Origin of the sequence: Kitasatospora sp. NPDC058218 (assembly GCF_042882445.1) — a bacterium.
Classification (GTDB): Bacteria; Actinomycetota; Actinomycetes; order Streptomycetales; family Streptomycetaceae; genus Kitasatospora.
Genome location: NZ_JBHVWC010000011.1, coordinates 57672 through 115342 on the forward strand (window position 1 = coordinate 57672; position 57671 = coordinate 115342).

41 protein-coding genes and 1 pseudogene (2 of these 42 cut by a window edge) are annotated in these 57671 nt (G+C 73.5%); 19 read left to right on the plus strand and 23 right to left on the minus strand.

The window, feature by feature from the left end; genetic code table 11:
* From ACFVYI_RS09275 to fabG, 9 genes are all read right to left on the minus strand, one after another.
* Positions 1-1363, minus strand: partial view of an alpha/beta fold hydrolase gene (locus ACFVYI_RS09275; protein WP_387882634.1) — the 5' portion only. The gene continues 407 nt to the left of window position 1, outside the view; the window shows 1363 of its 1770 coding nt (coding positions 1-1363); its start codon is at positions 1361-1363; its stop codon lies off the left edge, out of view.
* Positions 1360-2406, minus strand: coding sequence for a beta-ketoacyl synthase N-terminal-like domain-containing protein (locus ACFVYI_RS09280; protein ID WP_387882635.1), 1047 nt, complete (start codon positions 2404-2406; stop codon positions 1360-1362). The genes ACFVYI_RS09275 and ACFVYI_RS09280 overlap by 4 nt, the downstream gene beginning before the upstream one ends.
* Entirely contained in the window at positions 2403-3527 is a 1125-nt protein-coding gene (locus ACFVYI_RS09285) for a beta-ketoacyl-[acyl-carrier-protein] synthase family protein (protein ID WP_387882637.1), read from the minus strand. Before ACFVYI_RS09285 ends, ACFVYI_RS09280 begins: the two co-directional genes overlap by 4 nt.
* 56 nt (positions 3528-3583) lie before the next feature.
* Positions 3584-4759 (minus strand): beta-ketoacyl synthase N-terminal-like domain-containing protein, encoded by a 1176-nt coding sequence (locus tag ACFVYI_RS09290; protein WP_387882639.1) that lies wholly within the window; start codon positions 4757-4759, stop codon positions 3584-3586.
* On the minus strand, positions 4756-5961 hold the full coding sequence (locus tag ACFVYI_RS09295) for a beta-ketoacyl-[acyl-carrier-protein] synthase family protein (RefSeq protein WP_387882641.1): 1206 nt from the start codon (positions 5959-5961) through the stop codon (positions 4756-4758). Before ACFVYI_RS09295 ends, ACFVYI_RS09290 begins: the two co-directional genes overlap by 4 nt.
* Position 5962: 1 nt before the next feature.
* On the minus strand, positions 5963-6223 hold the full coding sequence (locus tag ACFVYI_RS09300; RefSeq protein WP_387882643.1) for an acyl carrier protein: 261 nt from the start codon (positions 6221-6223) through the stop codon (positions 5963-5965).
* 186 nt (positions 6224-6409) lie between these two features.
* Complete coding sequence (locus ACFVYI_RS09305; RefSeq protein WP_387882645.1) at positions 6410-6883, minus strand: 3-hydroxyacyl-ACP dehydratase FabZ family protein; 474 nt, start codon at positions 6881-6883, stop codon at positions 6410-6412.
* Positions 6873-7430, minus strand: coding sequence for a 3-hydroxyacyl-ACP dehydratase FabZ family protein (locus ACFVYI_RS09310; RefSeq protein WP_387882646.1), 558 nt, complete (start codon positions 7428-7430; stop codon positions 6873-6875). Before ACFVYI_RS09310 ends, ACFVYI_RS09305 begins: the two co-directional genes overlap by 11 nt.
* 8 nt (positions 7431-7438) lie before the next feature.
* Entirely contained in the window at positions 7439-8206 is a 768-nt protein-coding gene (gene fabG / locus ACFVYI_RS09315) for a 3-oxoacyl-[acyl-carrier-protein] reductase (RefSeq protein WP_387882648.1), read from the minus strand.
* Positions 8207-8571: 365 nt separating this feature from the next.
* Here fabG and ACFVYI_RS09320 point away from each other — a divergent pair, with 365 nt between their 5' ends.
* The 6 genes from ACFVYI_RS09320 (at position 8572) to ACFVYI_RS09345 (ending at position 13987) form a co-directional block, all read left to right on the plus strand.
* Complete coding sequence (locus ACFVYI_RS09320; protein WP_387882650.1) at positions 8572-9681, plus strand: methyltransferase; 1110 nt, start codon at positions 8572-8574, stop codon at positions 9679-9681.
* A gap of 134 nt (positions 9682-9815) precedes the next feature.
* A complete protein-coding gene (locus tag ACFVYI_RS09325) occupies positions 9816-10127 on the plus strand; it encodes an ArsR/SmtB family transcription factor (protein WP_387882652.1) in 312 nt (103 codons plus the stop codon).
* Between the two features lie 144 nt (positions 10128-10271).
* A complete protein-coding gene (locus tag ACFVYI_RS09330; RefSeq protein WP_387882654.1) occupies positions 10272-11504 on the plus strand; it encodes an MFS transporter in 1233 nt (410 codons plus the stop codon).
* 139 nt (positions 11505-11643) lie between these two features.
* Positions 11644-12588 (plus strand): hypothetical protein, encoded by a 945-nt coding sequence (locus ACFVYI_RS09335; protein ID WP_387882656.1) that lies wholly within the window; start codon positions 11644-11646, stop codon positions 12586-12588.
* 127 nt (positions 12589-12715) lie between these two features.
* A complete protein-coding gene (locus ACFVYI_RS09340) occupies positions 12716-13627 on the plus strand; it encodes a squalene/phytoene synthase family protein (RefSeq protein WP_387882658.1) in 912 nt (303 codons plus the stop codon).
* Between the two features lie 192 nt (positions 13628-13819).
* The gene (locus tag ACFVYI_RS09345; RefSeq protein WP_387882659.1) at positions 13820-13987 is read left to right on the plus strand and encodes a hypothetical protein; all 168 of its coding nucleotides are present in this window, start codon (positions 13820-13822) and stop codon (positions 13985-13987) included.
* Here ACFVYI_RS09345 and ACFVYI_RS09350 read toward each other — a convergent pair.
* Positions 13935-14084: pseudogene (locus tag ACFVYI_RS09350) on the minus strand (IS5/IS1182 family transposase); the annotation flags it as partial. The gene ACFVYI_RS09345 and the pseudogene ACFVYI_RS09350 sit on opposite strands and share 53 nt — an antisense overlap.
* A gap of 309 nt (positions 14085-14393) precedes the next feature.
* Here ACFVYI_RS09350 and ACFVYI_RS09355 point away from each other — a divergent pair.
* The gene (locus tag ACFVYI_RS09355) at positions 14394-14816 is read left to right on the plus strand and encodes a DUF2690 domain-containing protein (protein WP_387882661.1); all 423 of its coding nucleotides are present in this window, start codon (positions 14394-14396) and stop codon (positions 14814-14816) included.
* A gap of 594 nt (positions 14817-15410) precedes the next feature.
* A complete protein-coding gene (locus ACFVYI_RS09360) occupies positions 15411-15833 on the plus strand; it encodes a DUF2690 domain-containing protein (protein WP_387882663.1) in 423 nt (140 codons plus the stop codon).
* Positions 15834-16250: 417 nt separating this feature from the next.
* Here ACFVYI_RS09360 and ACFVYI_RS09365 read toward each other — a convergent pair whose 3' ends face one another.
* Both ACFVYI_RS09365 and ACFVYI_RS09370 read right to left on the minus strand, forming a co-directional pair.
* Complete coding sequence (locus ACFVYI_RS09365; RefSeq protein WP_387882665.1) at positions 16251-16673, minus strand: DUF2690 domain-containing protein; 423 nt, start codon at positions 16671-16673, stop codon at positions 16251-16253.
* A gap of 632 nt (positions 16674-17305) precedes the next feature.
* Complete coding sequence (locus tag ACFVYI_RS09370) at positions 17306-17728, minus strand: DUF2690 domain-containing protein (RefSeq protein WP_387882667.1); 423 nt, start codon at positions 17726-17728, stop codon at positions 17306-17308.
* 1263 nt (positions 17729-18991) lie between these two features.
* Between ACFVYI_RS09370 and ACFVYI_RS09375 the strand changes: the two genes are divergently transcribed.
* A complete protein-coding gene (locus ACFVYI_RS09375; protein WP_387882669.1) occupies positions 18992-19144 on the plus strand; it encodes a hypothetical protein in 153 nt (50 codons plus the stop codon).
* Positions 19145-19401: 257 nt separating this feature from the next.
* Here the strand turns inward: ACFVYI_RS09375 and ACFVYI_RS09380 are convergent, their stop codons facing one another.
* Positions 19402-19998: a CGNR zinc finger domain-containing protein gene (locus tag ACFVYI_RS09380; RefSeq protein ID WP_387882671.1), complete on the minus strand. Its 597-nt coding sequence runs from the start codon at positions 19996-19998 to the stop codon at positions 19402-19404.
* Between the two features lie 38 nt (positions 19999-20036).
* Between ACFVYI_RS09380 and ACFVYI_RS09385 the strand changes: the two genes are divergently transcribed.
* The 5 genes from ACFVYI_RS09385 to ACFVYI_RS09405 all read left to right on the plus strand — a co-directional run bounded on the left by ACFVYI_RS09385 (position 20037) and on the right by ACFVYI_RS09405 (position 29797).
* On the plus strand, positions 20037-21239 hold the full coding sequence (locus ACFVYI_RS09385; protein WP_387882673.1) for an MFS transporter: 1203 nt from the start codon (positions 20037-20039) through the stop codon (positions 21237-21239).
* A 260-nt stretch (positions 21240-21499) separates the two neighbouring features.
* Positions 21500-22084 carry a TetR/AcrR family transcriptional regulator C-terminal ligand-binding domain-containing protein gene (locus ACFVYI_RS09390; protein ID WP_387882675.1) on the plus strand — a complete coding sequence of 195 codons (585 nt, stop codon included), beginning with the start codon at positions 21500-21502 and terminating at the stop codon, positions 22082-22084.
* A 596-nt stretch (positions 22085-22680) separates the two neighbouring features.
* The gene (locus ACFVYI_RS09395; protein ID WP_387882677.1) at positions 22681-23949 is read left to right on the plus strand and encodes a cytochrome P450, cyclodipeptide synthase-associated; all 1269 of its coding nucleotides are present in this window, start codon (positions 22681-22683) and stop codon (positions 23947-23949) included.
* A 129-nt stretch (positions 23950-24078) separates the two neighbouring features.
* Positions 24079-26076, plus strand: a complete 1998-nt coding sequence (locus ACFVYI_RS09400) for an ATP-binding protein (protein WP_387882679.1) — start codon at positions 24079-24081, stop codon at positions 26074-26076.
* A 310-nt stretch (positions 26077-26386) separates the two neighbouring features.
* A complete protein-coding gene (locus ACFVYI_RS09405; protein ID WP_387882681.1) occupies positions 26387-29797 on the plus strand; it encodes an amino acid adenylation domain-containing protein in 3411 nt (1136 codons plus the stop codon).
* 67 nt (positions 29798-29864) lie between these two features.
* Here the strand turns inward: ACFVYI_RS09405 and ACFVYI_RS09410 are convergent, their stop codons facing one another.
* Genes ACFVYI_RS09410 through ACFVYI_RS09435 form a run of 6 tightly spaced genes read right to left on the minus strand, consistent with a single transcriptional unit; the run spans position 29865 to position 47792 of the window.
* Positions 29865-31220, minus strand: coding sequence for an MATE family efflux transporter (locus tag ACFVYI_RS09410; RefSeq protein WP_387882683.1), 1356 nt, complete (start codon positions 31218-31220; stop codon positions 29865-29867).
* 58 nt (positions 31221-31278) lie between these two features.
* Entirely contained in the window at positions 31279-32307 is a 1029-nt protein-coding gene (locus ACFVYI_RS09415; protein ID WP_387882685.1) for a MupA/Atu3671 family FMN-dependent luciferase-like monooxygenase, read from the minus strand.
* The gene (locus tag ACFVYI_RS09420) at positions 32304-38621 is read right to left on the minus strand and encodes an amino acid adenylation domain-containing protein (RefSeq protein ID WP_387882687.1); all 6318 of its coding nucleotides are present in this window, start codon (positions 38619-38621) and stop codon (positions 32304-32306) included. The genes ACFVYI_RS09415 and ACFVYI_RS09420 overlap by 4 nt, the downstream gene beginning before the upstream one ends.
* A 5-nt stretch (positions 38622-38626) precedes the next feature.
* Positions 38627-42100, minus strand: a complete 3474-nt coding sequence (locus ACFVYI_RS09425) for an amino acid adenylation domain-containing protein (protein ID WP_387882689.1) — start codon at positions 42098-42100, stop codon at positions 38627-38629.
* Positions 42097-44679, minus strand: a complete 2583-nt coding sequence (locus tag ACFVYI_RS09430; RefSeq protein ID WP_387882690.1) for a beta-ketoacyl synthase N-terminal-like domain-containing protein — start codon at positions 44677-44679, stop codon at positions 42097-42099. Before ACFVYI_RS09430 ends, ACFVYI_RS09425 begins: the two co-directional genes overlap by 4 nt.
* Entirely contained in the window at positions 44676-47792 is a 3117-nt protein-coding gene (locus ACFVYI_RS09435) for an amino acid adenylation domain-containing protein (protein ID WP_387882692.1), read from the minus strand. Before ACFVYI_RS09435 ends, ACFVYI_RS09430 begins: the two co-directional genes overlap by 4 nt.
* Positions 47793-47894: 102 nt before the next feature.
* Between ACFVYI_RS09435 and ACFVYI_RS09440 the strand changes: the two genes are divergently transcribed.
* The 3 genes from ACFVYI_RS09440 (at position 47895) to ACFVYI_RS09450 (ending at position 50704) form a co-directional block, all read left to right on the plus strand.
* Entirely contained in the window at positions 47895-48212 is a 318-nt protein-coding gene (locus tag ACFVYI_RS09440) for an acyl carrier protein (protein ID WP_387882693.1), read from the plus strand.
* A gap of 306 nt (positions 48213-48518) precedes the next feature.
* Entirely contained in the window at positions 48519-49322 is an 804-nt protein-coding gene (locus ACFVYI_RS09445) for a glycerophosphodiester phosphodiesterase (RefSeq protein WP_387882695.1), read from the plus strand.
* The gene (locus tag ACFVYI_RS09450) at positions 49319-50704 is read left to right on the plus strand and encodes an MFS transporter (RefSeq protein WP_387882696.1); all 1386 of its coding nucleotides are present in this window, start codon (positions 49319-49321) and stop codon (positions 50702-50704) included. The genes ACFVYI_RS09445 and ACFVYI_RS09450 overlap by 4 nt, the downstream gene beginning before the upstream one ends.
* A gap of 181 nt (positions 50705-50885) precedes the next feature.
* On the opposite strand, the gene ACFVYI_RS09455 is transcribed toward ACFVYI_RS09450, so the two are convergent.
* Positions 50886-51344: an ATP-binding protein gene (locus ACFVYI_RS09455; RefSeq protein WP_387882698.1), complete on the minus strand. Its 459-nt coding sequence runs from the start codon at positions 51342-51344 to the stop codon at positions 50886-50888.
* Positions 51345-51617: 273 nt separating this feature from the next.
* Here ACFVYI_RS09455 and ACFVYI_RS09460 point away from each other — a divergent pair, with 273 nt between their 5' ends.
* A complete protein-coding gene (locus ACFVYI_RS09460) occupies positions 51618-52469 on the plus strand; it encodes a helix-turn-helix domain-containing protein (RefSeq protein WP_387882699.1) in 852 nt (283 codons plus the stop codon).
* Between the two features lie 11 nt (positions 52470-52480).
* Positions 52481-52672 carry a hypothetical protein gene (locus ACFVYI_RS09465; protein WP_360625274.1) on the plus strand — a complete coding sequence of 64 codons (192 nt, stop codon included), beginning with the start codon at positions 52481-52483 and terminating at the stop codon, positions 52670-52672.
* A 64-nt stretch (positions 52673-52736) separates the two neighbouring features.
* Here the strand turns inward: ACFVYI_RS09465 and ACFVYI_RS09470 are convergent, their stop codons facing one another.
* The 3 genes from ACFVYI_RS09470 to ACFVYI_RS09480 form a co-directional block, all read right to left on the minus strand.
* Complete coding sequence (locus tag ACFVYI_RS09470) at positions 52737-55511, minus strand: ATP-binding protein (RefSeq protein WP_387882701.1); 2775 nt, start codon at positions 55509-55511, stop codon at positions 52737-52739.
* A 273-nt stretch (positions 55512-55784) separates the two neighbouring features.
* Complete coding sequence (locus ACFVYI_RS09475) at positions 55785-56516, minus strand: heparin lyase I family protein (protein WP_387882703.1); 732 nt, start codon at positions 56514-56516, stop codon at positions 55785-55787.
* 199 nt (positions 56517-56715) lie between these two features.
* A protein-coding gene (locus tag ACFVYI_RS09480) for a uracil-xanthine permease family protein (RefSeq protein WP_387882704.1) crosses the window boundary here: on the minus strand, positions 56716-57671 show its 3' portion. 463 nt of this gene lie beyond the right edge of the window; only the last 956 of its 1419 coding nucleotides appear in the window; its start codon lies off the right edge, out of view; its stop codon occupies positions 56716-56718.

The window sequence follows — 57671 nt, forward strand, 5'->3', positions numbered from 1 at the left end:
TCCGCCAGGTCCACAGGAAGGAGTTCCCGCTCTGCTCCGCCAGGACGGCGGGGACCGTCGCCGGGTCGCCCACCGCGAGCGGCTCCGCGGCGCCGTCACCGGTCACCTCGGCGACCAGGAACGGCGCCAGCTCGGCCGGCACCGGCTCGACCGGGTTGCCGTCCTTCTCGGTGATCAACTGGACGCGCACCCGGCCGTTGAGCAGCCTGACGGGCTCCTCGGCGCCGCCCCGGCGGGTGGCGAGCCTGACGTCGAACGCGGCGCCCCGGCCCGGCTTGGCCGCGACCGGCGTCACCGTGCCGACGACCTGGTCGTCGGAGTGCATGGTCGCGGTCAGGCGCATCGAGGAGTGCACGACGGTCGTGCCCAGGCCGTAGCGCTCGAACAGCTGCTGCGGACCGTGACCGAGCTCGCGCAGGTGCTGCAGGACGACGTCCTCGGCCAGCGCGGTGAAGTTCTTGAAGCCGATGAAGGTGCTGATGTTCGCACCCTCGTAGCGCGGGCGCCCCGGGTGGGGGCCGCTGCTGCCGTCCAGTGTCGGCACGGACACGGTTCCTTTCGTCAGGAAGTCGGCCACGAGCGGTCCGATCCGCTCCGGCCGGTCGAGGTGACAGAAGTGGGAGTGGTCGGGGTGGACCTCCAGCACCGCCCGCGGGAGCGCGCGGTGCAGCCAGTCGACGCGCTCCCCCGCGATGCCCGGGTCGCGGGATCCGGCGACGACGAGTGTCCGGCCGCGGTACGCGGAGAGGTCGAGGTCGCAGGTGGCGGCGAACTGCTCGAACACGGCCAGGAAGCCCAGCACGCCGATGCCGTCGAGCATCGCGCTCGCCATGCGGTCGAAGATGTCCGGTTCCAGGCGCTCGGCGCGCTCGCCGAGGCGCACGCGCAGGCCCGCGGTCATCGTGGCGCGGAAGTCCGCCAACGAGTGCTCGAAGGTGCTCCAGGTGATCGGGACGTGCGGGGGCCGGTAGAACGGCGAGATCAGCACCATGGCGTCGGCGGCCAGGTCGGCCCCGCCGGCTCCGTCCAGGCCGAGCAGCAGGGCGTTGGCGCTGAAGGAGTGGGCGACGATCACCGCCGGGCGCCGGGGCAGGGCGCCGATCACGTCGGCGATCCACTGCTGCGGCGCGCGGCCGCGCCAGCGGTAGTCGCCGCCGGTCCGCCAGGGCAGGTCGACCGCGATCAACCGGAAGCCCGGAGCGAGGAACGGAACCATCCGCGCCCAGCTCGACCAGCTGTCCTCCAGGCCGTGCAGCAGCAGCACCGGCTCGCCCGACGGGTCACCGGCGGCGTGCAGCCCGATGTGCTCACCGTGCGTGCGCACCCCCGGCAACCGCTGCCAGACGACCTCGCCGGCTGTCATGCGATCACGTCCCCGGCGACGGCGAGGTCGAGGTCGAGGTCGAGCCAGGCGTAGCCCTCGACGGCGTCACCGCAGGCCACCCGGGCACCGTCGGCGTCACCGCGGCCGATCCTCGCCGCGGCGGCCGCGACCTGCAGGACGCCGAGCGCGCCGTAGGTCTCCCCGAGGCGGGCGGTCAGGTCGACGACGGAGTCCGACTCGTCGGCGGTGCCGTAGGGCGAGAACGTCAGACCCCGGTGACCGGCCGGCACCCGCGCACCCGGCGGCAGCGTGCCGCCGTCGCCGAGCACCGCCGACCGGGGACCGGCGTCCTGCCCGCCGGCGCCGGCCCTGCCGAGGACCACGCAGGCCGCGGCGGCGCGCAGCGCCGGCAGGTCACGACCGCCGTAGGTGCGCCGGTCCCGGCTCCCCGCCAGGGCCCGGGCGACCTCGTCCTCCGGCTCCGCACCGACGACGACCACCCGCTCGGCACGTCCGGCGCGGATCAGCCGTGCGCCGAGACGGACCGCGTCCAGCCCGGAGGTGGCGCCGTTGCAGACCATGACGTTGGGGCCGGTGAAGCCGTAGCGCAGCGCGATCGTGCTGGCGATGACGTTGCTGGAGACGTTCGGCGTCTCCAGCGGACTGACCACGCGGAAGTCCTCCCGGCCCGCCGCCGCGGCGATGGCGCACGCCGTGCGCAGATTGCCCAGGTTGGAGCTGACGACGACGGCGGTGCGGTCGGCCAGCGGCAGCGGCCCGTCGAGCTTGCCGGCGGGCAGCCCGAGCGCGCGGTGCACGGCGCACAGCGCCAGCCGCGTCGCGGGCTCCTTCATCAGCAGGCCCTTGCGACCGAGGACCTGCTGGGCCTCCTCGGCCGAGCACATCGACTCGCCCGGGACCGCCGCACCGCCGGTCTCCCGGGCGTCGGCGCCGGGGACGTGGACGGCGTACGCGTGCACGGAGACGCTCGGCGCACGCGTGCGCCCTCCGGCGACGGCCGCTTCCTTCATGGCCGGCGGGACCTCGACGGCCGGCGGAGGGGATCCCCGTCGCTCGCTCATGTGGCGGCTCCCAGCACCGCGACGGCGTTCACGCCGCCGAACCCGAACGAGTCGATCTGCGCCAGCAGCGGCCGCGCCGCCATCGGCGACCCGGCGACCAGGGCGAGCCGTCCGGCCTCCGGGACCGGCTTCGCCAGGCCCCGGATCGCCGGGACCGCACCGCCGCGCATCGCCTGGATCGCGACCACGACCGACATCAGGGCAGCCGCTCCGGACGTGTGGCCGACGGCACCCTTGATGCCGGTCACCAGCGCGTGGCCACAGGCGTCACCGAAGACCTCGGTCAACGCGGCGGCCTCGACCGGGTCGTTGAGCGCCGTACCGGTGCCGTGCGCGACGACCAGGTCGACGTCGGCGGGGACGACACCCGCCCGGCGGTGCGCGTCCCGCATGCTGGCGGCGATCCCGGCCGGGTCCGGCGCGGTCTCGTGGTAGGCGTCGCAGGACAGGCCCACCCCGTGCAGCCGGGCCAGGACCTCGCGGCCCTCGGCGAGCACCGTCTCCTCGGACTCGATGACGACCGCCGCCGCGCCCTCGCCGAGCAGTACGCCCTCCCGCTCGCTGTCGAAGGGCCGCAGGGCGGTGCTGCGGACGGCGCTGCCGCGGCCGATGACCGCCAGCAGGCTGTCGGTGATCGAGTCGCAGCCCGCCACGACCACGGCGTCGGCCTCGTCGGCGGCGAGCAGGTCGGCGCCGACCGCCAGGGCGTACCCGGAGGCGGCGCAGGCGTTGGCGACGGTCAGGACCTCGGTCGCCCCGGGCAGCACACCGCGCACCACGGCGCCGAAGTGCAGCTCGGGGAGGGTCATGGTGCCGCCCTCGGCCCACCACCGTTCGGCCTCCGGCAGCTCGCGCAAACCGGTGCCGACGACGACCGCCACCCGCCGGCCGCCGACGTCGAGTCCGGCGGCCCGCACCGCACCGGCGACGACCCGGGCCAGCCACCGGCTCGCGCGGCGGCCCTCGTCCTCGTCGATCTGGTAGGCGTGGTCCACCCCCAGCCGCCGGGTGTCGCGGCGCAGCGGGCCGACGCCGGTGTCGCCGCGCAGCAGCGCGCCGAACGTCGCCTCGGCGTCGCCGAGGCAGCTGAGGACGTCGAAGCCGCTAATCGCGGTCGGCACGCGTCCACCTCCCCGCCACCGCTGCCCGACGAAGCCGCCGGACCGGCCGGGTGGGGTCACCGCTCGTCACGGCTCCACCCCCTGACCACCGCGGCTCCGACCAGCCCCTCGGAGGTGACCGAGGTGATGACCGAGACGGCGCCGTCCAGGCCGGCGTCGCCGCGGTGCTCGGCCAGCACCGCGGCGAGCTGCAGGGCGCCCGAGGCGCTGTACGTCTCCCCGAGCAGGTCCTTGACCGGCAGTGAGGCGAACGACGCGCCGTCCAGCGCCGTCGCGATGCCCCGCCGCTCGATCGCGTCCCGGTGCTCGGACCCGGCGATCGACGGTGCGACCATGCGCACCTCGGTCGGCTCGGTCCCGGAACTGCGCAGGGCCCGGTCGATGCACCCGGCGAGACCGTCGGCCGGATCGATGCCCTGGCCGTACAGCCCGGTCTCCACCGCGAGGATCTCCGCGTCGGGCTTGCGCCCGGAGGCCCGCACCGCGTCGGCCGGCTCCAGCACGAACGCGGCCGCGCCCTCGCCGAGCGGCACCCGCGCGCCCCGGCCGCCGCGCAGGTGCTCGGCCGCCCAGGCCCGGTGCGGGCTGAACTCCTCGACCGCGCCGGCGACCACCGCCTCCACGTAGCCGTTGCGGATCTGGTTGCGCGCGTACTTCAGCACCGCCAGGAAGGACGCCTGGCCGTCCGACACCGTGGCGTTGACGCCCTTGAGCTGGTGCCAGATCGCGGCGGAGCTGGCGGCGCCGTTCATCACCGCGTACGGGAACAGCACCGGGTTCACCAGGTACGGCGGGTCGTTGACGATGGTCTCGGTGATGAACTCGCAGAGCGACTGAACTCCGCCGGTAGTCGAGCCCAGCACGATGCCGATCTCGCCGCGGTCGGCCTCCTCGATCACCAGGCTGGTGTCCTCCAGGGCCAGCCCGCAGGTCACCACGGTCAGCGACGTGGTGCGGTCGAAGAAGCTCGTGCCCTTGCGGCCGAGGTGGTCGCGGACGCTGAAGTCGGTCAGCACGCAGGCCTCGTCGACCGGCAGCGGGCCCTCGAACAGCCCGCGGACGTCGCGCAGACCGCTCCGGCGCCCGCACCAGGCCGCCGTGAACTCCTCGGCGCCGACGCCCAGCGGCGACAGCACGCCCCAGCCGGTCACCGCGAGCGGGACCGACTTCGTCGGGGGGCCGCCCGGGGCGGTCGCGGTGCCCGGGGCGGTCGCGGTGCTCGTGGCGGTCATTGCGGCCTCCCGAAGATGGTGATGGCGTTGTTGCCGCCGAAGGCGAAGCCGTTGTTCTGGACGATGCGCAGGTCGGCGGCGCGCGCCCGGTTCGGCACCACGTCGAAGCCGGCGAGTTCGGGATCGATCTCGGTGTGGTTGATGGTGGGCGGGATGAAGCCCTGCGCGATGCCCAGCACCGAGGCGATCGCGCCGAAGCAGCTGGCCGCGCCCATGGTGTGACCGAGCATCGACTTGATCGAGCTGACCGGCGGCGGGGTGTCGCCGAAGACCTCGCGGATCGCGCGGCCCTCCATCGTGTCGTTGGAGGGGGTCCCGGTGCCGTGCGCGGAGATGTAGTCGACCTCCGCCGGCTTGATCCCGGCGTTGCGGTGCGCACGGCGCATGCAGGCGGCGATGGAGCCGGCATCCGGCGAGACCATGTGGGAGGCGTCGCAGGTCAGGCCGTAGCCGAGGACTTCGGCGTAGACCCGCGCGCCGCGGGCCCTGGCGCTGTCGTAGGACTCCAGGAACATCGCCGCACCGCCCTCACCGATGAGGATGCCCGAGCGGTTGGCGTCGAACGGCGAGCAGGCCTGTTTGGTGAGCGCGCCGAGGCGGTAGAAGCCGGCGACGGCGAAGCGGCACATCGCGTCCGCGCCGCCGGCGAGCATGTAGTCGGCCTCACCGTTGCGGATCAGGTCGTAGGCGTAGCCGATCGCGTAGTTGCTGGCCGAACAGGCGGTGGCCAGGGTGACGGCCTCACCGGTCAGGCCCAGCTCGCGGTTGACGGCCACCGCCATGCGGTAGGAGGGGGTCAGCGCGATCCTCGCGGCGGGCAGATGCTGCGGACCCTGGTCGATCCACTGCTTCATGGCGCGTTCGACGACCTGCGACTCACCGCTGGTCGTGCCGATCACCGAGCCCGCGCGCGAGGAACGCAGCACCTGGGGGTCGATGCCCGCGTCGTCGACGGCGAGCCGGGCCGCGGCCGCCGCGAAGAGGCTGGCCGGACCCCACTGCTCCGGCGAGATGTGCCGCACCCACTGCTCGGGCTCGAACCCCCGCAGCTCCCCGGCCATCCGGTGCGGGAAGCCGACCGGGTCGAAGCTCTCGATCGGGGCGATCGCGTGGCGGCCGGCCTTCAGCGCGGCGGCGAACCGCTCGGCTCCGATACCGACGCCGGCCAGTGGCCCGACGCCCGTGACGACGACGCGGACCATGTCAGTCGGCCCAGCCGACGCGGGTCTTGACGGTCTCGTAGACCGCGAGCAGGTTCTCCATCTTGGCCAGTTCCTCCTGCGGGATCTCGACCTTGTACTTCTTCTCGATGCGGGCGAGGATCTCGATGGCGCGCAGCGAGTCGGCCTCGTACTCCTCGACGAACGACCCGGTTTCGGTGATCTCCTCCGGCTCGATCTCCAGGACCTCGGCGATCAGGTCGCGGAGCTCGTCGAGGTGTGCGCTGACGGCACTGGTGGTCATGGTTGCCTCCATCGGGATGGGGTGGTCGGTCCGTCCTCCGCGCAGGCTTTCCGCGCGGGAGGACGGGGCTCGGCGGGTTCTGAGCAGGGCTCAGCGGGGTTCGGCGGGGTTCCGCGTGGTCGGGCGGGTGCTGAGCGGGGTGGAGCGGCCGGCCGCACGCGCGACCGGAGCTTGGGGCGCCGGCGGTCAGGTACCGAGAGCGTCGGTCCTGCGCACGACGGCGATGACCGACCCGTAGTCGACGGCGACCTCGCCGTCGATCAGGGTCCGGCCGTGCAGGAACGCGTTGTCCCCGACGACGTGGTCGATGTGGGCGACGTGGCGCAGGATGTCGCCGGGGTGGGCCTGACGGTGGAAGGTGACGTCCCGGGCGGCGGCGAAGATCAGGCTGCCGTCGAGCTCCCGGCCGTCGCGCCGGATGCTCTCCAGCCACAGCACCGCGCCGCTCTGGCCGAAGGACTCGATGATCAGGGAACGGGGGTAGGCGTAGCGACGGCGGTCGGTGGTCTGCGCGATCCCGGCGTAGCAGGGTTCGGAGCCGGTGATCGCCTTGGTGGTGACGATGCGGGCGTGGTACTCGATCTCCTCGACGGTGTCGACCAGCAGGATCGGGTACCGGTGCGGAAGGACGCCGCGCAGGCGTGCGTGGTCATGCGGCACCGTCGACCTCCTCCTCGGTCAGCCGGAACTCCAGCGTCAGCCGCGCGGCCTTCTCGCCGGCCCCGTTGCGGCACTCCGCCCTGACGGTCAACAGACCGTCCCTGACGGGGGCGGGGGCGGCGGGGCCGTCCCCGACGGCGGCGGGCTCGGCCGAGGGCCGGGTGAGGGTGCACTCGCAGCGGACGTGGAGGGTGTCACCGGGGAGCATCGGGCGGCTGAACCGGACCGAGGTGATGGCCGCCAGCTCCAGCTCGAACGGGGTCCGGAAGGTCCGCTCGGCGAGGATCCGGACGGTCTGCGTCACCGATTCGACGACGAACACCCCGGGGTAGATGGCGAAGTCGGGGTAGTGCCCCTCCAGGTAGGGGTCGTCGGCACGGATCGCCTTGGTGGCGGTGATCACCTCGGGGGAGACGACCTCGTAGGAATCGACCGCGACCAGCGGCACCGCACGGTCCTTCGTCCTGCGATGCGGGGTCGCGGGCGGGGCGGCCGGCGGGGCGGCGTCCGGGATCGCGGGCGGGGCCGGCGGCGGGGTGGCTCTCATCGCGGCGCTCACAGGGTGATCCCGCCGTCGACCTGGATCACCTGGCCGGTGATGTAGCCGCCCCGCTCGGACACCAGGAACGAGACCAGATCGGCGACCTGCTGCGACGTCCCGAACCTCCGCATCGGAACCATCTTCAGCGCCTCGGCCCGGACCTTCTCCGAGAGCACCGCGGTCATGTCGGTCTCGATGAAGCCGGGCGCGACGACGTTGACCCGGATGCCGCTCCTGGCGACCTCCTTGGCCAGCGACTTGCTCAGGCCGTGCACACCGGCCTTGGACGCGGCGTAGTTCGTCTGCGCGGCGTTGCCGTAGACGCCGGCCACCGACGAGATGTTGACGACGACGCCTTCCCGGCGCTTCATCATGCCGAACACGACCGGCCGGCAGAAGTTGAAGGTCCCGTTCAGATTGGTGTCGATGACCACGTTCCAGGCCTCGGGCGGCATCAGGACCAGCGGGCTGTCGCGCACGATGCCGGCGGAGTTGACGAGCACGTGGGTCGGACCGAGCTCGGCCTCGGCGGCCTTGACGAAGGCCTCCACCGCCGGACCGTCCGCCACGTCGCACGGTGCGTGGTAGCACGCCGCGCCGTGCTCACGCACCAGCCGCTCGGTCTCCAGCGCGGCCTCACCGCGTTCGCGGTAGCAGAAGGCGATGTCGTAGCCGTCGGCGGCCAGTTGCACGGCCACCGCCCGGCCGATGCCCCGCGACGCTCCGGTGACGATCGCGGAACGCCGGCCACCGTCGGCGGTGTCAGCCTCGTTCAAATCCATGACGCCCTCGGGATTCAGTCGACGCGCCCGGGCCGGCGCGAGAGCGGCGGAGTGATCCGGTGCTGGGTCCCCGCGTTCGGTGTTCGCACTGCTGTGCGGCGGGGGGTGCGGGACCGAATCTAGGAGGCCGGACGGCGGCGCCGGCCGTTTCGTTCCGGAAGCTGCACACGGCGACAGGATGGTGAAGTCCCGCCCCGATCACCGCGCCGGCGGGCCGGCGGCCGTCGCCGTCACGCCCGACTCCGGGCCCGGTCCTGTCCTGTCCTGTCCTGTCCGAGAACCGACCGCACCGGGTGACGCTGCGCTTCGGTCCGGCTACCCGTGGGCACCCTTCCGGGCGGGACCGCTGATTCGAGGAGGACGGTATGCGTCAGGACGAGGGCAAGCGCTTCGGCGACCGGGCGGAGTCAGGTGCTCCCACAGCGGGCTCCCCGGGGGCCGCGGCCGCGGCAGGGGACACCGATCCCGAAGCCCCCTACCGCCGTTCCGCCGCGTTCCTCACCGACGAAGCCCTCGGCTTCCTCTTCCCCGCCGCCCTGCGCGCGGCCGCCGACGTGGGCGTGGCCGACCACCTCGCGGACGGCCCCCGCACACCCGCCGAACTCGCCACCGCGACCGGCACGGACGCCCGCAGCCTCCACCGGGTGCTGCGCCTGCTCGCCACCCGGGGCGTGGTGGCGGAGGACGACCTGGGCCGGTTCACGCTGACCGGCGCCGGACAGGCGCTGCGCAGCGACGTCCCCTACTCCGCGCGGGCCGCCGTCCGGATGCTCACCGACCGCACCATGTGGCTGCCGGCGGGAGAGTTGACGAGCTGTCTGACCGAGGGCACCGCGTCGTTCGAGGGCATCTTCGGCATGCCGTTCTTCGACCACTTCGCCCAGGACGCGCGGACTGCCGCCGTCTTCCACGTGGGCATGGCGGCGATGTCCGACCCGGAGAACGCGGTCATCCCGGCGGCCTACGAGTTCCCGGAGACCGGCACGGTCGTGGACGTCGGCGGCGGCCACGGCGGCCTGCTGCTGGAGGTACTGCGCCGGAACCCGGGCCTGGCGGGCGTCCTCTACGACCGCTCCCACGTCCTCGCCGGCCACCGCCTGGACACCGACAAGGAGATCGCGGGCCGCTGGACGCTGGCGGAGGGCGACTTCTTCACCTCCGTACCGCCCGGCGACATCCACCTGCTCAAGCGGATCACCCATGACTGGGACGACGAGACCTGCGTGACGCTCCTGGCGCACTGCCGCCGTGCCCTGCACCCGGGGGGCCGGGTCCTGGTCCTGGACGCGGTGGTCCCCCGGGGCAACGACCCTCACCAGTCCAAGACCCTGGACTTGATGATGATGGCCTCCCTCACCGGCCGCGAGCGGACGGAGGCGGACTTCGCGGAGCTCTTCGAGCGGGCCGGGCTGCGCCTGTCCCGCGTCATCCCCACAGCGACGGTCCTGTCGGTGGTGGAGGCGGTACCGGCCTGACGGACCGTTGCCGGGCGGGCGGGCGCGCGGGCGCCGCCCCCTGCGGCCCGCACCCCCGCGCTTGACACACTTCTTCGTATCGAGAATATTAGATGTGTCTTGCGGGGTCGTCGTATCGGAAGGAGCGTGGGGCGGTGGATCCGCTGGCCGTTCACAAAGCGCTCGCGAACCCGGCGCGCGCGGAGTTCCTGCGCTGGCTGAAAACGCCCGAGCGCTACTTCGACGAGGACTACTACCGCGAGCGCGGCGTGGGATTCCACATCGGCGTGTGCGTGACGGACATCCGGGAGCAGTCCGGGCTGGCCCAGTCGGTGGTCTCCGGCTACCTGCAGATCCTGCGGGACGCCGGGCTGCTCGAATCGGAACGCATCGGCAAGTGGACCTTCTACCGCCGCAATGAGGAGACGATCGCCGCGTTCGCCGCCTACGTGCGCGACGAGCTCTGAGACCTCCCCCCGTTCCGGTCCGGCGCCTCCCCGCGCCACCCTCGGACATTCCCGTTTTCCGGCATAACCCATCTAACTATCTAGATTTGTAGCTCGATTCGAGGAGCCCGCGGGCCGCCTCGGGGCCGAGCGCGGAAGGCTGCCATGCGAAAGACCGGTCTCGTCGTCCTGACCCTCGCCCTGGGGGTGTTCGGGATCATCACCACGGAGATGGGCGTCGTCGGCATCCTCCCCCGAATATCGGAGGAGTTGGGCGTCGCGCCGTCCACGGCCGGGTGGCTGGTCGGCGTCTTCGCGCTCGTGGTCGCCACCACCGGGCCGTTCATGACCCTCCTGGCCTCCCGCATCCCCCGCAAGACGGTCCTCGCGACCTCGCTCGCCGTGTTCGCCCTCTCCAACGCCGTCTACGCGCTGACCGACCGGTTCGAGGTGATGTTCCTCTTCCGGGTCGTCCCGGCCGTGTTCCACCCGGTGTTCTTCTCGGTCGCGCTCACCGCCGCCGCCCGGCTCGTCCCGGCGCAGCGCGCCACCCGGGCCGCGACCACCGTGTTCGCCGGCGTCACGGTCGGCTTCGCCTTCGGCGTGCCGCTCACCTCCTACCTCGCCGAACACCTCTCCCTCGCCGCCGCGTTCTGGTTCGGCGCGGGCGTCAACCTGCTCGCCCTCCTCGGCGTCCTGGCCCTCTTCCCGTCGATGCCGTCCGAGGAACGCCTCTCCTACGGCAGCCAGTTGCGGATCCTGCGGCGCCCCCGGCTCTGGCTGGCGGTGCTGGCCGTCGTGTCCGTGTTCGCGGCGATGTTCTCGGTCTACGGGTACTTCGCCGAATACCTGGAGCAGGTCACCCGGCTGAACGGCTCCCAGGTCGGCGCGGCGCTGATGGCCTTCGGGATCGTGATGGTCGCCGGGAACCTCCTCTTCGGCCGGCTGCTGGAACGCGCCCCGATCCGCACGGTGACGGCCTTCCCCGTCCTCTACGTGATCGTCTACGCCGTGGTCTACGCCGTCGGGCCGTGGACCGTCCCGATGGCCCTCGGCGTGCTGCTCTGGGGGGCGGTGCACTCGGGCGGGCTGGTCGTCACCCAGAGCTGGCTGGCCCGGGACGCCCAGGACGCCCCCGAGTTCGGCAACAGCCTCTTCATCTCCTTCTCCAACCTCGGCATCACCCTCGGCAGCGCGGCGGGCGGGTTCGTGGTGTCCTCACTCGGCACGCACCGGCTGCCCTGGGCCGGGGCTGCATTCGCCCTGGCTGCACTGGCCGCCGTCCTGCTCCGGCGGCGCCTCGGGTCCGCCACCCCGCCGCAGCGACCGGAGGCGGCAACCCCGGCCGCCACCGGCCGGCCGGCCACCGCCACCTCCGCCACCACTGCCGGCCACTGACGGCCGCTGACGGCGCGGGCAACCCCGGGCGAACCGGAAGCATCTGGTCCGATTGCGCTACGGGCCCGTACGGTCACCGAAACAACAAGATTCGGCCAGGGTCTGTCCGAAAATCGACCAGGGACCTAGGCTGCGGCGCGTGTCGATACTTCGAAGACTTCGCGCCTCCGGGCCCCGCATGCTCCCGGAACTCGACGACGTCAAGCTGGGCCGGGTGCGGCGGCAACTGACCTCCACCGGGATACCGGGCCAGAGCGGCATCCAGATCGACCAGATCGAGCGGCTGCTCCAGGAGACCGGCGCGGACTGGGACCGCCGCACCCACCGCCTCGCCGTGCTGGCCGAGGCGGCCGCGCCCTCGGGGCTCGCCCGCGCCTGGCGGATGCGCCGTCCGCACAGCGGCGACGCGATGGTCTTCGAGGCGTGGGTCGAGCTGGTCCGCGGCCGGCACGACGGACGGATGGCGGACGCCCGGTCCGTCGCCGCCGACTGCCGCCGCGCCGCCGAGGCGCTCCCCGAGGACCCCACCCCCTGGGTCGTGCTGCTCGGGGTCCTGCGCCTGATCCGGGCGGACACGCGCGAGCTGTTCCCCGTCTGGCACGAGGTGACGTCGCGCGACCCGTGGAACCGCGAGGCCCATCTTCAGATGCTGCGCTACCTCTCACCGGAGGAGTGCGGCTCGCGCAGCGGCCAGCTGGAGTTCCTGGACGCCGTCCGGTCCGGGGTGCCGTCGAACGCGCCGGCCGTGGGCGTGGAACTGACCGCCCTGATCGACGAGCACGCCCGTACCGTCGCCCGCGGCGGCGTCGAGGCCCTCCTGGTCCGCCGCCAGTGGACCAACCACCGGGCCACCAGGGCACTGGACACGGCGCTGGCGCGCTGGCCCCGCGCCGGGCACCTGCAGTACGCGGCCGCCCTGGCCGACCTCAACGTGCTGGCCTTCGCCCTGGTCCAGGCCGGCCGTCCGCGCGAGGGCGCCGGCCTCTTCGACCTGATCGGCGACACCGTCACGCCCTGGCCGTGGTCGCTCGACGGCGACCCGCTCCGACAGTTCGGCTACTGGCAGGCCAAGGCACTCGGCTGACCTCCGGCGGCGGGCGGCGGCAGCCTGCTCCCCTCCCTCCCCCGGGCTCCTTCCCGACCTCCTGTGCGGACGGTGCCGACCGCCCTCTAGGCTCGGGGCACACCGACCGGGGAGAGGACGCGAGCGAGTGGGCAGCTGGAAGAGGGCTCTGGACGCGGCCGGGATCGACGACCCCGGACTGCGCGAGGACTACAGCCGCCAGCGCCGGCAGGTGACGCGGTACAAGCGGGAGGCCGTGCTGGCCACCGGACTCCTCCTCCCGGCCCGGCTCGTACCGCACGTGATCGCGGCCACCGCCTACATGCACCGCACCGACACCCTGCTCGACAGCGGCCCGCTCGACGAGCGCAAGGCTGCGTACACGCGCTGGGAGCAGGAGGTGGCCGACGGCCTCGCCACCGGTGCGACCGACCACCCCGAGCTGCGCCCGCTGCTGCACACCGTCGCCGCGCACCCCGCGCTGCGCGACCGCGCGCTGGAGTACCTCGCCGGGGCCGTCGCCGACCTCGACTTCGCCGGGTTCGCCACCGAGGCCGACTACCAGCGCTACGTGGACGACTACTCCCTGCCCGCGTTCATGGTCGTCGCCACCCTGCTCGGCCCGGACGGCGACCAGACGGCCTACCGGGCCGCCTGCCGCACCGTCATCGACGCGAGCCAGCGGCTCGACTTCGTCAGCGACCTCGCCGAGGACCTCGCCGACGGCCGCCTGACGCTCCCCCGGCAGACCCTGGACCGGCACGGGGTCACCCGCACCGACCTGGAACAGGCCCGCGACCTCCCGGCCCTCCGGGCGCTGATCACCGAGCAACTCGACCAGGTCGACCGCACCCTCGCCGAGGGCCGCGCCGTGGTCGCCCTCGTCCCGCCCGCGCACCGCCCCATGGTCCGCTGCATGATCGGCCTGGACGAACTGACCAGCACCGCCGCCCGCGCCGACATCCCCGCCCTGCTGCACCGCTCCGCCGGCCCGGCCAAAGCCGCCGCCCTCCGCCTGCTCGCCCGCGAATACCTCCGGGCCCGCCGCACGAACCGCTGACCGCCGTCACCACGCCGGGTAATGCCGGGCCGACCCGGCGACGACGGTCTACCGTGACGGCACCCGCAGGGATGGCGGCGGAGCGGCGGCATCGCCTGGTTCTCCGGGGAGCAGCCGCTGACCCCGAGCTCCGTCCACGCCAACACCAAGCCCTGGACGAAACCCCCAGGTGCCCAAACCAGGTTCGCGCTCATGGACGGCGCCGTGGGCGGCCATGTCCGCCGCCTGCCGGCGACCGAGCACGTCGCCGCCCGGCAACCGTCCCTCCCCCGCTACGCGGCGACGACCGCCGGGGACCTGCAGCGCGTCATCGACGCCCCGCACTCCCTCTCGCAGGGTCCTTGTCGTACCTCGTGGTGATACCGCGCCACGCCTTGACCCTGTTGATCAGGCGTTCAACGGTGTTCCACTCCTTGTACAGATCGGCAACGTGCCCTGCGGGCTGCCCGCCCCTGGAGCGTCACACCAGCGCCTCCCAGCCGGGCCAAGTCGATACTCCGGCTGATTTCAGACAGGTTCTTCAGCATGAGTACAGCCGTCTTCGACGGCACTGTTCCGTGTAGCCACAGGTGTGCGCCTGATTCGCGGTTCTGGTACGGAACGTTAGTGCCGCTCGAAGGTGCGGATGACACCGGCGGGGAGGGTGGGGATGGCCTGAATAAGTGCGGGGATCTGGACGAAAATCGAGGACGGGTCGAGGATCTGACTGCCGGGCCGCTTTCACAGAGGCAGCGTCGATCTCCTCTCTACCGGGAAGGAAGTCCGAATGAAGCAAGCGCATCGTGCGGTCAAAAGCATGTTCGGTATCGCAATGGCCGCGACAGCGCTGGCCGGATTCGTCGCTCCGACCGCATCCGCCACTACGACCCAGGTCACGGCCAGCTGTTACGGGCTCGATTGCTACACATACGACCCGATCGACAAGGGCTGCAGCGCGGACGCCTACACCGCGGAGTCCATGGACACGGTGTACGGCACCATCGAGCTGCGCTACAGCCCTGCGTGCGCGGCGAACTGGGCTCGGATCTCCGGCGCCAAGAATGGGCAGGTTTTCTGGGTAGAGAATATGAGTAGTGGTTTCGATATTTGGCACGCTATCGGCTCCACTGGTTACGGTAATATGGTCGATGGCACAGTCCAAGCGCACGCCTGCGTCGAGGATGGCTATCACTGCACCGGTTGGCACTGAGGCCCCTCCGCCCGCTTGGAGATTCGGCCGATGTTCCGGCGGGATCGAGGTCTTCAGCTAGGGCACTGTGGGTAGCCTGTAGCGCTGCACCTGGACGGCCATTGGTTGTCAAGAGCGTGCGGCTGCCAAAGCGGCACGATGCCCGGTCAACGCGACCGCCCAGGTGGGGGTGACCATCGAGCCACACTCCACCTGGGTGATTCTGCATTTCTGCGGCCATGGACCCGGGCAGGCCGGTCCGGGCCCCGCAGCCAAGGATGCCGTTTGTCGTCTGCTTTTCGATTGGCTCCCGATCGACAGTCCGAAACTGCGAACCGCTGGCGACGTGTTGCCTTCAGACAGGTTCTTCAGCATGAGTACAGCCGTCTTCGACGGTACTGTTCCGTGTAGCCACAGGTGTGCGCCTGCTTCTCGGTTCTGATACGGAATGTTAGGTGCCGCTCGAAGGTGCGGATGACACCGGTGGGGAGGGTGGGGATGGCCTGAATAAGTGCGGGGATCTGGACGAAAATCGAGGACGGGTCGAGGATCTGACTGCCGGGCTGCTTCCACAGAAGCAGCGTCGATCTCCTCTCTTCCGGGAAGGAAGTCCGAATGAAGCACGCGCATCGTGCGGTCAAAAGCATGTTCGGTATCGCAATGGCCGCGACAGCGCTGGCCGGATTCGCCGCTCCGACCGCATCCGCCACTACGACCCACGTCACGGCCAGCTGTTACGGGCTCGATTGCTACACATACGACCCGATCGACAAGGGCTGCAGCGCGGACGCCTACACCGCGGAGTCCATGGACACGGTGTACGGCACCATCGAGCTGCGCTACAGCCCTGCGTGCGCGGCGAACTGGGCTCGGATCTCCGGCGCCTCGAACGGGCAACTCTTCTGGGTGGAGAATATTCGCGGCGAATGGATGAATTGGGATGCGATCGGGTCCACCGGTTACGGCAATATGGTCGACGGCACAATTCAGGCGCGTGCTTGCGTCGCAGACAGTTCCCACTGCACCGGTTGGCACTGACATTCCTTCCGCCCGCTTTGAGATTCGGGAGGATTGCAGGGATAGCGCAGTTGCCTGCCTTCAGCTGGGTCGGTGTGGTGCGTGATTACGGGCTGCTAGGCGTCGGAGCAGGCAGGGTTGCCCTCCACTCGGCAAGGAGCGTCGGGGATTATTGAACATCAGGAATAACCATCCCCGCCGCTATATGGAACAGCGAAGGGGACCGCCACCTGTTCGGTGGCGGTCCCCTTCGCTGCCGCGCTGGTCAGCGGCTGCCCCGGAACGGACAACCTGCCCGCACCCGGGCGAGTCGTGAAGCTCCCGCCCAGGCTGCAGATCTTGAATCCGCCGGAACATCAGCCACCGACTCTGCCAAGAACAGACAATTGCACTATCGTTACAATTCTCCCGAATATCCAAACGGACGCATGGAGAGTCTCAGTGCCAACCGGTGCACGTTGTGCCGTCGGAGAAGCAAGCGCGAGCCTGACTCCTTCCATCAACCATATTTCCGTAACCGGTGGAGCCGATCGTCATCCAGTACGCGATTTGACCATTCGAATTCTGTACCCAGAACCGCCGCTCGTCCGAGGCGCCGGAAACTCGAGCCCAGTTCGCCGCGCACGCAGGACTGTAGCGCAGCTCGATGGTGCCGTACACCGTGTCCACCGACTCCACGGTGTAGGCGTCCGTGCTGCAGCCCATTTCTATCGGGTCGGACTGCCAGCAGGAGGACCCGTAACAGCCGGCCGTGACGTGGGTCGTAGTGGCGGATGCGGTCGGAGCGGCGAATCCGGCCAGCGCTGTCGCGGCCATTGCGATACCGAACATGCTTTTGACCGCACGATGCGCGTGCTTCATTCGGACTTCCTTCCCGGAAGAGAGGAGATCGACGCTGCCTCTGTGGAAGCAGCCCGGCAGTCAGATCCTCGACCCGTCCTCGATTTTCGTCCAGAGCCCCGCACCTATTCAGGCCATCCCCACCCTCCCCACCGGTGTCATCCGCACCTTCGAGCGGCACCTAACATTCCGTATCAGAACCGAGAAGCAGGCGCACACCTGTGGCTACACGGAACAGTACCGTCGAAGACGGCTGTACTCATGCTGAAGAACCTGTCTGAAGGCAACACGTCGCCAGCGGTTCGCAGTTTCGGACTGTCGATCGGGAACCAATCGAAAAGCAGACGACAAACGGCATCCTTGGCTGCGGGGCCCGGACCGGCCTGCCCGGGTCCATGGCCGCAGAAATGCAGAATCACCCAGGTGGAGTGTGGCTCGATGGTCACCCCCACCTGGGCGGTCGCGTTGACCGGGCATCGTGCCGCTTTGGCAGCCGCACGCTCTTGACAACCAATGGCCGTCCAGGTGCAGCGCTACAGGCTACCCACAGTGCCCTAGCTGAAGACCTCGATCCCGCCGGAACATCGGCCACTGACCCCACTGAAGACAAGGGGCTGTGCTATCAATGCAAATCCATGGCGGGCGAAGGAGTCTCAATGCCAACCGGTGCAACTTCCGTAGTCTTGAACGCAGGCGCGTGCTTGGACTGTGCCATTGACCATATCTCCGTAACCGGTGGAACCGATCGCATTCCAAAACACGTAATCACCATACTTGTTCTCTACCCAGAAAATCCGCCCGTTCGAGGCGCCAGAAATCCGAGGCCAGTTCGCCGCGCACGCAGGACTGTAGCGGAGCTCGATCGTGCCGTACACCGTATCCACCGACTCCACGGTGTACGCGTCCGTACTGCAGCCCATTTCTATCGGGTCCTTTGGTTGGCATGAGGCGCCGTAGCAGCCGGCCGTGACCTGGGTCGTAGCGGCGGATGCGGTCGGAGCGACGAATCCGGCCAGCGCTGTCGCGGCCATTGCGATACCGAACATGCTTTTGACCGCACGATGCGCGTGCTTCATTCGGACTTCCTTCCCGGAAGAGAGGAGATCGACGCTGCCTCTGTGGAAGCAGCCCGGCAGGCAGATCCTCGACCCGTCCTCGATTTTCGTCCAGATCCCCTCACATATTCAGGTCATCCCCACCCTCCCCACCAGTGTCATCCGTACATTCAAGCGGCACCTAACGTTCCGTATCAGAACCGAGAAGCAGCTGGATACCCGTGCCTACACGGAACAGTGTCATCGAACAGGGCTGTTCTCATGCTGAAGAACCTGTCTGAAATCAGCTGGAGTATCGACTTGGCCCGGTCATACCACCCCGGCTGCCGTGCGCTGCCCTGCAGATGCGGTCACCGTCACCACACAGCGAGAAGGATCGTGCGGGAGCGCGTCAAACGGAGTCGAACGTGCGTGACAGGAGGCCCGCGCCTGCACCGCAAGCCGTGATCAGGTCAAGGGACACAACGCCGAGGCGACGGCGCTGGCTCCGCCCGTAGGAGCATCAGCATGAGGCTGTAGTTCGTGGCCACCCGCTCCCATGCAAGGCGGTGTCGGCGACGCCCAGCGCCAGACCGTCGGTGGGCGGACCTCGGTCGCGGTCGCCCTTGCCGGCCCGCTCGGCACGGGCGGCCTCGGCCAGGGCCGCGGTGACTGGCTCCCATTCCCGGGCTGCTCGGCGACCGTCACAGCGGTGTCGAGCGGGGCGTCGTGGTGGAGGAACTCCAGGGCCGTCGCCCGCGCGTGGAGTTCCAGGGCGAGCGCGGCCGTCCCAGCCCGGGCCGTTGTCACGGTCGCCGAGACGCAGTGCCCGCGGACGGTCTGCGGGCGGCGTGTCGAGGACGACCGCCAGCCACCCCCGAGGCCGGCGCCAGACCGTCCTCGGGGAAGTACCCCCACCCTGCCGCCGGAACGGGCCTCCGCCGCGGCGCAGCGGAACGCTCCGCGCTCGATCCGGGGGCGGTGGGACAGACAAGTGGGTCGAACTCGGAACCCTGCATCTGTTGGCCGGCGCCAACGTGCAGGCCGACAACTCCATCCGGACCGGGACGAAGCCGTGGCATTCGATGCCATAGCCTTCGTCCCGGCCTCGTCCCGATCCAGCACCGCCCTTTGCCAAAAGGATTGACGTGACGTCACCTTCGCAACCGGCCTGACACCAGCCGCCCCGGGACGCGTTCGGGCGCCCCGGGGCCGTCCGGTCAACCGCACGCCTGCGCGAGCCTCGACCACCCCGGAGCGGCGCCGGCGTCCGCCACCGCCTGGCTGGACGCCATGGAACCCCGGGTGGCCAACGCGTTCACGTCCGGGCAGGGCACCGTCATCGACAGCCCGCTCTACCGCTCCGGCCCGGTCGCGACCGTGCTGCAGAAGGCACGCGACTCCTCGTACGGCGGCGACTACTACCACCTGTACTCCTTCGACACCGGTTCGAGTTGATCGGCGCTGTTGAGCGGTGCCGACGATCGCGGGCGGCACCGCCCACCTCACCCGCACCGGCGGCCGAGGGCAATCTCCGTACCGGCCGAGTTCTCCCAGCACGACCGGACCGCCACTCCACTCCACTCCACTCCACTCCACTCCACTCCACTCCACTCCACCAGCGGAACCCACCGAGTGGGCCCTGGTGGACTACTGGGTCTTCGATGACCTGTCGCAGTGAAGGTTGAGCGATGTCGCGCTGGAAGCTTGGCGCCCTATTCCGCTTCGCTCGACTGCTCGGCGGAGTGGGAGCGTCGATGGGCTGCGACTCGCTCGCGGGTCGCGCATCGGCGGGAGCAGTAGCGACGCTCCGGGCCGCTGCCCTGAGTGATGAAGACGTTCTGGCAACTGGGTGATGCGCAGATCCTGCCAGGCGGGCGTTGGCGGTCCCAGACGAGAACGGTCAGGGCCATGCAGGACGAGGCGAGGAGCCACTCGTCCCAGGGGGCGTCGTCGTCGCGGTCGAGGTGGGGATGCCAGGGGGTGGTCCCGCCGTGCGAGGTCAGACGGAGCGGTCCGGTGTGGTCCTTGAGGAGGTGGTTGAGGGCGGCCGCGGCGTCATCGGCGTGCTCAGCGGCGAAGACTTGCCGCAGCAGTGCGGCGGCTGCGTGCATCCCGGCAACGTCGCGGGTGGTGAGGTCGATGGGGTCGGTCTCGCCGTGGTCGCGGAGCACGTCGGCGACTACGGCCAGGTCGGGGCGGTCGTCAGCGAGAGCGTTGATCAGGGCGGCGGTCCGTCGAGCCGTGGTCAGCACGGAGTGCCGGGTGGCCCAGTCGTTGCTGTTGGAGAGCACCCGTGGAATGTAACGCATCTTGCTGAGTTTTGAGTTACCTCCGTAACGTCTCGCCAATGAGAAGGCGTTACTCACTCCACTTGTATCTCGCCGGAGCAGTGGCAGCTCGTGCCGGGGACGAGATGTCAGGACCGGCGCTGATGCTGGCAGGATTTGCCGTGGCCGGATCGACCGTCGAAGCGTCGTCGCTGCTTGCGGGCGTCACGCTTTCTGCCGCGGTCGGGGGACCTGTACTCGGGGCGCTCCTCGACAGAGCAAGGCGGCCGGGACTCCTGCTGGCCGGGGCCCTCGTCATGTATGCGGCGGGGCTGGGGGTGATTCTCGTGGGACTCGGCCGGTTGCCGTTCGCCGTCACCATCGTGATCGCCGTGGTGACAGGGCTGCTGGGGCCGGCCCTGTCGGGTGGATGGACGGCTCAACTGCCTCGTGTGGTGCTTGGCGACCACCTGCCCCGGGCGAACGCGCTCGATGCCATGACGTTCAGCGTGGCGAGTCTGGCCGGTCCGGCTCTCGCGGGCGGCGTGGCAGAGGTGTTGGGAGCCCCGTCCGCCGTGGTGATCTCCGTGGCGCTCGTCACCTTGGCACTGCCCGCCGCATGGATGCTGCCCGCCCGTCCCCCTCGGGCTCGGGGCACTCGGAGGACCTCGGCCATCAGCGACCTTGCCGCCGGAATGCGGGTCATCGTCGAAAGGCCGTCGTTGGCCCGGGCAACCCTCAGCTCGGTCGTTTCCTGCGTCGCCCAGGGCATGCTGACGACGTGCATCCCGCTCTTGGGCGAACGTGTTCTGGGCGGAGCCGGCCGTGGCGCGGTGCTGCTCTCCTGCGCGGCTGTCTCCGCCCTGGCGGCCAACGCCGTACTCGCCCGGTTTCCGCGTGCAGTCGCCCCCGACACGATCATCTGGGCCAGTGCCCTTGTCCAGGCTGCCGCCCTGGCCCTGGCCACCATGGGGTCACCCGTGGTGCTCATCGTGGCCGTACTCGTAGCGGGGATCGGCGAAGGACCCCAGCTGACCGCTTTGTTCGCCATCCGCCACCGGGAGGCCCCGGACCACTTGCGAGGCCACATCTTCACCACTGGCGCCAGCTTGAAGATCACCGGATTCGCCCTGGGGGCAGCAGTTGCCGGACCCGTCGTGACCTGGTCCCTTCCAGGCGCCTTGGCCATCGCAGCGAGCGTGGCGGTCCTCGCAGCACCGGCCTTCTTCGCCGTCCCGTCGGCAACCGCCGACTCGTCCGAAGGTCGTGCGATGTCGACGTGAGCGCATTCATCGAAGGCTCGCCCTGCTGTTCCGGAGAAGGACGAAGAGCAGGTCGAGTCACCGCTCCTGGCCACTGTCGCTCGCGAACCCGTGGCGGAGCCGCGCCTTCCTGCGGAGCTCGTAGAGCTTGTCGCGGCAGGAGTTTGAGCAGGTGGCCCTCCCACCACAGGGCCTTCTCCCGCCCGGCCGGTGGGCTCACGTGGCGCGCGGGTGGCGCGGCCCGGCCATCAGACGCAACTCATTCGCATTAGGCTGGGCGTATGAGTGCCAGAGCAACCAGCCGCCCCGGCGGGCGCAGCGCCCGGGTCCAGCAGTCCGTGCACCAGGCCGTGCGGGACATCGAGGCCGAACTGGGGCGGGACGCGCTCACCGTGCCCCTGATCGCCACCCGCGCGGGGGTCACGCCGTCCACCGTCTACCGGCGCTGGGGGGACCTGCGGGAACTGCTGTCCGACGTGGCCGTGGAGCGGCTGCGCCCCGACGCCCCGCCGGCCGATCACGGCAGCCTGCGGGCGGACCTGGAGGCGTGGGCGGTGCAGTTCGCCGAGGAGATGTCCTCGACGGCGGGCCGCACGTACCTCCGCGACGCCCTGCTGGGCGACCCCGAGCAGGGCAACGCGGCCCGCTGTTCCGACTACGCCGCCGAGCAGTTGAAGGCCATCGGCGTGCGCGCGGCCGGCCGCGGGGAGGCCGTGCCCGACGTGGAGAGGCTGCTGGACGTCGTCGTCGCCCCGCTGATGTACCGGCTCCTGTTCCGCTCCTCGGACCTGTCGGCGGCCTACACCGACGACCTGGTGGCGGCGGCGGTCGGCCCTGCCGCACCCCTCCGCCCCTCCAAAAGCTAAGCAGTTGCGTTCCAGGGCTCCGCAACTCTAGAGTACTTAACGCAAAGACTTCGCATTAAGGCTCGGAGGTGCTTCCATGACCGGCGTCGCCGCCCCGCCGTTCACCGCCGACGGCGAGTCAGGCGCGCTGCCACCCGGCACCCTTCGGTCGGGCCCCGCCGCCGGGTCGATGAGTGGATCTTGCATCGAGCCACCCTGACGGTAGACTTCGCCGACCCGTCCCGACCCAGGAACCGACACCGTTGCCCAGCGTGCGAGCTTCCCGCCCCAGCATGGCAACGGACGTGGCGCTCGATCGTCCGCACACGGCGCACGGGAACACGGGCCGCCACCCCTGCCACGCACCGGCGGGCGGAGCGCACCGCCTCCCCCGGGTCACCCGAACTCCCCTTCCTCCCGCGGATCCTGACCCCGGGTGCCAGCGAGTCGACCGTCGCTTACCGCCGGACTGAGAGCCGGCGAGCGGACCCCCGTCGGCCGGGCCCTCCCACCCCGCCGGCGCCAGTCCTGACTGCTCACGGTCACCGAAGCCCGACGCCCCCGACGCTCCCGCCACACCCGACGCCCCCGCCGCCGGTTCCCCCGAGAGGTCCGCCATGCCCGTGGTCGATCCCCGCTTCAGCATCCTCTCCGAGGACTTCGCCGCCGCCCCCCACCGGCACTTCGCCCGGCTGAGGGAGCGGTCACCGGTGCACTACGAGCCGGAGATCGACAGCTACTTCCTCTCCCGCCACCAGGACGTCCGGCGGGTACTGACCGACCACGACGCGTTCACCACCGAGACGCTGCAGGTGCGCGCCGAGCCGGTGATGCGCGGGCCGGTCCTCGCGCAGATGACCGGGGCCGAGCACACCGCCAAGCGGAAGATCGTCGTCCGGGCCTTCACCGGTCCGGCCCTGCAGGACCAGATACGCGCCGTCCACGCCAACGCCGCCGAACTCCTCACGCCGTTCCTCCCGCTGGGCCGGATCGACCTCGTCAACGACTTCGGCAAACCCCTCGCCGTCCGCGTGACGCTCGACGTCCTCGGGCTGGACCGGAACGACTGGCAACAGGTCAGCGCCTGGCTCGGCGGGGTGGGCGAGTTCATCACCGGCATCGTCCTCGCTCCGGAGCGCCGTCGACACTGCCTGGACTGCGCGGAGCAGTTGGAGGCCTACCTCGTCCCGATCATCGAACAGCGGCGCCGCCACCCCGGCGCGGACCTGATATCGAAGCTGTGCACGGCCGAGTTCGACGGCATCGCCATGAGCACCCGCGACGTCACCGCGCTGGTCATCAACGTCCTGATCGCCGCCGTCGAGCCCGCCGACAAGACCCTCGCCCTCCTCTTCAAGCACCTGATCGACCACCCCCGCCAGCTGGCGCGGGTCCGCCGGGACCCGACCCTGCTCCCCGCCGCGATCGCCGAGACGCTGCGGTACACCCCGCCCGTCCAGCTCATCCCCCGCCGGGCCGAGCAGGACGCCGAGTTCGCCGGCACCGCCGTGCCGGCGGGCGCCACCGTCTTCTGCATGATCGGCGCGGCCAACCGCGATCCCGACGCGTTCACCGCCCCGGACGCCTTCGACCTCCACCGCCCGGACCTGGGCACCGCTCGCTCCTTCACCGCCGCCGCCCAGCACTTGTCCTTCGGCACCGGACTCCACCAGTGCCCCGGTGCGGCCTTCGCCCGCGCCGAGATCGAGACCGTGGCCGCCCTGCTGCTCCCCCTGCTCGACGACGTCCGCTTCAGCCCCGGTTTCCGTTACCGGGAGACCGGCCTGTACACGCGCGGGCCGGCCGCCCTGTCGCTGGACTTCGCCCCGGTCCGCGACCGCGTCACCGACCAGGCGGACGGCCGGCCCCCGGGGCACGTCAGGTGACGGCACCGCGAGGCCCGGAGGGGACCTCCGGACGACATCGTCCGGAGCCGGGACACGGAAAGCCCGGGCACGGGAAAGCCGGGACACGGAATGCCCGGACACGGGACACGGGAAAGGGGAACTGCTGTGGTGTCCGTCGGAGAGAGGCTGAGCAACGCGCGGGTGCAGGCGTTCATCGGCCGGGACGAGGAACTCGGGCGCTTCGCGCAGGCTCTGGCCGGGGATCCATCGGCGCCGGTCGCGTTCTACCTGTTCGGACCGGGCGGCATCGGGAAGTCGACGCTGCTGCGACGGCTGGCGGACCACGCCCGGGCGACGGGCCGGCTGCTCGTCGAACTCGACGGCCGTTTCGTCAGCCGGGACCCGGCCGCCTTCGAGCGTGCGGCCGGCCCCTTCCTCGACGTCGCCGGCACAGTGCTGTTCGTGGACTCCTTCGAGCACTGCCAGTGGCTGGAGAGCTGGCTGTGGCACCACTTCCTGCCGCGCGCCGCGGACGGCGCCCTGGTCGTCCTCGGCGGTCGGATCGCGCCGCAGCCGCAGTGGACCGCGGACCCCGCCTGGGCGGGGCTCCTGCACGTGACCGAACTGACGCCGTTCTCCGCGGACCAGGCCCTGAGCCTGCTGGCCACCGCGCAGGTCCGGCCCGAACTGCGGGAGCGGGTGCTCCGTTTCGCCGGGGGCAATCCGCTGGCGCTGTCCCTCGCGGCGGCAGCGGGTTCGGCGGGCTGGAGCGGCGAGGAGATCTGGACGCCCTCGGCGGACGTCCTGCGGACCCTGCTGGCGGGGTTGATCGGAGAGGTGCCGTCGGCGGCGCACCGCCGCGCCCTGGAGGTGGCGGCCCAGGCCTATTCGACCTCCGAGGAACTGCTGGCCGCGGTCCTGCCCGAGGAGGACGCCCACCTGCTCTTCGCCTGGCTGAGGGACCTACCCTTCATCGAGTCCACGCACCGCGGACTCCACCCGCACGACGCCGCCCGCGAGACGCTGGCCGCCGACCTGCGCTGGCGGGCGCCCAACGCCTTCGCGGCCATGCGCCAACGGTTGGCGGAGGAGTACCTGCGCCTGCTGCGCGAGGCTCCCGAGGACCGGGTCTGGACCGTCACCGACGAGCTCTTCCACCTCTTCCGCGAGGGCGAGATCGTGGCCCGGCTGCGCACCTGGTCCCGCGAGGACGAGGTGCACGACCGTCCGCTGCATCCGGACGACCTCGACGTCGTGCTGCGCATGGCCGAGGAGACCGAGGGCCCGGCCTCGGCGGAGCTGGTCCGCTACTGGATCGAGCGCCAGCCCCGGGCCTTCAGCGTCTACCGACTGGTGCGCACGGGCCGGATCGTGGCGTTCACGGCCCGACTCGCCCTGCCGGCCCCGGCCGATCCCCTGGACCTGGCCACCGATCCCGTCGTGGCGGCCGCCTGGGAGCACACCGACGCCACCGCGCCGGTCAGCCCCGGCGAGCACATCGGCATCAGCCGCTTCTCGGTCTACCCCGAGCGCTACCAAATCCCCTCCCGCGTCATCGACCTGAGCAGTTCCCGCGCCCAGGCGGAGTCCGCCCGGGCCCGCGGCCGGGCGTACGGCTTCGCCGTCTGGCGGGACGCCGACGCCTGGGCCGCCCGGGTCAAGGGCAGCCTCGCCGACACCGGTGCGCGGCCGCGGGTCGGTGACCACACCTACGGGCTGTTCGGCGTCGACTGGCGTCAGGTGCCCGTCGAGACCTGGCTCCGCCACTTCATATCGGCCACCGAGGTGCCCGCCCCCGCCGGGCCGCCGGGCCTCTCACGCACCGCGTTCGACCAGGCCGTGCGCGAAGCCCTGCCGCACTGGCGCGATGCGGCCGCCTTCGCCGCCTGCGCCCTGACCCGCACCCGTCTGGCGGCCGACCTCACCGACCCTGTCGAAGAGCTGCGTGCCCTGCTGCGCCGGAGCGTCGACGACCTCGCCCGCGACCCGCGCGGCGTGCGCGCCCGGGAGGCCCTGACGGCGGGCTACCTCTCCGGCGCACCTACTCAGGAAGCCGCCGCCCGCCGCCTCGGCCTGCCGTACGGCACCTTCCGGCGCCATCTGCGCCAGGGCCTGGACCTGCTCTGCGAAGCCCTCTGGCAGCAGGAACTGCACAGCCCCCGATAGGAGTTCGCGGCATCGGAGCACCGCCCTGACCCTCCGTCAGGGCAGTGCTCCGCCGCGCCCGCGGGGCGCACCGGGCGCGAGCCCGACCCGTCCGGGGCTCCGGCACCGGACGGGTGCGGACCCCGGGGAACGTGGCCCAAAGGCTCCGGGGCGCGCGGCCCAAGGCTCCGGGGCACGTGGGCCGAGGTGCCGGGAGGCGCCCCAGGACGCCGGGGCGGGTGCGGGTTCCGGCTGACGCCGCGTCCGGCTGTCGGTAGCATTTCACATGTCACAGATGATGCGATGATCGGCCGGCCAGGAGGCAGGAACAGTGCACGATCCGTTCGACGACCCGCAGGGGCGCTACCACGTCCTGCGCAACGACACCGCCGAGTACTCGCTGTGGCCCCGGGAACTGACGATCCCCCACGGCTGGCACGCCGTGCTGACGGACCTCGGACGGGACGAGGCGATCGCCGCCGTCGACACCTTCCCGCCGCAGGGCCGGGCCGGCTCGACCGCGGCAGCCTGGGTGCTCGACCCCCTCGAAGCGCTCACCCGGCACGCCGCCACCCGGCCGCAGAGCCTCGCCGTGCTGACCCGCGACCGCGCGGGCACCGTCGACCGCCTGACGTACCGACAACTGGACCGCCGGGTGAGCGCACTGGCCCGACGGCTGGCCGACCACGGCGTGGCACCGCGCGACCGGGTGGCCGTCGCGCTGCCCCGGGGCCCCGGGCTGGTGGTCGCCCTGCTCGCCGTCCTCCGGGCCGGCGCCGCCTACCTGCCGCTCGACCCCGGCTTCCCGGCCGACCGGATCGCCCTCACCCTTCAGGACGCCGCTCCCCGGCTCCTCCTCACCGACCCCGCCGGACGCACGCTCGCCCCCGAGGGCCTGCCGGTCCTGCTGGCCGGCGCCGACGACCCCGCCCCCGCCGGGGCGCGGGGCGCCGCCCCCTGGGAACCGCCGGCCCCCGACCCCGGGTTGCCCGCCTACGTCCTGCACACCTCGGGCTCCACCGGCCGCCCCAAGGGTGTGGTGATCGGCCGGGGCGCCTACGCGCACGCCCTCGCCACCCTGACCGAGCGCCTGGGCATCGGCCCCGGACAGCGCGTGCTCGCCGCGACCACCGTCGCCTTCGACATCGCCGGCCTGGAGCTCCTCGGCACCCTGCTGGCCGGCGCCACCGTCGTCCTCGCCGACTCCGAACAGAGCGGTGACCCGGTGGCGCTCGCCGAACTCGTCGCCGCCACCGGCGTGGGCGTCGTCCAGGCGACCCCCTCACTCTGGCAGGGCCTGCTGGCGGGCCGGCCCGAACGGCTGCGCGGCGTCCGGGCCCTGGTCGGCGGAGAGGCGCTCCCCCGGGCCCTCGCCGACCGACTGCTGGCGGTGGCGGTGGACGTGACCAACCTCTACGGGCCGACCGAGACCACCATCTGGTCGCTGACCGCCCCGGTCGAGGCCGGCACCACGGCGCCGGCCATCGGCACTCCCCTGCCCGGCACCGGCGTACGGGTGCTCGGCGCCGACCTGCGGCCCGTGCCGGCCGGCGCCGAGGGCGAGCTGTACCTCACCGGCCCCACCCTCGCCCAGGGCTACCTCGGCCGCCCGGGGCTCACCGCGACCCGGTTCGTCGCCGATCCGGCCGGCGCGCCCGGCGGCCGGATGTACCGCACCGGCGACCGCGTCGCGCTGGGCCCCGACGGCAGCGCCGAGTACCGGGGGCGCGCCGACGACCAGGTCAAGATCCGCGGCCACCGGATCGAACCCGGCGAGATCGCCGCCGTCCTGCTCGCCGACCCGGCGGTCCGTCAGGCGGCCGTCGTCGCCCGCGGTGACGACCCGGAGCGCCTCGGGCTGGTCGCCTACCTCGCCCCCGAGCCCCCCGCCGAGCGGGAGCCCGTCACCGAACGGCTGCGCGAACGGGCCCGGCGCGCACTGCCCGGCTACATGGTCCCCGCCGCGTACGTCTGGCTGGACCGCCTGCCCGTCACGCCCGGCGGCAAACTGGACCGCAAGGCGCTGACCGGCCCGGGCTACGCCCCACGACTCGCCGCGCGCGCCGAGGGCCGGCCCGCCGAGGGCCCGCTCGAAGAGGCCGTGGCCGAGCTGTTCGCCGAGGTGCTCGGCGGCGGACGCCTCGGCGCCGAGGACGACTTCTTCGCGCTGGGCGGCAACTCGCTGCTCGCCGCCCGTCTGATCGCCCGACTCGACGAACGGCTCTCGCTCGAACCCACCCTGCGCGACCTGCTCGCCGCGCCCACCGTGGCGGGCCTCGCCGGCCGGCTGGCCGAACTCGCCGGGCCGGCCCCCGCGCACCCGGCCGAGCCCGGGGCCACCACACGGCCGGACCGACCGGACGGGGCTGCGAATTTCCCTGAGAACGAACCCGAGAACGAACCGGGGAACGAGCCCGGGAACGGGCACCCCCCGCTGACCGCCAACCAGCGCCGCCTCTGGTTCATCGACCTGCTGGAAGGCCCCGGCCCGCGCTACAACCTGCCGCTGGCCGTCGAGTTGAGCGGGTCGCTGGACACCGCCGCGCTCCGGGCCGCCCTGGGCGACCTGACCGACCGCCACGAGCCCCTGCGCACCCTCCTCCCGGACGACGACGGAGACCCGTACCAGCTGATCGTGCCCGCCGAACAGGCCCGCCCCGACCTGGTCGAGCACCACCTCGCCCCGGCGGAACTGGACGAGAGGCTGCGCCGGGCCGTCCGGGACGTCTTCGACGTGGCCGTCGACCTGCCGCTGCGGGCCTCGCTCTGGCACACCGGCCCCGACCGGGCGACCCTGCTGCTCCTGCTGCACCACACCGCGGCCGACGGCTGGTCGTTCGGCCCGCTGCTGCACGACCTGCTCACCGCCTACCGGGCCAGGCTCGCCGGCCCGGTCCCCGAACTCCCACCGCTGCCGGTCCGGTACGCCGACCACGCCCGACGGCGTCACCACACGGCCCCGGCCGAGGCCGGGCGGCACGACGCGTTCTGGCGCACCGCCCTGGCCGGGGTGCCCACCGAACCCGTCCTGCCCACCGACCGGCCCCGGACCGAGGACGACGACGGCGCCGAACGGATCCCGCTGGACGTCCCCGCCGACCTGCACGCCGGACTGGCCGACCTCGCCCGGCGGCACGGCTGCACGGTCTTCATGGCGGTGCACGCCGCCCTGGCCGGGCTGCTCGACCGGATCGGCGCCGGCCCCGACGTGGTCCTCGGCACGGTCGTGGCCGGCCGCCCGGAGCGCGACCTGGCGGACCTGGTCGGCTTCTTCGCCGAGACCCTGGTGCTGCGCACCGACGTCTCCGGCGACCCCTCGGCGGCCGAACTGCTGACCCGGGTACGGGAGGCGGACCTGGAGTTCCTGGCCCGCCAGGACACCCCGTTCGACCGGGTGGTGGCGCTCGCCGCGCCGCCCCGGAGCACCGGTCACCACCCGCTGTTCCAGGTCCTGCTGGCCTTCCAGGTCGCACCGGCGCCGTTGCCCGAGAGCCCCGGCCTGAGCGTCCGGGCGCGCGAACTGGGCACCGGCACCGCCAAGGTGGACCTCCTCTTCACCCTGACCGAGCACACCGACCCGGCGACGGGGCGCCCGGCCGGCATCGCCGGCGAGCTGGAGTACGCGAGCGCCCTCTTCGAGGCGGCCACCGCCCGGCGGCTCGCCGACGGACTCCTCACCCTGCTGCGGGCCGCCGTCGACCACCCCGACAGCCCGCTGCCGCCGGTCGGCCCGGCCCGCTGAGCCACGACACGCGGCCCGCGCCCCGGGAGGGGGCGCGGGCCGCGTGGTGGCGGGCGGTGGGTGTCCGTCAGGCGGCCACCGCGGCCGGGGCCGCCGCCACCGCGAGCGCGCTGAAACGGCGGAAGCACCAGCCCTGGGCCAGGACCAGGGCCAGATTGACCACGGCCAGGGTGCTCCAGAGCGCGGTCAGCCCGCCGTACGAGGCCGCCGGGCCGGCCGCGACGGCCAGCACGCCGTATCCGGCGGCGAAGCAGAGCATGCTCGGCAGCGTCCGCCGGACCCCGATCAGGCCGAAGCCGAACAGTGCCTGGACGGCATCCGCCAGGGTCGCGGCCAGCACCAGCGGCAGCAGGTCGACCAGGCCCGAGCGCACCTGCGGATCGGTGCTGAACAGCTCCAGCACCGGGCCGTGCAGCAGCGTCAGCACCCCGGCCAGCAGCACCACCGCACCGGCCGCGACGACGAGGCCGGCGCCCACCCCCGAGCGCACCCCCGGCAGGTCCTCCTCCTTCAGCCGGTCGGCCACCACCGGCACCACCGCCTGCCCCACCGCGACGGCGGCGGTGAAGACCAGGTTCACCAGCGAGACCGCCACGCTGTGCACGGCGGCGTCCTGGGTGCCGATCCGGGCGGCCGAGAAGGCCAGCACACCCAGCACCGCGAACTTGATCAGCACGGTCGCGGCCAGCGGGATCCCGACCCGCGCCAGCGCGAACACCTCGGCCGGCTGCGGCCGGCCCAGCCGCAGCGGCTGACCGGCCAGCTGCGGGACCTTGCGCAGCGCCGTCTGCGCGACCACCGCGCTGATCAGGCCGGAGGCGAGCATCGCGATCCCGGCGCCGTTCAGGCCGAGCGCCGGCAGCGGCCCGGGGCCGCCCACCAGCAGCAGCGACAGCACCACGGCGGTGCCCGTACCGGCGAGCCCGGCCCGCATCACCAGCCGGCCGCGGCCCAGACCGATCAGCGCCGAGGCCGCGGTGGTGGACAGCGCCACCGTCAGCGTGTCGAGCGCCAGCAGCAGCGGGAAGAAGCCGAGCTGGTCGACGGTCTCCCCCGGCACCCCGCCGAGCCGGGCGATCAACGGCACGCAGACGACCGCGAGCGCACCCAGGCCGCCGGTGACCACGGCCAGCCACATGCCGTTGCGCAGGACGGTCAGCAGCTCCCGGGGGCTGTCCTGGTGCTCCGTCACGAAGGGCATCACCCCGCGCTGGGCGCCCGCGATCGCGGCGGTGGCCGGGCCGAAGACGGCCATCGTCACTCCGAGGGCCGCCAACGAGGCGGTGCCGTGGTGGCCGAGGAGGGCGGTGTCCACCAGGGCGCCGGCCGAGGCCGCGATCATCGTCAGGTAGAGCGGCAGCGCCGCACCGGCGATTCTCCTGATGGCGGCCCCGGCCGTCGGCGGTCCGTCGTTCGTTGTCACCGGGTTGCTCCTGTAGGTCGGTGGTGTGCGGGGAGGGGCGGACACGCCCTGGGGCGTCTCACAGGTGTTCGCTGCGGCGGCGCAGCTCGGCCAGGGTGCGCAGGGACGCCAGCACCTCGTCGGTGCCGACGCCGAAGTCGATCAGGCAGGCGATCTCGTCGACCCCGATCTCGGCCAGCGATTCGACCAGCGGCAGGGCGTCCTCGACCGATCCGAGCAGGCAGCGCTCCCGGGAGAAGTCCCGGTAGGCCAGCTCCAGCAGCTCCTCCATCGCCTCCGGCGAGGCGTCGGCGCCGCCCGGCGCGGTGTTCAGGCCGAACAGGCTGAGCGAGGAGCGCATGTACGCCAGCAGCGGCTCGCGGGCCCGGGCCAGCGCCGGCTCGCGGTCGGGCCCCAGGTGGGTGTGCACCATGACGGCGACCCGCTCGCGCTCCGGTTCGTGACCGTGGACGGCGAGCGCGTCGGCGTACCCGGCGAGGTTGTCCTCCAGCTGCTCCAGCGACTGGCCGAGCAGGTGGGTCAGCACCCCGGCACCGGTCTCGCCCGCGAAGGCGTAGGTCTCCGGCGATCCCGCCGCCGTGATCCACAGCGGCAGGCCGCCCCGGGCCGGCGTCGGGTAGGTGCGGATCCGGTGGGTGGTCCCGCCGGGCCCCGGACGGTCGACCTGCTCGCCCGCCCAGAGCCGGCGCACCTCGTCGAGGCCCTTGCGCAGCTCGGCCTTGGCCGCCGCGAACCGCTCGGGGGCGAGCACGAAGTCCTGCGGGTTCCAGCCGGAGGCGAGGGCGATCTCGGCCCGGCCCCCGGAGATCCGGTCCACCACCGCCCACTCCTCGGCGACCCGCAGCGGGTCGTGCAGCGGCAGCACCACGCTGCCGGCCCGGACCGAGATCCGGCGGGTCGCGGCGGCGACGGCCGCGCCGGTGACGGCCGGGTTGGGGAAGGGCGCGCCGAAGGGGTGGAAGTGCCGCTCCGGCGTCCAGACCGCCGAGAAGCCCTCGGCGTCGGCGAAGGCGGCGGCCTCCAGCAGCAGCCGGTACTGCTCGTCCGGGTCGTCCCCGTTGGCGAAGAAGAACAGGCCGAACCTCATGACTCCCCTTCCAGGACGGTGGCGGCCGGACGCCCGTCCGGGCCGGCCGACGGGTCGAAGAGCAGCGCGTAGAGCGCCTCCCGGTACGCCGCCGCGAGCGCCCCCGCGTCCGGGCCGCCGACCCGCGAACGCGCCCGCACCCGGAAGCCGCCGGGGCCGTCCACCAGGGCGAAGTGCACCCGTTGGCCGGGCTGGAGCGGCTCGGGGCCGACCCAGCGCAGGGCGTGGCCGGCGAACTGCTGCTCCCCGCCGTCGTCCCAGGCGTAGTTGAACACCAGGTCGGCGGCGCCTGCGGCGGCGAGCACCGGGTCGGCGGCCGCGAGGTCCGCGAACGGCACCGGCCGGGCCTCCTCGATCCGGGCCAGCAGCGCCCGGACGGCCGCCAGCGCGTCCGCGACCGGTGCGTCCGGGCGGATCGTCACCGGCAGCGGGACGACCTCGGCGAAGGCGCCGACGCTGTCCTCCAGCCCGGCGGCGGCCCGGCCGTCCCAGGGCAGGGCGATCCGCGGCGCACCGGTGCCGAGGGTGCGCGCGGCCGCGAGGGCGAAGGCGGTGAGCTGGAGGGTGTAGGGCGACAGGCCGAGGCGGACGCCGGCCTCGCGGACCGCCGTGTGCAGGCCGGTCTGCGGCACCCAGTCGGCCTCGGTGTCCGGCTCGGCCCAGGTGCCGAGGTCGGCCCGGGTGCCGGGGCCGGTCGGGCTGTCGGTGGCGGTCGAGCTGTCGGTGGCGGTCGAGCTGCCGGGGCCGGTCGGGCTGTCGGCCGGGCCCGGGGCGCCGTGCCCGGCGAGCAGCTCGTGCCAGAGCCCGGCGGCGTGCTTCGCCTCCCGGCCGTCCGCCAGCTGCTCCCGCCAGGCCAGCTGGCGCAGGAAGCCGCGGTCCTCGGGGCCCAGCGCCCCCGGATCCCGGTAGGCGGTGGCCAGCTCCCCGACCAGCGTGAGCAGGCCGAGGCCGTCCAGGGCCAGCGGGTGCAGGCTCAGGCCGAGCAGCGCCGGCCCGTCGGGCGGGGTGGCGAGCAGCAGCCGCAGCAGCGGGTCCCGGCGCGGGTCGGGGGCGCCGGCCCGGGCGGCCCGGTGGACCTGACCGGGCAGGTCGGTGGCGGGATCCAGGTCGAGCACCGGCACGGTGTCGTCCAGCGCCTCGGCCGGACGGACCGTCAGCCCGCCGCCGTCCGGCGCGACCGTCAGCCGCAGGGCCGGGTGGCGTCGCAGCAGCGCCCGGTAGGCCAGCCGCAGCGCCTGCGGGTCCGGGCGCTCGCCCAGTTCCAGGACGAAGCTCTTGCCGTCCGCGACGGCCTCGGGGCGGGCCGCCGCACGCAGTCCGGCGGGCAGCGCGGCGGGCGGGCCGGTGTCCGGCAGGAGGGCCTGCGGCCGGGGTCCGCCGGGTGCGGCGGCCTCGCCCGCGGGGCGGAGCGCCAGCCGACGGGTCACCTGCTCGGCGGTGCGGCAGCGGTAGAACTCCGCCACGGAGAGCTCCTGCGCGGCCGGGAAGCGCTCGCGCAGCCCGTACAGCACCCGGATGGCCAGCAGGGAGTGCCCGCCGACGGCGAAGAAGTCGTCGTCGGCCGCGAGGTCGGGGCGCTCCAGGATCCGGCGGAACAGCTCCAGCACCTCCCCGCCCGGTCCGTCCTGGCCGGCGGCTCCCGCGGCCGGAGCCGCCGTCGGTGCCGGTGCCGGTGCCGGGCGGCCCGGGGCGGGCAGCAGGGCCGGGACGACCTTGCCGTTGACGTTGACGGGCAGCGCGTCCAGCACCGTGAAGGTGGCCGGGACCAGCGCCGGGGGCAGCTCCGCCAGCAGTCGCTCGCGCACCCGCTCCACCGGGACGGCGGTCACCAGGTAGGCGTCCAGCCGCCGTTCGCCGTCCGTGCCGGCCACCACCACCGCCACGTCCCGGACGCCGGGCACCCGGCGGATCGCCAGGTCCACCTCGGCGAGCTCCACCCGGTGGCCGCGGATCTTGACCTGGCCGTCCGAGCGGCCGAGGAACTCCAGCTCCCCGTCGGGCAGCAGCCTGGCCCGGTCGCCGGTGCGGTACCACGCCGTCCCCCCGGAGCGCTCGAAGCGCTCGGCGGTCTGCGCGGGCAGTCCGAGGTAGCCCTCGGCCACGCACACCCCGCCGATCCGCAGCTCGCCCACCGCGCCGTACGGCACGTCCCGGCCCGCCGGGTCGGTCAGCCGCAGCACGGTGTTGGGCAGCGGCCGGCCGATCGGCGCGTACCGGGGCCACTCGATGGACGGGCCCCGGAAGGAGTAGGAGGTGACGACGTGGGTCTCGGCGGGGCCGTAGTTGTCGATCAGCCGGCAGTCGGGCAGCGCGGCGAAGAAGGCGAGCGGGGCGGCGCCCAGGCGCAGTTGCTCGCCGGTCGCGGCGATCTCCCGCAGCGAGGCGAACTGCTCGGTGTCGTCCTCGAACACGGCCGCCACCGAGTTGAGCAGCGAGACCGGCCAGATGGCCTTCTGCACCCCGTGCCCGGCGATGAAGGCGGCGAGCAGCTCGTGGTCGTACCGGGTCTCCTCGTCGACCACGTGCAGCGAGCCGCCGCCGCAGAGCGCGCCGAAGACCTCGTGGAAGGCGGCGTCGAAGCCGAGCGGTGCGAACTGCAGCCAGCGCAGCGCCCGGCGGTGGCCGTCGGTCTCCCAGTGGACGAGGTTGGTCAGCGCCCGGTGCGGGAAGGCGATGCCCTTGGGCCGGCCGGTGCTGCCGCTGGTGTACGTCAGATAGACGAGGTCGGCGCCGGTGACGGACGGGCCGCTCCACCCGCCGGGCGCGGTGAGTTCGGCGAGCGGGGGCAGCACGACGGGGACGGCCCGCGGGGCGAACCCCGCGGCCTCCGGTCGCTCGCAGAGCACCACCGTCGGCGAGCAGTCCTCGGCCATCAGGGTCAGCCGGGCGGGCGGCAGCCCCGGGTCGAACGGGACGGCCACCGCCCCGGCCCGGACCACGCCGAGCAGCGCGGCCACCGCCGGTACGCCCTTCGGGAGGGCGAGGCCGACCCGGTCGCCGGGGCGCACCCCGTGCCCGGCCAGCAGCGCGGCGACGCCGGCCGAGACCTCGGCGAGCCGCCCGTACGTCAGTTCCGTGCCGTCGCCGGCCAGCGCGAGCCGCTGCGGCTCCCGCCGGGCCCAGTCCTCGAAGACCTCGTGGACGGGCTGCTCCGGGACCTCGGTGACCGGCCCGCGCAGGGCCTGCGCGGTGCGCCGGGCGAGCGCCGGCGGCTCGGCCGGCCAGTCGGCGACGGGCGTCCCGGGCTCGGCGGTCAGCCGGTCGAGGAGGTGGGCGAAGCAGTCCCGCCACTCCTCGACGCGGGCCCGCTCGAAGCGGTCGACGTCGTAGCGCAGTCGCCCGCCCAGCTGACCGTCCGGGTCGAACCACCAGTCGAGCGACAGCTCGTACGGGCTGCCGCCCCGCTCGAAGGGCACCGGGTGGGCGGTCAGCCCGGGCGGCGCGGGCGGCGGGCCCGACTCGCCGCCGAGCATGTTGAACAGCACGTCGAACAGCGGGGCCTCGCGCTGGTCCGCGGTGCGCCCGAGCCGGTGGACGAGGAGTTCGTACGGCAGCTCCTGGTGGTCCAGCGCGGCCCGCAGCCGGCCGGCGGCCCGGTCGACCAGCGCGGTGAAGTCGTCGGTGGGGTCGAGCCGCAGGCGCAGCGGCAGGGTGTTGACGAAGTTGCCGACCAGGTCACGGGTGCGCGGATGCTGCCGGCCGGCCACCGGGGTGCCCACGACGAGGTCGGAGCTGGTGCCGAGCCGCCCGAGCAGGACGGCGAAGGCGGCGAGCACCACGGTGAACGGGGTCACCCGCCGCCGTTCGGCCAGGGCGCGGACCTGGTCGGCGACGCGCCGCGGGAGTTCGAACTCCAGCAGCTCGCCGCGGTAGCGGCGCTCGGCGGGGCGGGCCCGGCCCGGCAGCTCCAGCCGGTCGGGCAGGTCCGCCAGCTCGGCGCTCCAGAACGCGGCCTGCCGGTCGGCCTCGGCCGACCGGGCCCAGTCGTCGGTGGCCCGGGCGTGCTCGGCGAACAGCCCTTCCAGGGACGGGAGGTGAGTGTCCGTGGCGCCGGTGCGCCGGGCGTAGCAGGCGTAGAGGTCGCGCAGCAGTACCCCGGTGGAGTGGGCGTCCGCGCAGATGTGGTGCACCACGACGGCCAGCACATGGCGTTCGGCGGAGCGCCGGAACAGCCGGGCGACCAGGGCGGGTGCCGGGTCCAGCGGGATCGCCGTGCCGAGCAGGTCGTTCACCGCCCGGTGCAGGGCGTCCTCGTCGGGGACGTCCACCACCGGGAGCTCGACCGCGGCCTGCGGCAGGATCTCGAACCGGGGGCCGTGCTCGCTGCGGTGGAAGCGCAGCCGCAGGCCGTCGTGCCGGTCCACCACGTCCTGGAGCGCGCCGGCCAGTGCGGCCGGATCGAGCGGCCCGGTCAGCTCGGCGAGGACGGGTACGTGGTAGGACTCGGCCGCGCCGGGGACCTCGTCCAGGAAGAGGAAGCGCTCCAGCAGGGCCGGCACCGGTAGCGGTCCGGCTTCGGCCGGGCGGGCCCCGACCGGCGTCTCGGTCGGCGTCTCGGCCACCAGGGCGGCCAGGCGGGCGGGCGTCGGCTCGTCCAGGAAGGTCCCCAGCGGGATCCTGACCCCCCAGCGGGCGCCGGCCAGTGCGGCGATCCGCTGGGCGGTCAGCGAGTCGCCGTCGAGCACGAACAGGTCGTCCTCGGGGCCGACCTCGTCCGTCCCGAGCGCGGTGCGGAAGATCTCCAGGGCGCCCGACGCCAGCTCCTCGGGCTGCGGGGTGCCGGACGCCACGGCCGCGGGCTCCGCGGTGCTCGACTCCGCCGCCCCGGACGCGGGCCGGACGGGCCCCTGGGCCGCCACCCCGGTCGGTCGGGGGTCCAGCCAGTGGCGGCGGCGGTCGAACTCCCGGCGCGGCGGGTCGCCGTCGGGGAGCCGGACCGGCCCCTCCTCCAGCAGGAGGTGCGCGTTGGTGCCCCCCACGCCGAACGCGCTCACGCCGGCCATCCTCGGCAGCTCGGACTCCCAGGGCAGCGGCTCCCCGGCGATCCGGAACGGCGAGGTGGCGAAGTCGATGTGCGGATTGGTCGACCCGCAGCCCGGCGTGGGCACCAGCTCCCGGTGACGCAGCATCAGCACGGTCTTGATCAGCCCGGCGATGCCGGCCGCCGAGTCCAGGTGGCCGATGTTGGCCTTGACCGAGCCGAGCACGCAGTAGCCGGTCGCCGAGGTGGTCTGCCGGAAGGCCTCGGTCAGTGCGGCGACCTCGATCGGGTCGCCGAGCAGGGTGGCGGTGCCGTGCGCCTCCAGGTGGCCGATCCGGTCCGCGCCGACGTCGGCCAACCGGTGCACCCGGGCCACCAGTTCGGACTGGCCCGGCACGCTGGGCGCGGTGTACCCGCTCTTGCGGCGCCCGTCGTTGTTCACCGCCCCGGCCCGGATCACCGCGAGCACCCGGTCGCCGTCGGCGAGCGCGTCCTCCAGCCGGCGCAGCACCACCAGTCCGGCCCCGCTGGCGAAGGCCGTGCCGGAGGCCTCGGCGGAGAACGGCCGGCAGCGGCCGTCCGGCGAGACGATGCCGCCGGGGGTGTACTCGTAGCCGAGGTCCTGCGGGTTGATCGCGGCGCCGCCGGCCAGCACGGCGTCGGCCTCGTAGTCCAGCAGCATCCGGGCCGCCTGGTGCACCGCCACCAGTCCGGCGGAGCAGCCGCAGTCCACCGCGAAGGCCGGGCCGGTCAGGCCCAGCCGGTAGGCGATCTGGGTGGCGGTGAACCCCCGGTCGTTGCCCATCAGCACCCGGTGCCAGCCGTGCGTGGCGACCACCTCGGGGTGGGCGAGCACGTGGTGCAGCAGGTAGTCGGAGTGGTTGAGGCCGACCACGGTGCCGATCGCACCGGGGAAGGCCTCGTGGTCGATCCCCGCGTCCTCCAGGGCGTGCACCGCGAGCTCCAGCAGGATCCGCTGCTGGGGGTCGGTGAGCGCGGCCTCGGCGGGGGTCATCCCGAACGCGGCGGCGTCGAACAGCGCGGGGTCGCCGAAGGGCCGGCGGACCGGCACGTGGACCGGGCCGCCGGGGGTGGACCCGGCCACCCCGGCCCGGCGCAGCTCCTGTGCCGGGACCTCCTCGCGGACCTCGGTCCCCGCGCGCAGCAGCGACCAGAACTCCGCCGTGGAGTCCGCTCCGGGGAAGCGGCAGGCCATCCCGGTCACGGCGATCGCGGGCAGCTCGTCGTCGAACCGGTCCTCGTCCGGCTGCCGGTACGGCTGCTCGTCCTCGGCCGCGGACGCGAAGGGGGATGCGGGTGGGGATGCGGTCACGGTGGTCACTCCTCGCTCGCGGGTCGGGCGGTGGCGGCGGCGCGCGAGCGGCGTTTGCGCAGCACCTGCTCGCGCCGGCGGTCGCCGACCGTGCGCTCGGCGGTCGGCCCCCCGGGGGCACCATGGTCGGCGCCGGTGCCGGCGCCGGCGCCGCGCAGGTGGGCGGCGTACCCGCGGACCGTCGGATAGCGGAACAGGTCGACGATCCTGGCCTCGGCGCTGACCTTCGCGCGGATCTCGGTGAGCAGCCGCGCGACCAGGATGGAGTTGCCACCGAGCCGGAAGAAGTCGTCCTCCACGGTGGCCAGCGGCCGGTCCAGCACCGTGCGCCAGGCCGCCAGCAGCTGCTCCTCCAGCGCGTCGCGGGGATGCGCCGCCGGATCGTCCGCCCCGGCCGGAGCGGCTCCGGCGAGGACGACCGTCGGCAGCGCCACCCGGTCGGTCTTGCCGCCCGCCGTCGTCGGCAGCGCCGGGAGGCGGTGGAAGGCCGCGGGCAGGTACGGGTCGGGCAGGGCGTCGGCGAGGGCCGCGCGCAGCTCCCCGGCCGTCCGGTCCAGGCCGTCCCGGGTGACGTAGTGGGCGACCAGTGCCGCCTCGGCGCCGGTGTGCTGCACCACCACCGCGCAGGCGGCGATGCCGGGCAGCGCGCCGATCGCCCGCTCCACCTCGGGGAGCTCGATCCGGTAGCCGTTGACCTTGACCTGGTGGTCCAGCCGCCCGGCCAGCTCCAGGGTGCCGTCCGGCAGTCGCCGGGCGAGGTCCCCGGTGCGGTACAGCCGTTCGCCGTCCGGCCCGTCGACGAAGCGGCGCGCGGTGAGCCCGGCGTCGCCCAGGTACCCCTCGGCCAGGCCGGCGCCGGCGATCGCCAGCTCGCCGAACAGGCCGTCCGGCTGCGGGCGCAGCGCCGCGTCCACGATCCGTACCCGGGTGTTGGCCAGCGGCCGGCCGACCAGCACCGCCGCCGGTCGCTGCGGGACCTCCCAGCAGGTCGACCAGACGGTGGTCTCGGTCGGCCCGTACATGTTGAGCACCCGGGGGATGCCCAGCTCCTTCAACCGGGTCGCCAGTGCCAGGTCCAACGGCTCGCCGCCGCAGAGCAGCAACCGCAGTCGGGCCAGCGCACGCTCGCCGCCGGGCAGCCGCAGCACGCTGCGCAGCAGGGTCGGGGTCGCCTGGAGGGCGGTCGCGCCGCTGCGCTCGACGAGCTCCGGCAGGCTCTCGGCGCTCGCCTCCCCGGGGACCGTGGCCAGGGTCTCCGCGTTCTCGGCCAGGATCACCGGGACGCCGCGCGAGAGCGTCCACAGCAGCTCCAGGACGGCGATGTCGAAGGTCACCGAGGTGACGGACAGCCAGCGGGTGCCCGGCTCGACGGGGACGGCCCGGTCGAGCGCGGCGAACAGGTTGGCCAGGGCGCCGTGGGAGACCTCGACGCCCTTGGGCCGACCGGTCGAGCCGGAGGTGAAGATGACGTAGGCGGAGTCCCCGGGCGAGGACGTCCGGGCCGGCGCGGTCTGCGGGGCAGGCCCCGTCAGCCCGGCGAGCGGCAGCCGCAGTCCGGTGAACTCCGGGCACAGCCCGGCGTACGGGCCGTCGGTGAGCAGCGCCGCGCAGCCGGCGTCGGCCAGCATGCCCTCCAGCCGGGCGCGCGGGTCCGAGCCGTTCAGCGGCACGTACACCAGGCCCGCGGACAGCACCCCGAGCAGCACCGCGACCAGGGCCGGGGAGCGCGGGACGAGCAGGCCGACCCGGTCGCCGGGCCGCAGGCCCGCCGCCCGCAGCCCGGCCGCCACCGCGGCGGCCCGTTCGGTGAGTGCCGCCCCGGTGAGCGTCTCGGCCCGGAACGACACCACCGGCGTGTCCGCCAGCTCGGCCAGCCGCTCCAGCACGAGTCGGTGCACCGGCACCGGTGCCACCGTCAGCTCCGCCGCGGCGTCCTGGTCGGCCTGCCGGGCGACGTCCTCCGGGCCGACCAGCGACAGTTCGCCGACCGGCAGGTCGAGGTCCCGGGCCATGGTGACCAGCAGCCGCTCGAACCAGACGACCAGCCGCCGGACCTGGGGCTCGTCGAACAGCGTGGTGCTGTAGATGAACTGGCCGAGGAAGCCCCCGGTCTCCTGGCGCAGCTTCAGCATCAGGTCGTACTGCGCCGCGTACACGGGCTCGGGGGCGATGCCGGGGCGCACCCCGGGCAGGTCGAGGTCGGTGTCCGGGTAGCTCTGGTAGATGAAGATCGACTGGAACACCGGCGAGTGCGAGCTGCTGCGCTCCGGCGCCACCGCCTGGACGACCTGGTCGAACGGCAGGTCCTGGTGGGCGAAGGCGTCGAAGGCCGTGCGCCGGACCCCGGCCAGGAAGTCCCGCACGTTCAGGGTCCCGTCGATCACCGTCCGGACGGTGATCGAGTTGAAGAACAGCCCGAGGGTGCGCTCCAGCGCGGGGTACGGGCGGTTCGCCAGCGGGCTGCCCACCGCGATGTCGTCCGTGCGGGAGACCCGCGCCAGGAGCACGGTGAACACGCCCATGAAGACGCTGTACGGGGTCGCGGCGGCCGAGGAGCAGAGCAGCTCCAGGGCGGCGGTGGCCTCCGCGCCCAACCGGAACTCCAGCGAGTCGCCCCGGAAGCTCTGCACGGCCTCCCTGGTCCGGGCCGGCGCGAGGTCGACCAGCGGCGGCAGGTCGGCCAGCTGTTCGCGCCAGAACCGGCGCTGGCGCTCGGCCAGGTCGGTGCCCAGCCACTCGCGCTCCCAGACCGCGAAGTCGGCGTACTGCACGGTGGGTTCGGGCAGGCCGGCGGCGTGGCCGGCGATCCTGGCCGCGTACAGCTCCGAGAGCTCGGAGCGGATCACGCCGGTGGACCAGCCGTCGGAGATCACATGGTGCTGGGTGATCACGAAGATCCACCGGCCGGCCTCGCAGCGGATCAGGTCGAAGCGGATCAGGGGCGCCGAGGCCAGGTCGAACCTGGTCTCGGTGACCTCCCGGATCAGCCGCTCCTCCTCCGCGGCGCCGTCCGCCTCGAACACGGTGAACGGCGTCGGGCAGTGCGCCGCGACGTCCTGCAGCAGCCCGGCCGGACTCTCCCGCAGGGCGGTGCGCAGCACCTCGTGACGCTCCATCAGACGGTCGGCGGCCCAGCGCAGCGCCGCCTCGTCGAGCGTTCCGGTCAGCTCCGTCGCGAAGTACATGTTGTAGACCGGCACCTCGGTGCCGAGCTGCTCGACCAGCCAGAGCCGCTGCTGCGCGTAGGTGGCGGGCAGCTCGGCGGTGCGGTCGGCCCGGCCGAACCGCACCTGCCGGCGAGCCTCCTCCTCGGCGCGCTCGCGCAGGAACTGCACGATCGCCTCGCGGTGCCGGCGCACCCGGGCGGTGAGTTCCGGGTCCAGCGCGCCCTCCGGGGCGGACAGCGACAACCGGCCCTCGGCGAGGGCCAGTCTGGCCCCGCGGCCGGCGAGTTCCTCCAGGACGTCCTGCACGGTCACAGCTCGACCTCTTCCCACTCGTCCGTGAAGTCGTTCCCCGGGGCACGCCCGCCCGGCCCGTCGTCCTGCCCGGCGCCGACCAGCGTCCGGTACAGGCGCGCGGACGCCAGCTCGGCGTCGATCAGCTCCGCCGTCCCGGCGGCGGTCTCCGCGTCCAGCAGGTCGCCCAGCGGGATCCGCACGCCGTACGACTGCCGGATCCGGGCCAGCACCTGGGCGGCCAGGATGGAGTGACCGCCGAGCACGAAGAAGTCGTCCTCCGGGGCGACCTCGGGCAGGCCCAGCACCTCGCACCAGATGGCCCGGACGGCCTCCAGGGTGCTCACCTCCGGCTGCTCCGCCGCGGCGCCGCCGGCCTCCGGCACCGGCGGGAGCTCCACCCGGCCGTCCGGGACCGCCGGGTGCCAGTGCCGCACCGGCTGGAACGGGTACGGCGGCGCGGCCGTGCGCCCGCCGCCGGCGCCGCGCAGCAGCTCCCAGTGGAGCTCCGCGCCGCGCTCCCAGCAGTCCGCGACCAGCCGCAGCCACGGTTCGCCCCCGCCGTCGGCCGGGACCACCACGCGGGCCTCGGGCGGCAGCGGGGGCGGCTCCTCGCCGAGGACGGCCGAGGCGGTGACCTCCAGCAGGTGCGTCAGCGACGGCGCCGCACCGGCGGGCAGCACGGTGCCCAGGGCCGAGCGGACCTCGACCTGGAGCAGACCGGGCTCCAGGTCGGCCAGCTCCGACTCCAGCGCGGCCATCGCCCGTTCGCAGGCGCTGAGGTCGCCGCCCCGGCGGGCGGCGGCCACCGCCGTGCCGTGGTGCCCGGCGCAGCGCCGGGCGACGTCCGGGTCGAGCACCCCGCCGAAGGCCAGGGCGGCGAACTCGCCGACACCGGAGGCGGCCAGGGCGGCGGGCTCGACCCCGAGAGCGGCGAGCGCCCGCAGCGCGGCGAGCCGCCAGGCGAAGCCGTCGGCGGACGGGGCATCGTCGTGAGGCGCGTCCCCGGACGGGGCAGCGTCGGAAGGTGCGTCCCCGGTCAGGCCGAGGACCAGGGGGCCGTCGACGGGGGTGGCGGGGCCGTCGGCCAGGGCCGCGAGCAGCCCGGTCGGCCCGGCGGCGGTCCAGGCGCGGCGCACCGGGCCGGGGGCCCGGCCCACCTGGAGGGCCCGGGCCAGGGCCGCGGGGTCGGCGCCGTCCTCCGCGAGCAGAGCCCGCAGGTCGGCGTACGACCGCTCGAAGGACCAGGGCGAGCGGGCGGAGAGCGGCAGGATCTGCGGCCCGTCACCGGCCGGTCCGGCCGTGGCGGCGGGCGGCTGCTCCAGCACGACGTGGGCGTTGGTGCCGCCCACGCCGAGCGCGGTCACGGCGGCGCGGCGCGGCCCGGTCGTGGCGGGCCAGGGGGCGGCGCCGGACGGGACGTGCAGTCCGCTGCCCGCGAGGTCGACGGCCGTGGTCGTCTCGCCGTGTCCGGCGGTGCCCGGCACCACCGCGTCGCGGACCGCGAGGACCGCCCGGATCAGCCCTGCCATGCCGGCCGCCGCGTCCAGGTGGCCGAGCGCGGCCTTGGCGCTGCCCACCATGCAGGGAGCGCTGACCCCGAGGCGGCGGCGGGCCGCCAGCAGGGCGGCGAGCTCGACCGGGTCGCCGAGCGGGGTGCCCGTCCCGTGTGCCTCCAGGTAGCCGATCGTCGCGGGGTCCACCCCGGACTCGGCCCAGGCGGCCAGCAGGACGTCCCGCTGCCCGTCCACGCTGGGCGCGGCGAAGCTGAGCCGGGCGGCGCCGTCGTTGTTGAGCGCGGAGCCGCGCAGCACGGCGTGCACGGTGTCGCCGTCCCGCAGGGCGTCGGCCAGCCGCTTGAGCACCACCACGCCGACGCCGCTGCCGGGCACCGTGCCGTCGGCCCGGCGGTCGAAGGGGCGGCAGGCGCCGCTGGGCGACAGCACCCCGCCGTCGACCGCCAGGTAGCCGCGCTCGTGCGGCAGCGCCACGCTGACCGCGCCGACCAGGGCCGCTTCGCAGTCCCCGGCCAGCAGGCTGCGCCGGGCCAGGTGGAGGGCGGTGAGCGCGGTGGAGCAGAGGCTGGCGACGAACACGCTGGGTCCGGTCAGCCCGAGGTGGTAGGAGACCCGCAGCGGCAGCGCGGCGGCGGTGCTGCCGGGGGTGGGCTCCACACCGGCGGCGTCGAGCAGCGTGCCGTAGCGGTTGTCGCCGCTGCCGGCGAACACGCCGACCCGGCCGAGGCCCCTACCGCCGCCGTACCCGGCGTGCTCCAGGGCGTGCACGGACTCCTGGAGCAGCAGCCGCTGCTGCGGGTCCAGCGCGGCGGCCTCGGCGGGCGCGATGCCGAAGTACTCCGCGTCGAAGAGGTCGACGTCGGCGAGCTCGCCGCCGACCGGGACGTACCGGGGGTCGGCGTCCTGGCGGGCCCGCTCGGCCTCGCCGGCGAACCGGCGGACGGCGCCGGCGTCGCGCAGCAGCAGCTCCCGGTACTCCGCCAGGCCGCGGGCTCCGGGGAGGCGGCAGGCCAGGCCGACGATCGCGACGGCCCGGTCGTGGTCGGGGCCGGGCTGTGGCCGGCCGTTCGCGTGCTCGGTCATGACGCTCCTTCGTGCTGGCCGGCGGCCTTCAGCGCCTCGGCGACGGCGGCGACGGTGGGGGAGGAGAACAGGTCGGTGATCGGCAGTGCGGTGCCGAACTCCGTGCGGAGCAGGCGGTGGAACCGGATGAGGGTGAGCGAGGTGCCGCCCAGTTCGAACAGACTGACGTCCCTGGGCACCCGCTCCTGGCCGGTTCCCAGCGCCTCGGCCCAGCGGGCCGCGATCCGGCGTTCCGTCTCGGAACGCGGCAGGTCGGCCGGGCCCGGTGGGGCGGACGGCGGCGGCGCGGGCAGCGCCCGGACGTCGACCTTTCCGCTGCCGGTGAGCGGGAACGCGTCCAGCGGGATCAGCGGGCCCGGGCGCAGCGCGGCGGGCAGCCGCTCCGCGAGGTGGGCGCGCAGGCGCTCTCGGGTGTCGGGCCGCTCGCCGAGGAAGTAGAGCGCCAGCACCTCCTCCCGGCCGGTCGCGACCAGGCGGGCCACCGCGTCCCTGACCTCCGGGTGGTCGAGCGCGACCTCGCGGATCTCGTCCAGCTCCAGCCGGATGCCGCGCAGTTTGACCTGCCCGTCCACCCGGCCGAGGAACTCCAGGGTGCCGTCCGGACGCCGGACGCCGAGGTCGCCGGTGCGGTAGAGCCGCGCCTGCGGGTCGGGGTCGAAGGGGTGCGGACGGAAGCGTTCCTCGGTGAGCTCGCGGCGGTTCACGTAGCCGAGCGCCAGCGGAACGCCGCCGACCCACAGCTCGCCCGGCACCCCGGCGGGCAGCAACTGGCCGCCCCGGCCCAGGACGTGGACCTGCGCCCCGGCGGCGGGCCGCCCGATCGGGACCCGTCCGGCGGGCCCGTCGGCGGGGACGCCGTACGAGGTGACGTCGATGGCGGTCTCGGCCGGCCCGTAGAGGTTGACCACCGGCGCGCCGAACCAGCGGGCCGCCCGTTCGGCGACCGCCGCGTCCAGCGCCTCACCACCGCTGAACACCCGGCGTACCCGGCTGTCGCCGGCCGCCGGCGCGGGCTCCGCGAGCAGCGCCTTGAGCAGGGTCGGCACGAACTGGACGACGGTGACGGCCCGTTCGGTGAGCTCGGCGGCCAGCGCGGCCGGATCGCGGTGCGCCCACGCCGGGGCGACGACCATCGAGGCCCCGACGGTCAGCGGGGCGAGGTACTCCCACACCGAGGCGTCGAAGACCGGCGGAGTCTTGAAGTGGAACCGGTCGGCGGCCGTGAACCCGAAGGTGTCCGCCTTCCAGCGCAGGTTGTTGGCCAGCGCCCGGTGCGGGACCCGGACGGACTTGGGCAGACCGGTGCTGCCCGAGGTGGTGATCACGTACGCGGCGTCCTCCGGTCCCGGCTCCTCGGCGTCGTCCGGCGGTTCGACTCCGTCGGCCGGCGCGTCGAGGGCCAGCACGGGCAGCCGCCCGCCGATCGGCTCGGCGTCCCCCGGCGTCGGCACCACCACGGCCGCCGCCTGGGCGTCGGCGAGGACGAAACCCATTCTGGTGCGCGGAAGTTCGGGGTCGACCGGCAGGAAGGCGTGCCCGCTGCGCAGCACCCCGAGGACGGCCGCGACGTAGCCGGCGGAGCGGGGCACGCAGAGCGCGACGGTGCTGCCGCGCGGCAGGTCGAGCGCCCGCAGCCGGGCGGCGATCCCGGCCGAGGCGCGGTCCAGCGTCCGGTAGTCGAGCAGTTCGTCACCGGCCAGGACGGCGGGGCTGCCCGGCGAGTTGCGGGCGTGCGCCAGGAAGGAGCTGGTCACCGGGACGAACGGGGCGGCGGCCGGGCCGTGGGCCAGTGCGAGCACCCGCTCCCGCTCCTCCCCGGGCAGCAGCTCCACCCCGGCGGCGGGCGGGTCGACGCCGGCCGCGATCCCGGTCAGCGCGCCGAGGACCAGCCGGAAGGCCGCCGCGATGGTCCGCACCTGCTCGTCGGTGTGGCGGTCCCTGCGGTACTGGAGGCGGGCCCGTGCCCGCTCCCCGGTCACCTCGACGGCCAGCAGCAGGTCGATCTTGCCCGTCCGGGGGTGGATCGGCAGCCGCTCCACGGCGACCCCGGGCAGGGTGAGCCGCTCGGCGCCCACGTCGTGCACGGACAGCATCACCCGGACGGTGGCGCCCGCCGTCCGCAGCGCCTGGTGCATCCCGGCCAGCGGCGCACCCTGGTGTTCGAGGCCGGCCAGCAGCTCCTCGCGGACCTCGGCGGCGTAGCCGGAGAGGCTGTGCGCGTCCAGGTCCGGCGCGCGCAGCAGCAGCATGTCGGTGAAGAGGCCGATCGCGTCCTCGTACTCCGCGCGCCACGGGTCGATGGCGGGGTAGGCGACCAGCACGTCCTCCTCCGTGGAGAGATGACGCAGCGTGAGGCAGCAGGCGGCCATCAGGACGGTGAACAGGGAGCCGCCGGTGGCGGTCAGCGCCGGGGTGAGGTCGCCGGGCAGGTCGAAGGCCAATTCGCCGGCCGGTCCGTCGGTTTCGGCGCCGGTCCGGGCCGGGGCTCCGGTGTCGAGACCGGCGGCCCGCGCCGTCCAGAACGCGGCCCCGGCGGCGGTCTCCGCGTCGGGCTCGGCGAAGCGCGCGTGCTGCTCCAGCGCGTAGGCGAAGTAGTCCTCCTCCGGAGGCCGTTCGGCGGTCGGCGGCGGCCCGGCGCAGAAGCCGGAGAGCTCGGTGAGCAGCATGGCCACCGACGGCGCGTCCACCGCGACGTGGTCGAACACCAGCAGCAGCAGGGCCTCGTCGGGCGCCCAGCGGTACAGGTGGGCGGCCAGGCGCAGCGGCGCGGCCGGATCGAACGGCAGGGCCGCGGTCTCGGCGAGCAGTCCGGGGGCCTGCGCCGCGGTCGTCCGATGGACGGTCAGCACCGAGGCCGGCGGCGACTGGACGAACTGGAGCGGGCCGTCGCCGCGGCCCTCGCCGGCCCCCTCGGCGATGGCGGTCCGCAGAACGGGATGACGTCCGACGACGTGCCGAAGTGCCTGGTCGAGGGCCTGGGGATCGATCGGTCCGGTCAGCCGGAAGGCCAGCGGGATGTGGTACGAGTCGGCCGTGGGCGCCATCAACTGCGCCTTCCAAACCGTCTCCTGCTGTTGCGTCAGGGGAATCCCGACGCCTCGTGGGGCATGCATCGGCCACCTCCAGAGCTATAAAATGTCACACATCAGATGTCACGTTGAGATGACGTCAGGGATTGTGGTGTACGCCACAGGAGACCCAGGGGGCACACGAGAATGAACCCGTACCAGCCGGATGAGCAGGGCGTTACGGACGAACAGGGCGCCGGGGACGGCGGGGCGCAGAAGGGCGCTCTCTGGCACGAACAGCGCGAGAACGTGCGCGGCGTCTGGAGCCAGGCCCTCGGGCACGAGGAGTTCACCGACGACGAGAGCTTCTTCACGGTGGGCGGGCACTCACTGCTCGCCGCACGGGTGGTCGCCCGGATCAACCGCGGCGCGCCGGCCCGGATCACCGTCCGCGACCTCTTCAACCACCCCACCGTCGGCGGCCTCGCCGACCTGCTGGCGGCCCGGGCGGTCGTCGGCGCCTGAGCCGGGCGGTCCGCCGCCCGGGGGCGACCCGGTCCTCGGGCCCGGCCCTCAAGGGGGCCGCCGTCACCCCCGGGCGGGCCCGGAACCCGCTCCGGGCGAGTACCGGAGGCCGCCGTGGATCCGACCCCCGCACCGGCGGACCGCAGAGGTCGCCGACGGTAACGCCCGGCCTGCCGCGCCGGGCGTTACTGCTTGACAAGGTGCGTAATACTGTAACGCGCACGACCCGGGCGTCGTCGGAGCGGGCCGCGCCGCCCGGGCCCCGCGGGCCGGGCGGGTCCCTCCCCCAGCAGCTCGGAGCACGACATGCACCCCTTCCTCGACCAGCCGGGGCCACTCGCCTTCGCGCACCGGGGCGGCGACCTCGGCCACCCCGAGAACTCGCTCGCCGCCTTCGAGGCCGCCGTGGCCCTCGGCTACCGCTACCTCGAAACGGATGTGCACGCCACCCGCGACGGCGTCCTGGTGGCCTTCCACGACTCCCGCCTCGACCGGGTCACCGACCACGCCGGGGCGGTCGCCGAACTGCCCTGGGACACCGTCAGGCAGGCCCGGATCGGTGGCACCGAGCCGGTGCCCCTGCTGGAGGACCTGCTCGACGCGTTCCCCGCCGCCCGCTTCAACGTCGACGTCAAGGCGGCGCCGGCCGTCGGACCGCTGGTCGAGGCGATCCGCCGGACGAACGCCTGGGACCGGATCTGCGTCGGCGGCTTCTCCGACAGCCGCCTCGCCGCCGTCCGCGCCGCCGCCGGCCCCCGGCTGGCCACCTCGCTCGGCCCGCGCGAGGTGGCCCGGCTCCGGCTGCGCTCGCTGGCCGGGCCGCTGGTGCGGGGGCGCGGGGCGCCGTTCGCCGGGGTGTGCGCGCAGGTGCCGGAGCGGCACCGGGGCGTCCGGGTCGTCGACCGGGCCTTCGTCCGCGCCGCCCACCGCCTCGGCCTGCAGGTGCACGTCTGGACCGTGGACGATCCCACCCGGATCAGGGCTCTCCTCGACCTCGGCGTGGATGGCATCATGGCCGATCGCATCGACGTCCTGCGGGACGTCCTCGGTGAGCGCGGCTGCCGGCCCGACGGCAGCACCGGCTCCAGCACGGTGACAGGAGCCCGATGAACACCACCACCACGGCCCACCGCCCGGACCACCCGGCGACCGCCACCGACGACCGCGCCCTGCGCCGGATGCAGTTCGGCTGGTACATCAACGACTGGGCCAACGCCGCCTTCTCGGCCACCGTCCTGACGGTGTTCCTCGGGCCGTACCTGACCTCGGTGGCCAAGAACGCCGCCGACGCGGCCGGCGACGTGCACCCGCTCGGCCTCTCGATCCGCGCGGGGTCGTTCTTCCCCTACACGGTCTCCTTCTCCGTGCTGCTCTCCGTCCTGGTGATGCTGCTGACCGGGACGGTCGCGGACCGCACCGGGCGGCACAAGGAGCTGATGTGCGGCTTCGCCTACGTCGGCGCGATCGCCACGATGGGGATGTTCCTCCTCGACGGCGACCGCTACCTGCTCGGCGGCGCGCTGCTGGTGGTCGCCAACATCGCCTACGCGGTGTCGGTCGCGCTCTCCTACGCCTACCTCCCGGGCCTGGCCGCCCCCGACGAACGCGACGCGGTCTCCTCCAAGGGCTGGGCGTACGGCTACGCGGGCGGCGGCCTGCTGCTGATCGCCAACCTGGCGCTGTTCGAGGGCCACGACGCACTCGGCCTGTCCTCCGGCACCGCCGTGCGGATCTGCCTGGCCTCGGCCGGCCTGTGGTGGGCGCTGTTCACGATCGTCCCGCTGCTGCGCCTGCCCTCCCGCGCCGGTGCGGCCCCCGACCGTGCGGCGGCCGTACCGGACCGGCCCGCCGCCGGCAGCCTGCGCGAACTCGCCCGCACCCTGCGCGGCATGCGCGACTACCCGCTCACGCTCCTCTACCTGGGCGCCTTCCTCTGCTACAACGACGGCATCCAGACCGTCGTCTCGCAGGCCTCGCTCTACGGCAGCGAGGAGCTCGGCATGGACCAGACCTCGCTGGTCACCGCCGTGCTCCTGGTCCAGATCGTCGCGATCGGCGGCGCGCTGCTCCTCGGCCGGATCGCCCGCCGGTACGGCGCCAAGCGGACCGTCCTCGGCTCCCTGGTCGGCTGGGTGGTCACGCTCGCCCTCGGGTACCTCATGCCGGCCCACCAGCCCGCCTGGTTCTACGCGCTGGCCTGCATGATCGGCCTGGTGCTCGGCGGCAGCCAGGCGCTCTCGCGCTCGCTGTTCTCCCACCTCATCCCGGCCGGCCGGGAGGCCGAGTACTTCAGCGTCTACAAGATCAGCGACCGCGGCACCAGTTGGATGGGTCCGCTGGTCTTCGGCCTCGCCTACCAGATCACCGGCAGCTACCGCTCGGCGATCATCTCCCTGCTGGTGTTCTTCGTGATCGGCTTCGCCCTGCTGGCGACGGTCCCCGTCCGGCGCGCCATCGAGGCCGTCGGCAACCCCGTCCCCGAACGGCTGTAGCACCCAGGTCGGCGGCGCGGTACGGGTACTGCGCCGCCGGCCCCCCGGGCACGAGACGTCACTCATGAGCCGGAAATCCCCGGAGTCCCGAGGTCACGCGACCCCTTCGCCTGACAGCAAGCACCACGAGCGGCTGCACCGTCCCCTCCGGCGGTGCAGCCGCTCGCTTGTTGACGCACCGTCAGGCTGCGCGCAGTCTCACCCCCGCGACCACGGACTTGCCACAGGTCCGCCGGGGCACGACGGCCCAGATGTCGCAGAGCGCGTCGACCAGCAGCAGGCCCCGCCCGCCGCACCCCTGCGGGTGCGGTTCGACGAGGACGGGCCGACCGGCCCCCGGGTCGGAGACGGCCAGCCAGCAGTGGCCGTCGGCGATCCAGAGGACGAGCTCGATCAGCTCGTCCTCGTCGGCACGGGCGCCGTGGCGAATCGCATTGGTGACCAGCTCCGAGGTCACCAGGCGCAGCACGTCGGCGAGCTGGGGCTCGTGAGGCTCCGGGATCGCGCCGGCCACGGCCCGGCGGGCCCGCCGGACGGAGGCGAGCTCGGCGGGAAAGCGCCAGTGCGACGGCACCTCGGGGACGCCGGGCGACGTCGACGCGAGCATGACGGGGGTGGACGGAAGCGGGATTCCAGGCATGGCTGACTCCTCGCGGATGTGCAGTGGTTGAGCGAGCGCTGATGCGGCTCCGACGCCGGTGGCACGCCTCCCTGGGCGCGGACACACCCGCCCCAGGGAAGGCGGGCATGCTCGCGCGGTGCACTTCCGGACATTGCCGATTGTGATCCTTGCAACACTGAGAGTATCGCATCACGGGGTAAATTTGCCGAGCTTCTTGGCAATCTGACCCCGAGTAGTGGGCTGGTCCCTGAGGGCGGCAGACTGCATCCCACGTCGCACGGAAGGAACGGCATGACTCCCAGGGTGTCTCTCACTGAACGTCAGAAGCGGTTGGGGAGCGAGCTGCGGAAGATCCGGACCTCGGCAGGCATGAGTGCCGAGTACGCGGCGGGGCTACTCGGCGTCGATCGCGGCAAGATCTCCAACATGGAGTCGGGTCTGCGGCCGATCACCACTGAGCGCTTGCGCACCCTGGCCCACAACTGCCACTGCGCAGACCAGAAGTACATCGATGCCCTGGTCGACATGGCGCAGCCCGGGGACAAGGGCTGGTGGGAGCGGTATCGCGGCAGTCTGCCCCAGGGGCTGCTGGACATCGCCGAGCTCGAAGCACGCGCGAAGCGACTCCGCACCACCGACACCGTCCACGTTCCAGGACTGTTGCAGACCTCGGACCACGCTCTCGCCGTATTCCGGGCAGTGTTCCCACCGCTGCCCGAGCATGAGGTCGGCCTGCGACTCGCTCATCGGACGGAACGCCGGCAAGTGCTCACCGGTGACGATCCGCCCAACTATGTCGCCGTTGTGCACGAAGCAGCTCTGCGAATGCAGTTCGGTGGCCGCAAGGGCATGCACGCCCAACTGGACTACCTGCTCGACGCATCCGAACGGGACAACGTCACGCTTCGCGTCGTTCCTTTCGAGCACGGGGCCTTTCCGGGTGCCGGGCACACCGTCCTCTACGCGGAGGGGACAGTGCCACAGCTCGACACGGTTCAGGTGGACAGGGCGCATGGCCCCGAATTCCTGGATGCCGAAGGCCAGCTGACGAAATACCGTGCCCAGCTTGATCGGTTGGAAGATCTGGCGCTGACCCCGCAACGATCCCGTGACTTCATCCGCGAGATCGCCAACCAACTGTAAGGAGAAGTTCGATGCCCACCATCACCTGGGAAGACCCCTTCTGCGGCGAGGGCAACTCATGCTTCCGCCTCGGCACCGACGCCGACGGCAACGCCTACATCGCCGTCAAGGGCCAGGAGGACCGGGCCATCACCGACTCCAGGGCTGCCCTGCGCACCCTCATCCTGGACATCAAGGCGGGCAAGGCCGACCACCTGCTCTAGCCCCTCCGGCCCGCAGCCGCCGGGCGGATGCCGGGCCGCGGCCGGCCGCCGTCCTGAGCCCGCCTCAGCCCGCCGCGCCCGTCCGCAGGAGGTCCCCGGCCCGGGCCGCCAGGGCCTCTGCGCCGCAGTGGGTGGCAAGCTCCAGTCCCCGGGCCAGGGCCGCGCGGGCGGCCGGCCCGGTGCCCAGCGCCTCACCCAGGTCGACCAGGGCGATCGCGTGCTCGTAGCGGGCGGGTGACCGCTCCAGGTGCCGGACGGCCTGCGCCAGCAGCTCGGCCGCGCGCGGCCGGTCGTGCACCGCCGCGCTGAGCCGCAGGGCACTGCCGACAGCCGAGTCCGTCCCGGACTCCCGGGCCCGGCGAACGGCCTCCCCGGCGAGGTCGCGGGCCCGGTCCGGCTCGTCGGGGGCGACCGCGCGCGCCAGGTGCCCGAGCCACGGCGCCCACACCGTGTTGCGCCACCCGCGCGCGTCCAGGGCCGCGCCGGCGGCGGTCAGCGCCGCGGCCGCGCCGGGCGCGTCGCCCCGGGCCAGCAGGAGGCGGCCGTACAGCGTGCGGGCGTCGGGCAGCACCATCACCGTCGGGTACGGCGGGCCGAAGGCGTGCGTGTCCGCGAGCTCCAGCGCCTCGGCGAGCCGGCCGCGCGCGGCCAGGGTCTCGGCCAGTGCCCCGACCGCGTCCCAGTGCAGCGGGGTCCCCGGCCCTATCCGCTCGGCGATCCGCAGGGCGCGGCGCAAGTAGTCCTCCGCCTCCGCCAGGGCGCCGCAGCGGAACCGGAGCATGCCGGTCAGCAGGTAGGCGAAGCCGAGGTGGCCGCCGCTCCACCCGGCGACCTCGTACGCGCGGACCGCCTCGGTGAACAGCTCCTCCGCCCGGTCGACCCGGTCGGCGTAGAGGTAGCTGATGCCGAGGATCCCGGGCAGCTCGAAACCCCAGGTGGTGTTGGTCCAGCCGAGGCTGCGGGGCAGGCGGCCGCCCGGCAGCGCGGACTCGGCCAGGGCGATCGCCTCCTCGCGGTCCGCGCCGCGCAGCGTGAGGTCCCAGCAGCGCAGCACGGCCACCGCGTGGGCCAGGCCGTTCTGTTCGAACATGGCCTGGTCCGGGGCCGGCCCGCCGACCGCGCCGGTGTCGGTGCCGCTGTCGGTGTCGCTGAAGGCCAGGCCGACCGTTTCGAGCATCCGGTCGAACTCCGCGAGCCGCCGGGAGCGGCCCGGACCGTCCTCGTCCTCGAACTGGAACGCGGCGAACATGAAGTGGGCGACCTCCAGGCGCAGCCGGCCCGGCCCCGGGAGGGTCCGGGCGGCCTCCTCGGCACACACGGCGGCGGCCTCGCCGAGCCGGTTGCTGTGGGCGAGGGCCTGGGCCAGCCGGAAGATCGCGTCCACCCGGAGCTCGGGGCCCAGGCCGTACGGGTCGGCGAGCGCCAGGCGCAGCTGGTTGACCGTGGTCGCCGGGTCGGTGAGCAGGGCCGAGCAGCCGAGTTCGTAGAGCACCGCGGCCCGGTCCTCGGCGGCCGGCGGTTCGCTGATGGCGCGGCGCAGGCAGCGCTGGGCCGCCTCGGGCGCGCCGATGGCCAGGTGCTCGCGGGCCGCCCGGCGCAGCTTGCCGACGATCTCGCCGTCCCCCTCGGGCAGGGTTTCGAGCAGGTGCCGGGACGCCGTCAGCAGGCCGAGGCCGGCGTTCTCGGTCTCGACGGCGGCGACGCCGTGCATCCCGGTCCGGGTGGCGGGAGGCATCGACTGGTAGACGGAGGTGGCGATCAGCGGGTGGACGAACTCCAGCCGGCCGCCCGGCGTGCTGGTCAGCACCCCGTGGCGGCGCAGCTCCCGGACGGACTCGGCGGCGGTCTCCGGGCCCTGGGCGCAGACGACGGCGGCGAGGTCGGGGCGGATGTCGGTGCCCAGCATGGACGCCGCCCAGGCGAACTGCAGCGTGGTCGGGCCGATCTTGTCCAGCCAGTGCCGCAGCGTCATCCCCCGCGCGCCGGCGGCGAGTTCGCGCAGCTGCCCGGTGCTCTCCTCGACGGGGTCGAGCCGCTGGTCGGCCACCTCGCGCAGCAGGGCGGTGGTCTCGTAGGGGTTGCCGGCGGTGACGGCCCAGACGTGGCGGCAGAAGGCGTCCTCCGCCTCCGCGCCCAGGGCGGCCCGGACCAGGTGCGCGACCGAGGCCGGCTGGAGCGGCCGAAGTTCGTGCCGCCGGTCGGCCCGGCCGACGAGGCCTCGCTGCAGCGTCAGGGCGTCGTCGGGGAACTCGTCGCGGCAGGCGAGCACCAGCAGGGCCGGCAGCTCGCGTGCGCGCACGGCGAAGCCCGCCAGCCAGCCGAGCGACTCCGGGTCGGCCCAGTGCAGGTCGTCGACGATCACGGCCACCGGCGAACGCAGCTGCACGAGGCGGGTGAGCACGAAGTCCAGCCCGTCCCGCACGCCCTGCGGGTCGAGCTGCCCTCCGGGCGGCAGCAGCCCCACCGCCGGACCGACGATGTCCTCCCAGGGCCCGAACACCTGCGCCCGTTCCTCGTCCGACAGGGCCGCCAGCACCGGCTGCACCAACTGGCGCACCACACGGAACGGCTCGTGACGCTGCCGCTCCCCGCCCCGGGCGAACAGCACCGTGCAGCCGGCGCGTCGCGCCTCCCGCCGCACCTCGGTCAGCACCGCGGTCTTGCCCAGCCCGGCCGCGCCGGTGTACACCAGCAGCTCCCCGGTGCCGGCACCGGCGGGCCGGGTGAGCGCCCCGACCGCCTGCCCGGCCGACCGGATCTCGACCTCGCGTTCGTGCAGCGGACAGCCGTCCTCGCCGGCCCCGCCGTCACCCCCGGCCCCGGACTCCCCTTCGGCCACCGTCGCCCCCAATTCGCCGTTCCACAGCAGTCGTTACCGACGCCGAGGCTACTGCTGAATGGACGGCTCCGGTGCGGGCTTGACAATCCGCCCGGCCGGAACCGGATCCGCGCGAACGAGGCGTCCGGGCGGCGACGTCGGGGCTTTGTGCCATCGCCCCGGCCTGCTACGGCCTGCTACGGCCCGCGCGCGGGAAGCCGCGCACCCACCCGCCGAGGAGACGGGGCGCGGCGCCGGCCGGGTCGGGACTCGACCCGGCCGGTCACCCGGCCCTCACGAGCCGGCGGTGGCCGCCTCCAGGGTGGTCGCCATGATCGGACTGGTGAAGGTGTTCGTCGCGTTCCCCGAGGAGGGGTGGTAGGAGCCCCACTTGAGGTAGTTGCGGTCGCCGTCCCAAGTGGTGCCCTTGAAGGTGCCCGAGCCGGTGGTGAAGGTCTGCTTCACGCCGTCGAACCAGAAGTCGATGGTGCCGTTGGTGCGGCCCAGGCGGATCTTCAGCGCGTAGGAGTGCCACGTGTTGTTGGTGGTCGGCGCGGTCCACAGCGTGTGCGCGACGTGGTGGGTGTCCCACTCCTGGAGGCGGATGCGCCCGGTCGTCGCGTCGATCTCGATCGGGTGGTTCGCCGTGTCGGTGCTCGGCGAGCACTTCAGCTGGAAGACGTAACGGCTGTTCGCGTCCTTGATGTCGACCTTGGACGACCAGCCGAGGTAGAAGGTGGAGCCCTCCTTCAGGTCCGGGCCGAGCGTCTCGCAGCGCTCCTCCCCCGCCTTCTGGAACGCCCGCCACACACGGCCCTTGGCGGCGTCCTTGACGACGCCGAAGCCGCCCGACGCGCACTGGACGCCGGTGAAGGAGGACGGGCCCTTGCTGGTGCTCGGGGCCCACAGGACCTTGCCCGTCACGGCGGCGGAGCTGGTGGCGACCGCCGAGCCGCAGGAGATCGCGAGCGTGGTGAGGGCCACGACGCCGAGGACGGTCTTGCGGTGGTGGAGCAGAAGGGACATGCCTCTCCCAGGTGGATGAGTGGCCGCAACGGACGAGGTCCGGGCCGTTCGGCCCGGACGCAGGGACCGATTCGACCACCTGACGGCCCGTCGGGCCAAGCGGGCCGACCGATCGAGGCCCTTTCGGGCACGTCCACCGGTCGGCCGGGCACCGGGCGAGGGCTGCCCGGCGGGGCGCCCTCACCGCCGGCGCGGACCGCTACCGGGTGCGCGGCTGCGCCCCGCCCGCTCCCCCGGAGTCCTCGCTGCCCGCGTCGTAGGAGGAGGTGCCCTCGTCCAGCAGCGGCTCCTGCGTCTTGAGGTGCGCGGGCGCCAGTGCCCGCAGCACGTGGTAGCCGGCGATGACGACCAGGGTGCCCAGCGCGATGCCGCTGAGGCTGAAGGTGTCGGTGAACTTGATGGTGACGTTGCCGATGCCGATGATGATGCCCGCGGCGGCCGGCACCAGGTTCAGCGGGTTGCGCAGGTCCACTCGGGCCGTGGTCCAGATCTGCGCGCCGAGCAGGCCGATCATGCCGTACAGGATGACGGTGATGCCGCCGAGCACCCCGCCGGGGATCGCGGCCACCACGGCGCCGAACTTCGGGCAGATGCCGAACAGCAACGCGAAGCCGGCGGCGGCCCAGTAGGCGGCGGTGGAGTACACCCGGGTGGCGGCCATGACGCCGATGTTCTCCGAGTAGGTGGTGTTCGGCGGGCCGCCGACCGCGGTGGAGAGCATGGAGCCGACGCCGTCCGCGGAGATCGCGGTGCCGAGCTTGTCGTCCAGGTTCCGGCCGGTCATCTCCCCCACGGCCTTGACGTGCCCGGCGTTCTCCGCGACCAGCGCGATCACCACGGGCAGCGCCACCAGGATCGCGGACCACTCGAAGGACGGGCCGTGGAAGTCGGGCAGGCCGACCCAGTCCGCCGAGCCGACGCCCGACAGGTCCAGCCGCCAGTGGTCGGTGAGGTGCCCGCTCGCGTCCACCGAGTGGATCCGCCCGAAGACCCGGTCGAACAGCCAGGAGATCGCGTAGCCGAAGAGCAGCCCGAGGAAGATCGCCACGCGCGACCAGAAGCCGCGCAGGCACACCACGGCCAGCCCGGTGAACAGCATCACCAGCAGCGCCGTCCACTGGTCCTGCGGCCAGTAGGTCGAGGCGGTGACGGGCG

Excerpts from the sequence above, each read along its gene's own strand:
- ACFVYI_RS09440 (WP_387882693.1), top strand. The coding sequence starts at position 47,895 with ATGAACCCGTACCAGCCGGATGAGCAGGGCGTTACGGACGAACAGGGC.
- ACFVYI_RS09460 (WP_387882699.1), top strand. The coding sequence starts at position 51,618 with ATGACTCCCAGGGTGTCTCTCACTGAACGTCAGAAGCGGTTGGGGAGC.
- ACFVYI_RS09365 (WP_387882665.1), bottom strand. The coding sequence starts at position 16,673 with ATGAAGCACGCGCATCGTGCGGTCAAAAGCATGTTCGGTATCGCAATG.
- fabG (WP_387882648.1), bottom strand. The coding sequence starts at position 8,206 with ATGGATTTGAACGAGGCTGACACCGCCGACGGTGGCCGGCGTTCCGCG.
- ACFVYI_RS09290 (WP_387882639.1), bottom strand. The coding sequence starts at position 4,759 with ATGACCGCCACGAGCACCGCGACCGCCCCGGGCACCGCGACCGCCCCG.
- ACFVYI_RS09380 (WP_387882671.1), bottom strand. The coding sequence starts at position 19,998 with ATGCGTTACATTCCACGGGTGCTCTCCAACAGCAACGACTGGGCCACC.
- ACFVYI_RS09360 (WP_387882663.1), top strand. The coding sequence starts at position 15,411 with ATGAAGCACGCGCATCGTGCGGTCAAAAGCATGTTCGGTATCGCAATG.
- ACFVYI_RS09415 (WP_387882685.1), bottom strand. The coding sequence starts at position 32,307 with ATGAGGTTCGGCCTGTTCTTCTTCGCCAACGGGGACGACCCGGACGAG.
- ACFVYI_RS09445 (WP_387882695.1), top strand. The coding sequence starts at position 48,519 with ATGCACCCCTTCCTCGACCAGCCGGGGCCACTCGCCTTCGCGCACCGG.
- ACFVYI_RS09465 (WP_360625274.1), top strand. The coding sequence starts at position 52,481 with ATGCCCACCATCACCTGGGAAGACCCCTTCTGCGGCGAGGGCAACTCA.
- ACFVYI_RS09395 (WP_387882677.1), top strand. The coding sequence starts at position 22,681 with ATGCCCGTGGTCGATCCCCGCTTCAGCATCCTCTCCGAGGACTTCGCC.
- ACFVYI_RS09475 (WP_387882703.1), bottom strand. The coding sequence starts at position 56,516 with ATGTCCCTTCTGCTCCACCACCGCAAGACCGTCCTCGGCGTCGTGGCC.
- ACFVYI_RS09330 (WP_387882654.1), top strand. The coding sequence starts at position 10,272 with ATGCGAAAGACCGGTCTCGTCGTCCTGACCCTCGCCCTGGGGGTGTTC.
- ACFVYI_RS09390 (WP_387882675.1), top strand. The coding sequence starts at position 21,500 with ATGAGTGCCAGAGCAACCAGCCGCCCCGGCGGGCGCAGCGCCCGGGTC.
- ACFVYI_RS09430 (WP_387882690.1), bottom strand. The coding sequence starts at position 44,679 with ATGACCGAGCACGCGAACGGCCGGCCACAGCCCGGCCCCGACCACGAC.
- ACFVYI_RS09450 (WP_387882696.1), top strand. The coding sequence starts at position 49,319 with ATGAACACCACCACCACGGCCCACCGCCCGGACCACCCGGCGACCGCC.
- ACFVYI_RS09280 (WP_387882635.1), bottom strand. The coding sequence starts at position 2,406 with ATGAGCGAGCGACGGGGATCCCCTCCGCCGGCCGTCGAGGTCCCGCCG.
- ACFVYI_RS09455 (WP_387882698.1), bottom strand. The coding sequence starts at position 51,344 with ATGCCTGGAATCCCGCTTCCGTCCACCCCCGTCATGCTCGCGTCGACG.
- ACFVYI_RS09345 (WP_387882659.1), top strand. The coding sequence starts at position 13,820 with ATGGACGGCGCCGTGGGCGGCCATGTCCGCCGCCTGCCGGCGACCGAG.
- ACFVYI_RS09300 (WP_387882643.1), bottom strand. The coding sequence starts at position 6,223 with ATGACCACCAGTGCCGTCAGCGCACACCTCGACGAGCTCCGCGACCTG.
- ACFVYI_RS09385 (WP_387882673.1), top strand. The coding sequence starts at position 20,037 with ATGAGAAGGCGTTACTCACTCCACTTGTATCTCGCCGGAGCAGTGGCA.
- ACFVYI_RS09435 (WP_387882692.1), bottom strand. The coding sequence starts at position 47,792 with ATGCATGCCCCACGAGGCGTCGGGATTCCCCTGACGCAACAGCAGGAG.
- ACFVYI_RS09370 (WP_387882667.1), bottom strand. The coding sequence starts at position 17,728 with ATGAAGCACGCGCATCGTGCGGTCAAAAGCATGTTCGGTATCGCAATG.
- ACFVYI_RS09295 (WP_387882641.1), bottom strand. The coding sequence starts at position 5,961 with ATGGTCCGCGTCGTCGTCACGGGCGTCGGGCCACTGGCCGGCGTCGGT.
- ACFVYI_RS09310 (WP_387882646.1), bottom strand. The coding sequence starts at position 7,430 with ATGAGAGCCACCCCGCCGCCGGCCCCGCCCGCGATCCCGGACGCCGCC.
- ACFVYI_RS09320 (WP_387882650.1), top strand. The coding sequence starts at position 8,572 with ATGCGTCAGGACGAGGGCAAGCGCTTCGGCGACCGGGCGGAGTCAGGT.
- ACFVYI_RS09355 (WP_387882661.1), top strand. The coding sequence starts at position 14,394 with ATGAAGCAAGCGCATCGTGCGGTCAAAAGCATGTTCGGTATCGCAATG.